The organism is Pseudomonas sp. NPDC087358 (genome assembly GCF_044900785.1).
Lineage (GTDB): Bacteria > Pseudomonadota > Gammaproteobacteria > Pseudomonadales > Pseudomonadaceae > Aquipseudomonas.
This window is the reverse complement of record NZ_JBJDOA010000003.1, coordinates 293,922-351,592: the sequence shown is the minus strand read 5'-3', so window position 1 is coordinate 351,592 and position 57,671 is coordinate 293,922. Positions and strand designations below refer to the sequence as shown.

The 57,671-nt window shown below is 59.6% G+C and carries 44 protein-coding genes, 4 tRNA genes and 3 pseudogenes (2 of these 51 cut by a window edge); 13 read left to right on the top strand and 38 right to left on the bottom strand.

The window, feature by feature from the left end:
* Positions 1-496, bottom strand: the beginning of a protein-coding gene (gene htpG / locus ACI2KS_RS08370; RefSeq protein ID WP_404618987.1) for a molecular chaperone HtpG. 1,409 nt of this gene lie to the left of the window's left edge; the window shows 496 of its 1,905 coding nt (coding positions 1-496); its start codon is at positions 494-496; the stop codon falls past the left edge of the window.
* Between the two features lie 330 nt (positions 497-826).
* On the opposite strand from htpG, the gene ACI2KS_RS08365 reads away from it, so the two are divergent.
* Positions 827-1,081, top strand: coding sequence for a hypothetical protein (locus ACI2KS_RS08365; RefSeq protein ID WP_404618986.1), 255 nt, complete (start codon positions 827-829; stop codon positions 1,079-1,081).
* Positions 1,082-1,186: 105 nt separating this feature from the next.
* On the opposite strand, the gene brnQ is transcribed toward ACI2KS_RS08365, so the two are convergent.
* The 10 genes from brnQ to sdhC all read right to left on the bottom strand — a co-directional run bounded on the left by brnQ (position 1,187) and on the right by sdhC (position 14,384).
* A complete protein-coding gene (gene brnQ / locus ACI2KS_RS08360; RefSeq protein WP_404618985.1) occupies positions 1,187-2,500 on the bottom strand; it encodes a branched-chain amino acid transport system II carrier protein in 1,314 nt (437 codons plus the stop codon).
* A gap of 393 nt (positions 2,501-2,893) precedes the next feature.
* Positions 2,894-3,781 carry a succinate--CoA ligase subunit alpha gene (gene sucD, locus ACI2KS_RS08355; protein WP_404618984.1) on the bottom strand — a complete coding sequence of 296 codons (888 nt, stop codon included), beginning with the start codon at positions 3,779-3,781 and terminating at the stop codon, positions 2,894-2,896.
* Positions 3,781-4,947 (bottom strand): ADP-forming succinate--CoA ligase subunit beta, encoded by a 1,167-nt coding sequence (gene sucC, locus ACI2KS_RS08350; protein ID WP_404618983.1) that lies wholly within the window; start codon positions 4,945-4,947, stop codon positions 3,781-3,783. The genes sucD and sucC overlap by 1 nt, the downstream gene beginning before the upstream one ends.
* Positions 4,948-5,151: 204 nt before the next feature.
* Entirely contained in the window at positions 5,152-6,588 is a 1,437-nt protein-coding gene (lpdA, locus tag ACI2KS_RS08345; RefSeq protein WP_404618982.1) for a dihydrolipoyl dehydrogenase, read from the bottom strand.
* Between the two features lie 171 nt (positions 6,589-6,759).
* Positions 6,760-7,998 (bottom strand): 2-oxoglutarate dehydrogenase complex dihydrolipoyllysine-residue succinyltransferase, encoded by a 1,239-nt coding sequence (gene odhB / locus ACI2KS_RS08340; protein ID WP_404618981.1) that lies wholly within the window; start codon positions 7,996-7,998, stop codon positions 6,760-6,762.
* A gap of 41 nt (positions 7,999-8,039) precedes the next feature.
* On the bottom strand, positions 8,040-10,871 hold the full coding sequence (locus ACI2KS_RS08335; protein ID WP_404618980.1) for a 2-oxoglutarate dehydrogenase E1 component: 2,832 nt from the start codon (positions 10,869-10,871) through the stop codon (positions 8,040-8,042).
* A 272-nt stretch (positions 10,872-11,143) separates the two neighbouring features.
* On the bottom strand, positions 11,144-11,848 hold the full coding sequence (locus ACI2KS_RS08330; RefSeq protein ID WP_404618979.1) for a succinate dehydrogenase iron-sulfur subunit: 705 nt from the start codon (positions 11,846-11,848) through the stop codon (positions 11,144-11,146).
* A gap of 11 nt (positions 11,849-11,859) precedes the next feature.
* Positions 11,860-13,632: a succinate dehydrogenase flavoprotein subunit gene (gene sdhA, locus ACI2KS_RS08325; protein ID WP_404618978.1), complete on the bottom strand. Its 1,773-nt coding sequence runs from the start codon at positions 13,630-13,632 to the stop codon at positions 11,860-11,862.
* Positions 13,633-13,635: 3 nt separating this feature from the next.
* The gene (gene sdhD / locus ACI2KS_RS08320; RefSeq protein ID WP_404618977.1) at positions 13,636-14,004 is read right to left on the bottom strand and encodes a succinate dehydrogenase, hydrophobic membrane anchor protein; all 369 of its coding nucleotides are present in this window, start codon (positions 14,002-14,004) and stop codon (positions 13,636-13,638) included.
* Positions 13,998-14,384, bottom strand: coding sequence for a succinate dehydrogenase, cytochrome b556 subunit (sdhC, locus tag ACI2KS_RS08315; protein ID WP_404618976.1), 387 nt, complete (start codon positions 14,382-14,384; stop codon positions 13,998-14,000). Before sdhC ends, sdhD begins: the two co-directional genes overlap by 7 nt.
* A gap of 350 nt (positions 14,385-14,734) precedes the next feature.
* Between sdhC and gltA the strand changes: the two genes are divergently transcribed.
* A complete protein-coding gene (gltA, locus tag ACI2KS_RS08310) occupies positions 14,735-16,024 on the top strand; it encodes a citrate synthase (protein ID WP_404618975.1) in 1,290 nt (429 codons plus the stop codon).
* A gap of 77 nt (positions 16,025-16,101) precedes the next feature.
* Here gltA and ACI2KS_RS08305 read toward each other — a convergent pair whose 3' ends face one another.
* The 9 genes from ACI2KS_RS08305 to ACI2KS_RS08265 form a co-directional block, all read right to left on the bottom strand.
* On the bottom strand, positions 16,102-16,707 hold the full coding sequence (locus ACI2KS_RS08305; RefSeq protein ID WP_404618974.1) for an START domain-containing protein: 606 nt from the start codon (positions 16,705-16,707) through the stop codon (positions 16,102-16,104).
* 69 nt (positions 16,708-16,776) lie between these two features.
* Positions 16,777-17,034 carry a YkgJ family cysteine cluster protein gene (locus ACI2KS_RS08300; protein WP_404618973.1) on the bottom strand — a complete coding sequence of 86 codons (258 nt, stop codon included), beginning with the start codon at positions 17,032-17,034 and terminating at the stop codon, positions 16,777-16,779.
* Between the two features lie 96 nt (positions 17,035-17,130).
* Positions 17,131-17,826 carry a translation initiation factor 2 gene (locus tag ACI2KS_RS08295; RefSeq protein WP_404618972.1) on the bottom strand — a complete coding sequence of 232 codons (696 nt, stop codon included), beginning with the start codon at positions 17,824-17,826 and terminating at the stop codon, positions 17,131-17,133.
* Positions 17,827-17,944: 118 nt separating this feature from the next.
* Positions 17,945-19,384 carry a PLP-dependent aminotransferase family protein gene (locus ACI2KS_RS08290; protein ID WP_404618971.1) on the bottom strand — a complete coding sequence of 480 codons (1,440 nt, stop codon included), beginning with the start codon at positions 19,382-19,384 and terminating at the stop codon, positions 17,945-17,947.
* A gap of 218 nt (positions 19,385-19,602) precedes the next feature.
* The gene (locus ACI2KS_RS08285) at positions 19,603-20,418 is read right to left on the bottom strand and encodes an OmpA family protein (RefSeq protein ID WP_404618970.1); all 816 of its coding nucleotides are present in this window, start codon (positions 20,416-20,418) and stop codon (positions 19,603-19,605) included.
* A complete protein-coding gene (locus ACI2KS_RS08280) occupies positions 20,415-20,780 on the bottom strand; it encodes a DUF4398 domain-containing protein (protein ID WP_404618969.1) in 366 nt (121 codons plus the stop codon). Before ACI2KS_RS08280 ends, ACI2KS_RS08285 begins: the two co-directional genes overlap by 4 nt.
* Before the next feature lie 9 nt (positions 20,781-20,789).
* Positions 20,790-21,617, bottom strand: a complete 828-nt coding sequence (locus ACI2KS_RS08275) for a substrate-binding periplasmic protein (RefSeq protein WP_404618968.1) — start codon at positions 21,615-21,617, stop codon at positions 20,790-20,792.
* Positions 21,618-21,754: 137 nt separating this feature from the next.
* A complete protein-coding gene (locus ACI2KS_RS08270; protein ID WP_404618966.1) occupies positions 21,755-22,684 on the bottom strand; it encodes an electron transfer flavoprotein subunit alpha/FixB family protein in 930 nt (309 codons plus the stop codon).
* Complete coding sequence (locus tag ACI2KS_RS08265) at positions 22,684-23,433, bottom strand: electron transfer flavoprotein subunit beta/FixA family protein (RefSeq protein WP_404618964.1); 750 nt, start codon at positions 23,431-23,433, stop codon at positions 22,684-22,686. Before ACI2KS_RS08265 ends, ACI2KS_RS08270 begins: the two co-directional genes overlap by 1 nt.
* Before the next feature lie 527 nt (positions 23,434-23,960).
* Here ACI2KS_RS08265 and ACI2KS_RS08260 point away from each other — a divergent pair.
* On the top strand, positions 23,961-25,625 hold the full coding sequence (locus ACI2KS_RS08260) for an electron transfer flavoprotein-ubiquinone oxidoreductase (protein ID WP_404618962.1): 1,665 nt from the start codon (positions 23,961-23,963) through the stop codon (positions 25,623-25,625).
* Between the two features lie 150 nt (positions 25,626-25,775).
* Here the strand turns inward: ACI2KS_RS08260 and ACI2KS_RS08255 are convergent, their stop codons facing one another.
* Complete coding sequence (locus ACI2KS_RS08255; protein ID WP_404618960.1) at positions 25,776-26,681, bottom strand: AraC family transcriptional regulator N-terminal domain-containing protein; 906 nt, start codon at positions 26,679-26,681, stop codon at positions 25,776-25,778.
* A 178-nt stretch (positions 26,682-26,859) separates the two neighbouring features.
* Between ACI2KS_RS08255 and ACI2KS_RS08250 the strand changes: the two genes are divergently transcribed.
* The gene (locus ACI2KS_RS08250) at positions 26,860-27,912 is read left to right on the top strand and encodes an NAD(P)-dependent alcohol dehydrogenase (protein ID WP_404618958.1); all 1,053 of its coding nucleotides are present in this window, start codon (positions 26,860-26,862) and stop codon (positions 27,910-27,912) included.
* 127 nt (positions 27,913-28,039) lie between these two features.
* On the opposite strand, the gene ACI2KS_RS08245 is transcribed toward ACI2KS_RS08250, so the two are convergent.
* The 5 genes from ACI2KS_RS08245 to ACI2KS_RS08225 all read right to left on the bottom strand — a co-directional run bounded on the left by ACI2KS_RS08245 (position 28,040) and on the right by ACI2KS_RS08225 (position 33,217).
* A complete protein-coding gene (locus tag ACI2KS_RS08245; RefSeq protein ID WP_404618956.1) occupies positions 28,040-28,846 on the bottom strand; it encodes an IclR family transcriptional regulator in 807 nt (268 codons plus the stop codon).
* Positions 28,847-28,912: 66 nt separating this feature from the next.
* A complete protein-coding gene (locus ACI2KS_RS08240; protein ID WP_404618954.1) occupies positions 28,913-30,238 on the bottom strand; it encodes an MFS transporter in 1,326 nt (441 codons plus the stop codon).
* A 122-nt stretch (positions 30,239-30,360) separates the two neighbouring features.
* The gene (gene dgoD / locus ACI2KS_RS08235; RefSeq protein WP_404618952.1) at positions 30,361-31,509 is read right to left on the bottom strand and encodes a galactonate dehydratase; all 1,149 of its coding nucleotides are present in this window, start codon (positions 31,507-31,509) and stop codon (positions 30,361-30,363) included.
* Positions 31,510-31,566: 57 nt separating this feature from the next.
* Positions 31,567-32,199, bottom strand: coding sequence for a 2-dehydro-3-deoxy-6-phosphogalactonate aldolase (locus ACI2KS_RS08230; RefSeq protein WP_404618950.1), 633 nt, complete (start codon positions 32,197-32,199; stop codon positions 31,567-31,569).
* 1 nt (position 32,200) lies between these two features.
* Positions 32,201-33,217, bottom strand: coding sequence for a 2-dehydro-3-deoxygalactonokinase (locus tag ACI2KS_RS08225; protein ID WP_404618948.1), 1,017 nt, complete (start codon positions 33,215-33,217; stop codon positions 32,201-32,203).
* Between the two features lie 480 nt (positions 33,218-33,697).
* On the opposite strand from ACI2KS_RS08225, the gene ACI2KS_RS08220 reads away from it, so the two are divergent.
* Positions 33,698-34,861 carry an acyltransferase family protein gene (locus ACI2KS_RS08220; protein WP_404618946.1) on the top strand — a complete coding sequence of 388 codons (1,164 nt, stop codon included), beginning with the start codon at positions 33,698-33,700 and terminating at the stop codon, positions 34,859-34,861.
* 140 nt (positions 34,862-35,001) lie between these two features.
* On the opposite strand, the gene asd is transcribed toward ACI2KS_RS08220, so the two are convergent.
* The 4 genes from asd to leuC all read right to left on the bottom strand — a co-directional run bounded on the left by asd (position 35,002) and on the right by leuC (position 39,524).
* Positions 35,002-36,114 (bottom strand): aspartate-semialdehyde dehydrogenase, encoded by a 1,113-nt coding sequence (gene asd / locus ACI2KS_RS08215; RefSeq protein ID WP_404618945.1) that lies wholly within the window; start codon positions 36,112-36,114, stop codon positions 35,002-35,004.
* An 80-nt stretch (positions 36,115-36,194) separates the two neighbouring features.
* Entirely contained in the window at positions 36,195-37,277 is a 1,083-nt protein-coding gene (leuB, locus tag ACI2KS_RS08210; RefSeq protein WP_404618943.1) for a 3-isopropylmalate dehydrogenase, read from the bottom strand.
* A gap of 167 nt (positions 37,278-37,444) precedes the next feature.
* Entirely contained in the window at positions 37,445-38,089 is a 645-nt protein-coding gene (leuD, locus tag ACI2KS_RS08205; protein WP_404618941.1) for a 3-isopropylmalate dehydratase small subunit, read from the bottom strand.
* A gap of 10 nt (positions 38,090-38,099) precedes the next feature.
* Positions 38,100-39,524: a 3-isopropylmalate dehydratase large subunit gene (gene leuC / locus ACI2KS_RS08200; RefSeq protein WP_404618939.1), complete on the bottom strand. Its 1,425-nt coding sequence runs from the start codon at positions 39,522-39,524 to the stop codon at positions 38,100-38,102.
* A gap of 300 nt (positions 39,525-39,824) precedes the next feature.
* On the opposite strand from leuC, the gene ACI2KS_RS08195 reads away from it, so the two are divergent.
* Both ACI2KS_RS08195 and ACI2KS_RS08190 read left to right on the top strand, forming a co-directional pair.
* Positions 39,825-40,703, top strand: a complete 879-nt coding sequence (locus tag ACI2KS_RS08195) for a LysR family transcriptional regulator (protein ID WP_404618937.1) — start codon at positions 39,825-39,827, stop codon at positions 40,701-40,703.
* 112 nt (positions 40,704-40,815) lie between these two features.
* Positions 40,816-43,278 (top strand): annotated as a pseudogene (locus ACI2KS_RS08190) (EAL domain-containing protein); the annotation flags it as partial.
* 41 nt (positions 43,279-43,319) lie between these two features.
* Here the strand turns inward: ACI2KS_RS08190 and ACI2KS_RS08185 are convergent.
* The 8 genes from ACI2KS_RS08185 to gltX all read right to left on the bottom strand — a co-directional run bounded on the left by ACI2KS_RS08185 (position 43,320) and on the right by gltX (position 47,892).
* The gene (locus tag ACI2KS_RS08185) at positions 43,320-44,279 is read right to left on the bottom strand and encodes a tRNA dihydrouridine synthase (RefSeq protein ID WP_404618935.1); all 960 of its coding nucleotides are present in this window, start codon (positions 44,277-44,279) and stop codon (positions 43,320-43,322) included.
* Positions 44,280-44,353: 74 nt separating this feature from the next.
* Positions 44,354-44,794 carry an acyl-CoA thioesterase gene (locus ACI2KS_RS08180; protein WP_404618933.1) on the bottom strand — a complete coding sequence of 147 codons (441 nt, stop codon included), beginning with the start codon at positions 44,792-44,794 and terminating at the stop codon, positions 44,354-44,356.
* 84 nt (positions 44,795-44,878) lie between these two features.
* Complete coding sequence (locus ACI2KS_RS08175) at positions 44,879-45,418, bottom strand: TetR/AcrR family transcriptional regulator (RefSeq protein WP_404618931.1); 540 nt, start codon at positions 45,416-45,418, stop codon at positions 44,879-44,881.
* Between the two features lie 276 nt (positions 45,419-45,694).
* Positions 45,695-45,770: transfer RNA gene (locus ACI2KS_RS08170), tRNA-Glu, on the bottom strand.
* A 54-nt stretch (positions 45,771-45,824) separates the two neighbouring features.
* A tRNA-Ala gene (locus ACI2KS_RS08165) sits at positions 45,825-45,900 on the bottom strand.
* A 52-nt stretch (positions 45,901-45,952) separates the two neighbouring features.
* Positions 45,953-46,028, bottom strand: a tRNA-Glu gene (locus tag ACI2KS_RS08160).
* A gap of 85 nt (positions 46,029-46,113) precedes the next feature.
* A tRNA-Ala gene (locus tag ACI2KS_RS08155) sits at positions 46,114-46,189 on the bottom strand.
* 221 nt (positions 46,190-46,410) lie between these two features.
* Positions 46,411-47,892 (bottom strand): glutamate--tRNA ligase, encoded by a 1,482-nt coding sequence (gltX, locus tag ACI2KS_RS08150; protein ID WP_404618929.1) that lies wholly within the window; start codon positions 47,890-47,892, stop codon positions 46,411-46,413.
* Positions 47,893-48,133: 241 nt separating this feature from the next.
* On the opposite strand from gltX, the gene ACI2KS_RS08145 reads away from it, so the two are divergent.
* From ACI2KS_RS08145 to ACI2KS_RS08120, 6 genes and pseudogenes are all read left to right on the top strand, one after another.
* Positions 48,134-49,189, top strand: coding sequence for an HlyD family secretion protein (locus tag ACI2KS_RS08145; RefSeq protein WP_404618927.1), 1,056 nt, complete (start codon positions 48,134-48,136; stop codon positions 49,187-49,189).
* Positions 49,190-49,238: 49 nt separating this feature from the next.
* Positions 49,239-50,729 (top strand): MDR family MFS transporter, encoded by a 1,491-nt coding sequence (locus ACI2KS_RS08140; RefSeq protein ID WP_404619490.1) that lies wholly within the window; start codon positions 49,239-49,241, stop codon positions 50,727-50,729.
* Between the two features lie 167 nt (positions 50,730-50,896).
* Positions 50,897-54,924: pseudogene (locus tag ACI2KS_RS08135) on the top strand (RHS repeat-associated core domain-containing protein); the annotation flags it as partial.
* A 1,612-nt stretch (positions 54,925-56,536) separates the two neighbouring features.
* Positions 56,537-56,920: a hypothetical protein gene (locus ACI2KS_RS08130; protein ID WP_404618925.1), complete on the top strand. Its 384-nt coding sequence runs from the start codon at positions 56,537-56,539 to the stop codon at positions 56,918-56,920.
* An 81-nt stretch (positions 56,921-57,001) separates the two neighbouring features.
* Positions 57,002-57,361, top strand: a pseudogene (locus tag ACI2KS_RS08125) (RHS repeat-associated core domain-containing protein); the annotation flags it as partial.
* Between the two features lie 60 nt (positions 57,362-57,421).
* Positions 57,422-57,671, top strand: partial view of a hypothetical protein gene (locus tag ACI2KS_RS08120; protein WP_404619510.1) — the 5' portion only. The gene runs 41 nt beyond the window's last position; the window shows 250 of its 291 coding nt (coding positions 1-250); it begins with the start codon at positions 57,422-57,424; its stop codon lies off the right edge, out of view.

Genomic DNA, 57,671 nt, shown 5'->3' with positions numbered 1-57,671 from the left:
CAAACTCGCCTTCGCCCTTGGAGGACCAGTGCACACCCTCGCTGGCTGGCAGACCTGCGCGACGGCTGAAGACTTCAACCTGATCGGCGACGATGAATGCCGAATAGAAACCGACACCGAACTGGCCGATCAGGTGCGAATCCTTCTTCTGATCGCCGGTGAGGTTTTTCATGAAGTCGGCAGTGCCGGATTTGGCGATCGTGCCCAGGTGGGTGATCACGTCTTCACGGCTCATGCCGATGCCATTGTCTTCGAGAGTGACGGTACGGGCGTCCTTGTCGAAGCTGACACGGATCTTGAGCTCGGCGCCGCCCTCGAGCAGCTCAGGCTTGGACAGCGCTTCGAAGCGCAGTTTGTCTACCGCGTCGGAGGCGTTGGAAATCAGCTCGCGAAGGAAAATCTCCTTGTTCGAGTACAGCGAATGGATCATGAGGTGCAGCAGCTGCTTCACCTCGGTCTGGAAGCCCAGGGTTTCCTTTTGAGTTTCCACACTCATGGTCATCAAACTCCAATCAGTCCACACAAATAGGGGTAGCCGGCCAGATACCCCGGTTGCGGGACTGGACGGCGGGTTGTCATCAAGGTGGGGGCTGGGGCGAGGATTTCAAGAGCCTGCACAAGGTCAGTGATCATTCTTGCTGTCGATCAAGCGCATACCGGTCGAAGCGGCACGCGCCACTCCTGCAAAAACGTTTAATCAGCAACAAGACCCTGCCGGTGAATAATCGCTATGAAACAGTGGGTGATTTATCGCCATTAAACATGGAACTAACTTTGCAGCGCTGCGCTCGAAGGCACGTAGATGTTCAATAAGGAGAAATACCCCATGCGTAAGACTTTAGCCATTGCCCTCATGCTTTCTGCCACTTTGGGTCTCGCTGCCTGCGATAAAAAATCCGAGGATAAACAGCAAGATGCCAACAAGGCTGCCCAGCAGTCCCAAGAGTCGATGCAAAAGGCTCAAGATAAAGTAAACGACGCTGCCAAAGAGAGCCAGGAAGCTGCCCAGAAGAACGCCGAAGCCGCGCAAGAGCGCGCTAAAGAGGCCAACACCCAGGCACCCGCGCCAACTAAGCAGTAAGTTCCAAAGTTTCAGAACAAACAAAGCCCGCACGCAGCGGGCTTTGTTTTATTCATCAGAAGTCGAACGCGTCATGCGTTAGCGACAGCCCCGCCCCTCCTCCCCTCAGGCCAGCGCTTGGCTGCGCTTGCCCAATAGACGGTCAACCACGAACGCCGCGAACAGGGTGATCAGTGACGGTATCAACCAGGCCAGACCCTGGTCGCTCAGCGGCAAGTGAGCCCAGGCGTCCGGCAGGTATTGTCCAAGGCCCGAGCCTTTGACGGCATCGATGACGCCGAACAGAAACGACACTGCCATCACCGGCGCCACGACACGCCCCTGCGCACGCCAGAAGTCCTTGCAGAAACTCAGTGCGACCAGCGCGATGCACGGCGGGTAGATGGCCGTGAGCACAGGGATGGAGAACTGGATCAGCTTCGTCAGCCCAAGGTTCGAGATCAGCAGGGAGAAAGCTGCCAGCAGGATCACCAGCGTCTTGTAGGACAGTGGCAGCAGACGACTGAAGTATTCAGCGCAGGCGCAGGTCAGACCGACCGCGGTCACCAGGCAGGCAAGGGAAATCAGCACGGCCAGGAATCCGCTGCCCAAGGTGCCAAAGGTGTGCTGCACGTACGCGTGGAGAACCGCAGCACCATTGGCCGCGCCAGCTGCCACGGCATGGCTGCCCGAGCCCAGACGGAACAGACTGATGTACACCAGCGCCAGGCCAACCCCTGCAATCAAGCCAGCGATAATGGCGTAACGGGTAATCAGCCGTGGTGACTCCACACCCCGCGATCGAATCGCGTTGACGATGACGATCCCGAATACCAGCGCGCCGAGGGTGTCCATGGTCAGATAGCCGTTGATGAAGCCCTGGGAGAATGGCGCGGCAACATAGGCAGGCTGCGCGCTGCCGACATCACCGGCCGGCAAGGCGAACGCCGCGATACCCAGTACGGCCAGGGCGATGATCTTCAACGGTGCCAGGAAGCGTCCGACGGTATCCAGCAGGCGGCCTGGATACAGGGACACCCAGAACACGAGGAGGAAATAGACCAGGCTGTACAGAAACAACGCCAGAGGGCTCTCGCCGGTAATCGGCGCCAGGCCGACTTCGAACGAGACGGTGGCGGTGCGTGGAGTCGCGAACAGCGGGCCCACCGACAGGTAGCACACCGCCGCAAGGATCGTTCCTGCCACTTTGCCGATCGGGTTGCTCAGCGCATCCATGGCCCCGCCAACCTTGGCCAGCGCGATGACGGTCACCACCGGAAGACCCACGGCCGTGACCAGGAAGCCAAGCGCTGCCATCCACACATGTGGACCGGCCTGCAGGCCGACGATAGGGGGGAAGATGATATTTCCAGCACCGACGAATAACGCGAACGTCATGAAACCAAGCGCCAGGATGTCCTGACCTTTCAACACTTTCATCAAAGAAACCACACTGCCAAATCGGGATTAAGAAGAGGATTTCCCTGAGGGTGAGGGAAATGCTGCCCGTCCTTTTAGAACAGGCCCGTTACGCGCAGTGGCTCCTTGTGGGGGTCGACTGCGCAAAATGGCGGGTAGCCTACCCTATTTCACGCACCGATACAGGGCGGTGCGACCGTTGAACGCACGTTCCTGTCGCATTTCGGAAATGTCCTACAAAATCCAGCCACGCTTCATCATTGTTGGCACTTGTCGACAGGGCAAACCTCACCCTGTAGCAGTCCAGACCCACCATCGTGGCCTCCCCTGCCCATCAGCAAAAAACTCAAACCCCGAAAACACAAAAGCCACCCGAAGGTGGCTTTTGTCGATCAGGCAGTGGTCAGACGGCGATTAAGCCTTCTTCACTTCCCAACCAGTCAGCTCAGCCAGGGCTTTGCCGATGTCTGCCAGCGAACGCACGGTTTTCACGCCTGCGTCTTGCAGTGCAGCGAATTTCTCGTCTGCAGTGCCTTTGCCGCCGGAGATGATCGCGCCCGCATGGCCCATGCGCTTGCCCGCAGGGGCAGTCACACCAGCGATGTAGGAAACGACTGGCTTGGTCACGTTTGCCTTGATGTAGGCAGCCGCTTCTTCTTCAGCCGAACCGCCGATCTCACCGATCATGACGATCGCTTCGGTCTTCGGGTCTTCCTGGAACAGCTTCAGGATGTCGATGAAGCTCGAACCCGGGATCGGGTCACCGCCGATACCGACGCAAGTCGACTGACCGAAACCGGCGTCAGTGGTCTGCTTCACAGCTTCGTAAGTCAGGGTGCCGGAACGCGACACGATACCGACTTTACCTGGCAAGTGAATGTGACCTGGCATGATGCCGATCTTGCACTCGCCCGGCGTGATCACGCCTGGGCAGTTAGGGCCGATCAGGACAACGCCCAGCTCGTCGCATTTTACTTTCGCGTCCAGCATGTCCAGGGTAGGAATGCCTTCGGTGATGCAGACGATCAGCTGGATGCCGGCGAATGCAGCTTCCAGGATCGAGTCTTTGCAGAAAGGAGCCGGAACGTAGATGACCGAAGCGGTTGCGCCGGTCTGCTCTACTGCTTCACGCACGGTGTTGAACACAGGCAGGTTCAGGTGAGTGGTGCCACCTTTGCCTGGGGTCACGCCGCCAACCATTTTGGTGCCGTAGGCAATGGCTTGCTCGGAGTGGAAAGTACCTTGCGAGCCGGTGAAGCCCTGGCAGATAACTTTGGTGTCTTTATTGATCAGGACGCTCATTATTTGCCCTCCGCAGCTTTGACGACTTGTTGAGCAGCGTCGGTCAGGCTGGTAGCTGCGATGATGTTCAAGCCGCTTTCTGCCAGTACTTTAGCGCCCAGCTCAGCGTTGTTACCTTCCAGGCGAACAACAACCGGGATTTTCACGCCGACTTCTTTCACAGCGCCAATGATGCCTTCGGCAATCATGTCGCAACGAACGATGCCGCCGAAGATGTTGACCAGTACTGCTGCGACATTGCTGTCGGACAGGATGATCTTGAACGCTTCAGTTACGCGTTCCTTGGTAGCACCACCGCCTACGTCGAGGAAGTTGGCTGGCTTGCCGCCGTGCAGGTTGACGATGTCCATGGTACCCATGGCCAGGCCAGCACCGTTGACCATGCAGCCGATGTTGCCTTCCAGTGCCACGTAGTTCAGTTCGAACTTGGCAGCGTGGGCTTCACGTGGGTCATCTTGCGATGGGTCGTGGAAAGCCTTCAGCTTTGGCTGACGGTACATGGCGTTGGCGTCGATGTTGATCTTGGCGTCCAGGCAGTGCAGATCGCCGTCAGCCTTGATCACCAGCGGGTTCACTTCCAGCAGGGCCAGATCGTGGTCCTGGAACAGCTTGGCAAGACCGGTGAAGATCTTGGCGAACTGAGCAACCTGCTTGCCTTCCAGACCCAGCTGGAATGCCAGGTCACGACCCTGGAATGGCTGAGCGCCAACCAGTGGATCGATGGTGGCCTTGAGAATCTTCTCAGGAGTGTCGTGAGCGATTTTCTCGATGTCCACGCCACCTTCGGTGGAGGCCATGAACACGATACGACGGCTCGAACGATCGACTACAGCGCCCAGGTACAGCTCTTTGGCGATGTCAGTGCAGGATTCAACCAGGATCTTGGTGACTGGCTGACCGTTGGCATCAGTCTGGTAAGTGACCAGACGCTTGCCCAACCACTGTTGCGCGAACGCAGCTGCGTCTTCTTTGCTGCGAACCAGCTTGACGCCGCCCGCTTTACCGCGACCACCTGCGTGAACCTGGGCTTTGACGACCCACTCGGTTCCGCCGATCTTGTCGCAGGCTTCTGCTGCTGCTTCCGGGGTGTCGACTGCGTAGCCTTTGGATACTGGCAGGCCGTATTCAGCGAACAGCTGCTTACCCTGATACTCGTGAAGATTCATGCTTATTACCGTCTTCGTTAGGTACTGCGCATTCGGTGCTGCTCGTCTAAGCGTGCCGCACCACCTGTGACCGCTTCTCCCGAAAGGCTGCCAGCTGTGCCTGGGCACGTGCTGGAAATCGGCCGGGAGTTCGAGTCCAACGGACCTTCCGCGGTAAGCCTTGCGAACAGGACTTACGACGGGCGGTCCGTCGTGGTTTTTTTCTTAGCGTTTTTTCTTGTTCTGGATGTGGATGGCACCGCCATTCACAGCAAGAGCAGCTTCGTGCAAGGCTTCGGACAGGGTCGGGTGGGAGAAGACCATCATGCCGATGTCTTCGGCACTGGTGCCGAACTCCATACCGATTGCGCCTTGCTGTACCAGTTCTGCTGCGCCTGGACCGATGACGTGTACACCCAGTACACGGTCAGTCTTGGCATCAGCGATGACCTTGACGAAACCGCCAGTGTCGTTTGCCGCCATTGCACGGCCGCTGGCCGCGAACGGGAAGCTGCCGACGTTAACCTCTACGCCTTCGGCCTTCAAGGTCTGCTCGGTTTTACCGACCCACGCGATTTCCGGGTGAGTGTAGATAACCGACGGGATCAGGTCGTAGTTCATCTGGGTCTTGTGACCCTTGATGCGCTCGACGACCATGATGCCTTCTTCGGACGCTTTGTGTGCCAGCATCAGACCACGGACCACGTCACCGATCGCGAAGACACCCGGAACGCTGGTCTCGCACTGGTCGTTGACGAAAACGAAACCGCGCTCGTCGATGTCCACACCGCTGTCGGAGGCCAGCAGATCGGTGGTCACCGGGCGACGGCCCACTGCGACGATCAGGCGGTCGAACGTGATGTTCTGCTCGCCGTCCTTGTCGGTGTAGTTGACCACCACTTCATTGCCGTTGACTTTCGAACCGGTAACGCGAGCGCCCAGCTTGATGTCCAGGCCCTGCTTGGTGAAGGTCTTCTGTGCTTCCTTGGCAACCGCTTCGTCAGCCGCTGGCAGAAACTTCTCCAGTGCTTCGAGAACGGTGACCTTGGAACCCAGACGCGACCATACCGAACCCAGTTCCAGGCCGATGACGCCAGCGCCGATCACGCCCAGACGCTCAGGCACGCTCTGGAATTCCAGGGCGCCGGTGGAGTCGACGATCACGTTCTGGTCGACCGGAGCCGGTGGAATGTCGATCGGACGCGAACCGGAAGCCAGGATGATGTTGTCGGCTTCGATGACTTCGGTGGTGCCGTCAGGCTTGGTCAGCTCGACTTTCTTGCCGGCCAGCAGTTTGCCGTGACCCTGCAAGGAGGTGACGCCATTGGCCTTGAACAGGCTGGCAACGCCACCGGTCAGACCCTTGACGATCTGCGACTTGCGGCCAACCATCGCCGCCACGTCCATTTTCACGTCGGATACCGAGATACCGTGAACATTGAACTGGTTCTTGGCTTCGTAGAACTTCCAGGAGCTGTCCAGCAGCGCCTTGGACGGGATGCAACCCACGTTCAGGCAGGTACCGCCGAGAGCCAGTTTGCCCTCTTTATCCTGATACTTCTCGATGCAGGCAGTCTTGAGACCAAGTTGCGCAGCCTTGATGGCGGCAACATAACCGCCAGGGCCTGCGCCAATCACTACCACGTCGAATTTCTGGGACATAAAAAAGAGTTCCTCTTTAGCTGCGAGCTTCAAGCCACAAGCTGCAAGCTGATCCGTGATGCTCTACAGACGAGTTGCAGCCTGCTCATTAGGATGTTGCGACGACCCAAGCACGAGCGCCAGGCTGCTTTTACTTGCAGCTTGGCGCTTGTGGCTTGCAGCTGCCTTGAATCAGATATCCAGCAACAGACGCGCCGGGTCTTCCAGCAGGTTCTTGATGGTTACCAGGAAGGTCACGGCTTCTTTACCGTCGATCAGGCGGTGATCGTAGGACAGCGCCAGGTACATCATTGGACGGATGACAACCTGCCCGTTGATCGCCATGGGACGCTGCAGAATGTTGTGCATGCCCAGGATGGCCGCTTGTGGCGGGTTGACGATCGGGGTCGACATCATCGAACCGAAAGTACCACCGTTGGTGATGGTGAAGGTACCACCGGTCATCTCGTCGATGGACAGCTTGCCGTCACGAGCCTTCTTGCCGAAAGCCGCGATGCCGCCTTCGATTTCAGCCAGGCTCATGTGTTCTGCGTTACGCAGGACCGGTACCACCAGACCGCGATCACTGGAAACGGCAACGCCGACGTCCGCATAACCGTGGTAAACGATGTCGGAACCGTCGATCGAAGCATTGACGGCCGGGAAGCGCTTCAGCGCCTCGGTGGCAGCCTTGACGAAGAACGACATGAAGCCCAGGCGCACGCCATTGTGGGACTTCTCGAACAGGTCCTTGTACTTCGAACGCAGGGCCATGACTTCGGTCATGTCGACTTCGTTGAAGGTGGTCAGCATCGCCATGTTCGACTGGGCTTCAACCAGACGCTTGGCAACGGTGGCACGTACACGAGTCATCGGTACGCGCTTCTCGGTGCGGTCGCCGGCAGCGAACACTGGAGCGGCGGCGGCAGCAGCTGGCTTGGCAGCCGGTGCAGGGGCAGTGGCCGGAGCGGATTTCTTCGCTTCGATCGCGGCAACCACGTCTTCCTTGGTGACGCGACCGTCTTTGCCAGTGCCTTTGACGCTGGACAGGTTGATGCCGTTTTCTTCAGCCAGCTTGCGCGCAGCCGGAGCGCCAATGGCGTCTTCATCACCGGCAGCGGCGGCGGCAGGCGCGGCAGCAGCTGGAGCGGAAGCAGGGGCCGCAGCGGCAGCCGGAGCGGCCGATGCAGTGGCGCCTGCGTCCAGGGTTGCGATCAGTTCGTTGGACAGGACGGTGTCGCCCTCGCCTTTGACAATCGATGCCAGAACGCCGTCAGCTTCGGCCAGGACTTCGAGTACGACTTTGTCGGTTTCGATGTCGACCAGCAGCTCGTCACGTTTTACCGCTTCACCCGGCTGTTTGTGCCACTTGGAAATGGTGCCATCGGCAACGGATTCCGGGAAAGAGGGGGCTTTGATCTCAATAGCCATTATCTGAAATTCCTTAATTCGGTTTCTAATGCGCGAAGGCGTTAAACAGTGAACGCGTCTTTCAGCAGTTTTTCCTGCTGTTCGGCGTGCATCGAAGCGTAGCCACAAGCAGGTGCTGCAGAAGCATCACGACCGGCGTATTCGAGCACGAGGTTGCGGTTGTGATTGCCAATGCTGCGGCGCAAGTGGTGCTGACTGCTGTACCAGGCGCCCTGGTTCATCGGCTCTTCCTGACACCAGACCACGTTGGTCAGGCTGGTGTAAGGCGCGATCGCCTCCATCAGGTCGTCTTCCGGGAACGGATAGAGCTGCTCGATACGCACGATGGCGATATCTTCGCGGCCTTCGGCACGGCGTTTTTCCAGCAGGTCGTAGTAGACCTTGCCACTGCACATGACCAGACGCGTCACCTTGGCGGCATCGAGGGTGTCGATTTCCGGGATCACCGTCTGGAACGAGCCTTCGGCCAGATCTTCCAGGGTCGAGATTGCCAGTTTGTGGCGCAACAGCGACTTTGGCGTCAGCACGATCAATGGCTTGCGCAGCGGACGAATCACCTGACGGCGCAACAGATGGTAGATCTGAGCCGGAGTGGTCGGCATGCATACCTGGATGTTGTGCTCGGCACACAGTTGCAGGTAACGCTCAAGACGCGCCGAGGAGTGCTCGGGGCCCTGGCCTTCGTAGCCGTGTGGCAACAGCATGGTCAGACCGCACAGACGGCCCCACTTATGCTCGCCGCTGGTGATGAACTGGTCGATAACGACCTGTGCACCGTTGGCGAAGTCACCGAACTGGGCTTCCCAGATCACCAGCGCGTTTGGCTGAGTGGTCGAGTAACCGTATTCGAATGCCAGCACTGCTTCCTCGGACAGGAACGAGTCATACAGGTCGAAGCGTGGCTGACCGGCGTACAGGTTCTGCAGCGGCACGTAAGTGGCCGCGTCCTTCTGGTTGTGCAGCACGGCGTGGCGGTGCGAGAACGTGCCGCGACCCACGTCCTGGCCGGTGATCCGGATCGGATGACCTTCGAACGCGAGGGTGGCGTAAGCCATGGTCTCGGCGTAACCCCAGTTGATCGGCAGGCCGCCGGCTTGCATCTTCTGGCGGTCTTCGTAGATCTTCTGGACCTGACGCTGAACCACGAAACCTTCTGGCAGTTCCATCAGCTTGGCCGACAGTTCCTGCAGGGTCTTGAGGTCGAAGCTGGTGTCGTGGCGCGCAGTCCAGGCGTGGCCCAGGTAAGGACGCCAGTCGACGAACAGTTCCTTGTTCGGCTCCTTGACCAGGCTCTTGACCACGTGCATGCCGTTGTCCAGCGCATTGCGATACTCGTCGACCTTGGCCTGAGCCGCTTCGGCGCCGAGGATGCCGCCGGTTGCCAGTGCTTCGGCATACAGCTCGCGGGTAGTGCGCTGCTTGGCGATCTGCTGGTACATCAACGGCTGGGTGCCACTTGGCTCGTCGGCCTCGTTGTGGCCACGGCGACGGTAGCAGACCAGATCGATCACCACGTCACGCTTGAACTGCATGCGGTAGTCGATGGCCAGCTGGGTCACGAACAGGACGGCTTCAGGGTCATCGCCATTCACATGGAGAATCGGCGCCTGGATCATCTTGGCAACGTCGGTCGCGTACTCGGTGGAGCGCGAGTCTTCCTGGTTGCTGATGGTGAAGCCGACCTGGTTGTTGATGACGATGTGGATCGTACCGCCGGTCTTGAAGCCGCGGGTCTGCGACATCTGGAAGGTTTCCAGGACCACGCCCTGACCTGCGAAAGCAGCATCACCGTGGATGGAAATCGGCAGTACTTTTTCGCCGGTGGTGTCGTTGCGACGGTCCTGACGGGCGCGCACCGAACCCTCGACCACCGGAGACACGATCTCCAGGTGAGAGGGGTTGAATGCCATCGCCAGGTGAACTTCGCCACCTGTGGTCATGACGTTGGACGAGAAGCCCTGGTGGTACTTGACGTCACCGGAACCCAGCTCGACCTTCTTCTTGCCTTCGAACTCGTCGAACAGCTCGCGCGGATTCTTGCCGAAGGTGTTGACCAGAACGTTCAGACGGCCGCGGTGGGCCATGCCGATGACGATTTCCTTGGTGCCGTAGGAACCGGAACGCTGGATCAGTTCGTCGAGCATCGGAATCAGGCTTTCACCGCCTTCCAGACCAAAACGCTTGGTGCCCGGGTATTTGGTACCCAGGTACTTTTCCAGACCCTCGGCCGCGGTGACGCGCTCGAGCAGATGGCTCTGAATGTCGGCGGAGTAAGCTGGACGGCCACGCACGCTTTCGAGGCGCTGCATGAACCAGTTGCGCTGGTTGGAGTCGACGATGTGCGTGAACTCGGCGCCGATGGTGCGGCAATATGTCTTCTGCAAGGCTTCGACGATTTCGCGTAGGCTCGCCTCCTCCTTGCCGATGAACAGGTCGCCGGCACGGAAGGTGGTATCGAGGTCAGCGTTGGTCAAACCGTAATGGTTGATCGACAGGTCAGCTGGCGCAGTACGCTTCCACAAACCCAGAGGATCGAGTTGCGCACCCTGATGGCCGCGCATACGGAATGCCTGGATCAGTCGCAGCACTTCGACTTGCTTCTTCTCGTGTTCGCTGCTCACGCTACCGGCGGAGACCGGCTGTGCGCGGCGCTGGTTTTTCGCCAGCAACACGAAATGATCGCGAACCGTGGAGTGCGATACATCGTTGGCAGTGCTGTCGTCAGCCGGCAGCGTCTGAAAGTAGGTGCGCCACTCTTCTGGCACAGCGTTAGGGTCGTGCAGGTAGAGCTCATAGAGCTCTTCCACATAGGCAGCGTTACCACCGGATAGGTGGGCACTGTTCCACATGCGCTGCATCACGCTTTCTTGCATGCTTGGTCACCCTCGGTTAGGGGACACCACCGGCGTCGACACCCAAGCAAACTTGAAAAGTCCATGTGCAGCGACTGTATCGAGTCACTAAGGATCACGCTGATAGCCCGGGTACCAGCCCGGATGCCCCTGCTGGTTCTCATTTCTTCAAAATAAGAGCCGCAGCCATAAAACTGCTGCTCAAGTTAAAACTACGGCGCCGGTTGAAGCCTGCGCCGCAGCGTCTACGGGTACAACATTTACAGATTTACAGATGCTGCTGTGCTGCGAACTCAGATACCGCTTTTGAGCAACATGCCACGTACGTGACCGATCGCCTTGGTAGGGTTCAGACCCTTGGGGCAAACGTTCACGCAGTTCATGATCCCGCGGCAACGGAACACACTGAACGGATCATCCAGCGAGGCCAGACGCTCCTGAGTCTTGGTGTCACGGCTGTCAGCCAGGAAGCGATAGGCTTGCAGCAGCGCCGCCGGGCCGAGGAACTTGTCAGGGTTCCACCAGAACGATGGGCAGCTGGTGGAGCAGCAAGCGCACAGGATGCACTCGTACAGACCGTCCAGCTTCTCACGCTCTTCCGGCGACTGCAGACGTTCGATGGCCGGAGCCGGCGTATCGTTCAGCAGGAATGGTTTCACCTTCTCGTATTGCTTGTAGAAGATGCTCATATCGACGACCAGGTCACGAATGACCGGCAAACCAGGCAGGGGACGAACCACCAGCTTGTTGCCCTTGACCACGGCAGACAGCGGCGTGATGCAGGCCAGGCCGTTCTTGCCGTTGATGTTCATGCCGTCGGAACCGCAGACGCCTTCACGGCAGGAGCGACGATAGGAGAAACCTTCGTCCTGCTCTTTGATCAGGGCCAGTACATCCAGCACCATCAGGTCCTTGCCGCCGGTGTCGACATCGAAGACCTGGGTCTTGGGTGCCGAATCACTGTCGGGGTTGTAACGATAAACTTCGACTTTCAACATAGCGGCCACCCTTAGTAAGTCCGAATTTTCGGTTCAAACGCCGGTACGGTCTTCGGCGCAAAGTTGACTGCACGTTTGGCAACCCGCTTTTCACCCGGGTAGTACAGGGTGTGGCACAGCCAGTTTTCATCGTCGCGATCTTCGAAGTCTTCACGGGCGTGAGCGCCGCGGGACTCTTTACGCACTTCAGCAGCAACGGCAGTCGCTTCGGCGACTTCCAGCAGGTTCTGCAACTCCAGCGCTTCGATACGCGCGGTGTTGAAGGCCTGGGACTTGTCGTTGATCTTGACCTTGGCGATACGGCCACGCAGGTCAGCCAGCTGAGCAATGCCCTTCTGCATGTATTCGCCAGTGCGGAATACGCCGAAGTAGTTCTGCATGCAGTTTTGCAGCTCGCGGCGCAGCGTGGCGACGTCTTCGCCTTCGGTGCGCTCATTGAGCGAGTTCAAACGGCTCAGTGCGACATCGATGTCAGTGTCGCTGGCGTCGGCGTATTCGATACCGTCGGACAGCGCCTTCTCCAGGTGCAGACCGGCAGCACGACCGAATACGACCAGGTCGAGCAGCGAATTGCCGCCCAGACGGTTGGCGCCGTGGACCGATACGCAGGCCACTTCGCCCACCGCGAACAGGCCAGGAATGATGCTGTCCTTGCCGTCGGCGTCCATGGTCATGGCCTGGCCGTGAATGTTGGTGGCAACGCCGCCCATCATGTAGTGGCAGGTCGGAACGACCGGGATCGGCGCAACGGCCGGATCGACGTGTGCGAAAGTCTTGGAAAGCTCCATGATCCCTGGCAGACGGCTGTGCAGCACTTCCTCGCCAAGGTGATCGAGCTTGAGCATCACGTGGTCGCCATTAGGGCCACAGCCGTTACCGGCAATGATTTCCTTGACCATGGAACGCGCAACGACGTCACGACCTGCAAGGTCCTTGGCGTTCGGAGCATAACGCTCCATGAAACGCTCGCCATGCTTGTTGATCAGGTAGCCACCTTCACCACGGCAACCCTCGGTGACCAGTACACCTGCGCCGGCGATGCCAGTTGGGTGGAACTGCCACATTTCGATGTCCTGGACCGGAACACCGGCACGCAGCGCCATGCCGATGCCGTCACCGGTATTGATCAGGGCGTTGGTGGTGGATGCGTAGATACGGCCAGCACCGCCAGTCGCCAGTACAGTGGCCTTGGCCTTGATGTACATGGTTTCGCCGGTTTCGATGCAGATCGCGATCACGCCAACGAACGCGCCGTCCTGGTTCTTCACCAGATCGACTGCGTAGTACTCGTTGAGAAACGTGGTACCTGCCTTCAGGTTGCCCTGATACAGGGTGTGCAGCAGTGCGTGACCGGTACGGTCGGACGCAGCGCAAGTGCGCGCAGCCTGGCCGCCCTTGCCGAAGTCCTTGGACTGGCCACCGAACGGACGCTGGTAGATACGGCCTTGCTCGGTACGCGAGAACGGCATACCCATGTGGTCCAGCTCGTAAACGGCAGCCGGGCCTTCCTGACACATGTATTCGATTGCGTCCTGGTCGCCGATGTAGTCGGAGCCCTTGACGGTGTCGTACATGTGCCAGCGCCAGTCATCGTTCGGGTCGGCCGAGGCGATGGCGCAGGTAATGCCGCCCTGTGCGGAAACGGTGTGCGAGCGAGTCGGGAAGACCTTGGTGACTACAGCGGTCTTGTGGCCGCCTTCAGCCAACTGCAGCGCAGCGCGCATGCCCGCACCGCCGCCACCAATAATGATGGCGTCGAATGAGATGGTATTAATTTTAGCCATGAATCAGATACCCCAAAGAATCTGCACACCCCAGACGAAGTACGCGAACATCGCAATGCCGCACACAGCCTGGAACAGGAAACGCACAGCGGTCGCCGAGCCGCCCAGCGCCATCGGCGTCAGGTAGTCGGTGGCGATGGTCCACATGCCGACCCAGGCGTGAGCGCCCAGGGCAACGAAGGCCAACAGGCTGAAGATGCGCATTGCGGTATGGGAGAACAGACCGTGCCACGTGGCGAAATCGATGCCAGGGTGGGCGATCACGTATCCGATCAGGAAGATGAAATAAGCCGCGAGCACTACGGCGGAGACGCGTTGCGCCATCCAGTCATAGAGGCCCGAACGTGACAGGTTCGTAACGCTGGTTACCATATCCAAACTCCCGCCAGAACAATCAGCACCAGAGAAACGGCGATGATGATTTTCGAGCCCAGCTTTCCGCCTTCCAGCGTTTCACCGATACCCGCATCCATGATCAAGTGGCGAATACCGGCCACCAGGTGATACAGCAAGGAGGACAGGAGACCCCACACAACGATCTTGGCCAGCGGACTGGTCAAGCATGCCTTCACCTCGGCAAAACCTTCCTCGGAACCCAGCGACTTGCTCAATGCGTAAAGCATGATGGCAAGGCCCAGGAAGAGAATGATGCCGGAGACGCGATGAAGAAATGACGTTACGCCGGTGATGGGGAGTTTGATGGTCCTTAGGTCTAGGTTTACAGGTCGTTGGCTTTTCACGGCTTTTTTCACACTGAAGAGCCCCTAACAATCAGGGCAAGTTGTTGGGAAGTGCACTGGTCAGGTACCCACTACCCAGGAAGTGACGACCCCCAGAAAAACAGGTCGGAAAGCCCCTGGCGGTCGGACGCCGAGTATAGACAGTTAGCCCACTAATGACAACGCACAGACCCTCCCCTAATGGCTGATTGCTTTAGCTGAATAAAAGGCGTAAATGGCAGGGAAATTCGCGGAAAACATAGCCTTAAAGCCTTCTGCCACAAGACTTTTGGCAAATTGACTTTAGAATTTATCTCACTATAGTGGTGCGGGCCCTGCGTGGGGGGCCTGTCTGATGATTTGAAGCATAAATAGGAGGCCACATGGCTGACAAAAAAGCGCAGTTGATCATCGAGGGCGCTGCCCCCGTCGAGCTGCCCATTCTGACCGGCACAGTTGGTCCCGATGTAATCGACGTACGCGGCCTGACCGCCACCGGACGCTTCACATTCGACCCAGGCTTCATGTCGACCGCCTCATGCGAATCCAAGATCACCTATATCGACGGTGACAACGGCATTCTGTTGCATCGCGGCTATCCGATCGAGCAACTGGCCGAGCAGTCCGATTACCTGGAAACCTGCTACCTGCTGCTCAACGGCGAACTGCCGACTGCCGAACAAAAAGCTCAATTCGTCGTCACCGTGAAGAATCACACCATGGTGCACGAGCAGCTGAAGACCTTCTTCAACGGTTTCCGTCGTGATGCCCACCCAATGGCCGTCATGTGTGGCGTTGTTGGCGCTCTTTCGGCGTTCTACCACGACTCGCTGGACATCAATAACCCGCAGCACCGCGAAATCTCGGCCATCCGTCTGGTCGCCAAGATGCCGACCCTGGCCGCGATGGTTTACAAGTACTCCATGGGCCAACCCATGATGTACCCGCGCAACGACCTCAGTTACGCGGAAAACTTCCTGCACATGATGTTCAACACCCCGTGCGAGATCAAACCGATCAGCCCGACGCTGGCCAAGGCCATGGACCGGATCTTCATCCTCCATGCCGACCACGAGCAGAACGCTTCGACCTCCACCGTGCGCATGGCCGGTTCCTCGGGTGCCAACCCGTTCGCCTGTATCGCCGCCGGCATCGCTGCACTGTGGGGCCCTGCCCACGGCGGCGCCAACGAAGCCGTACTGACCATGCTCGATGAAATCGGCGATGTCTCCAACATCGACAAGTTCATCGCCAAGGCCAAGGACAAGAACGATCCGTTCAAGCTCATGGGCTTCGGCCATCGCGTCTACAAGAACCGCGACCCACGCGCTACCGTGATGAAGAAGACCTGCGACGAAGTCCTGCGCGAACTGGGCATCACCAACGACCCGCAGCTGGAACTGGCGATGCGCCTGGAAGAGATCGCGCTCACCGATCCGTACTTCATCGAGCGCTCGCTGTACCCGAACGTCGACTTCTACTCGGGGATCATCCTCAAGGCGATCGGCATTCCGACCAGTATGTTCACCGTGATCTTTGCTCTGGCGCGTACCGTCGGCTGGATCTCGCACTGGAAAGAAATGCTCTCCAGCCCGTACAAGATTGGCCGTCCGCGTCAGCTGTACACCGGCGAAGTGTCTCGCGATATCGTGCCATTAGCAGATCGCAAATAAGCACTGCTGTGAAATAGAAAAAAGGCTGCCAATGGCAGCCTTTTTTCATTCTTGCGCAAACTGTATGGGTCGGTCGGTTATTTTTCGGCGCGTTCCGTCAACGCTTTGAGCGTGTTGAACGGCGCATCCACAACGAACTTGTTCGCCAGCCATGACGGCACGCTGCCACCCGGCTCGGTGTGTACCTGATAGGTTACCTCGGTTTCGTTCGCACCCTTGGGCACCAACTTCCAGAACCCGTCGACCTGCGCTACACGCACAAAGCCCTTTTCTTCGGGAATGTACTTGGGCTGCCCCTCCAGTTTGCGTGTCAGGCTGCCGTCGGCGCCCTCGACCGTGGTGATTTCCAGCACCGAATCACGAGGGGTCACCGGCCATGGCGTATTGAACTGGGTGTAGGTCCAGGTCTTGTCACCTTCGTGCTTGAGCACCTTCTGCGACTTGCACTCGTGAACCCATGAACAGGCGCCCGCGACGTCTTCCTGCAGGGCGCGCAGCTTGGCCACACTGGCCTTGATCGTCGTCACACCTTGGTAAGCCTTGTACTGCGAGCCTGCGATCTCACTGAGGGATACCTTGATGCCATCCTCGTTCTTGGCGACTTTCCACTCTTCAGCCTGAGCCGTAGCGGCGACCAGTACAGTCATGCCTACGCCAAACGCAATCCGGTACAGCGAACCCATTGTCTTATTCCTTATTGTCTGAAGTTCAGATGCAGTGTCATTAACTTATGTTCGGTACATGCCCCACTATCAAGCGATGGACGTGGCCTGCTCCCACCACCCGATCAAGCGAATCGCCTCCTGCGCACTGGCGCCGCAAACATCAGGGTCAGCCGTGAACCGGCTGCACACCGCCGGCCGCTCCGCCTTGCCGAAGATCTGGCACAGCATGTCGACCGACAGCTGCACGCAGCGCTGCCCCGCAGGCTTGCCCAGCGGCATACCGGGAATCGGTGAAGAGATGGAGGGCGCAATGCAGCAAGCGCCGCAACCCGGACGGCATTCCATGGAAACATTCTCTTGGGAGGCAGTGAGAGACGAAGGGATCTTAACCGCTTAAACGCGCGTTTGAAAACGGCCGAATGACCCAGCGGCCTTTACGCGTTATTGCTTGAATTTGAAATCCAGCGCCGCGCCTTCGACTTCCTTGCGCGACTCGTTGCGCAATTGCAGCTGCATTTCATTACTCAACAAACGGCCCTGCAGCTGGAATTCCGGATCGCTGGTGGCGTCCGGGAACATCTTCGGCAATAGCGGCTTGGGCCCGGCAGCCGGGGACTTGGGCTGCGGCGCAGCGGTGATCACATTCGGCGGCGGGGTCAGCTGTTTGACCATATCCGGCGGCAGGCTCAAATCCAGGGCAGCCTTGGGAAGACGCGTGTCTTTGACCACTTGGGCAGCGGATTTACTCTTGCTGGCAACCGGCGCGCGATTGGCATCCTGGGCAGTATCTGCCTTGATCTTGGCCGATTTGCCACTACCACCTGAGGCTTTTTGCTCAGCGGCAGAGGACTTGCCAGCAAGCTGGGACTTCTTGCTGACCGGCGTTTGGGTCTTGTCAGGCTTGCTGGTTGCAACCACCGGGACCACCGGCACATTGGGCGCCAGCTCGTGCACAGGTGATGCGACAACGCCAGCGCTTTGAGCGGGCACAATCACAGGCGCAGGCAGTTGCTTGCCTTGGGCAGCGGCGGCAGGCGCCTGGACTGCAACTTTAGGCGGTGGCGCCGGCAGCTTGTCAGCATCGCAAGCGCTCAGCAACACCACTGTCAGCAAACCGATACAACGCAATGAGTTCATAATCTAAACGGCAGTAAAAAGGCTCAAGCCAATATGCTGGCTCTTTGCATGGCCGCTGACAAGTGAATGCCTTGTCAGCCAGCCCATGAAATATCTGAAAACACCTGAGTGCCTGAGTTCACCAGGCTTGACCGGCGTCCTGACACAACTGCTTGGCCAACATGCCCACGGTCATCAATGCCCTCTCCGCTTCGCGATTCCAGGGCAGACCACAGTTCAAACGAATACAGTGGTTGAACTGCTCTGTATTGCTGAAGATCAACCCCGGCGCGATACTGATACCCTGCTCCAGCGCACGCACGTGCAACTCCTGGGTATTGACCCTGCCCGGCAGGCTGATCCAGAGAATGAACCCTCCCGCCGGCCGGCTGATCTGCGTGCCCTCCGGGAACATCTGCTGCACAGCCAACTGAAAGGCGCTGAGATTTTTTCGGTGCTCCTGACGAATATAGCGCAGGTGCCGGTCATAACCCCCGTTCTCCAGGTAGGAGGCCACACCCATCTGAGTCACGCTGCAGGCCGAATGGGTGCTGAAGGTTTGCAGACGCTGAATTTCCGCCTGGTACTTGCCGGCAATCATCCAGCCGATGCGCACCCCGGGCGACAGGGTCTTGGAGAAACTCGAGCAATAAATCACCCGCCCCAGACGATCGAAGGCTTTCAGCGCCTTGGTCTTGTTCTGCTCGTACATCAGCTCGCCGTAGATGTCGTCTTCGATGACCTGAATGTCGAAATCCGAAGCCAGGCGCAGCAGATGCTTCTGCCGCTCTTCGGGCATGGTGCTGCCCAGCGGATTGCTCAGCCGCGAGGTCATCACCAGCGCCTTGATCGACCACTGATTGGCCGCCAGCTGCAACGCTTCAAGGCTGATGCCGGTGTTAGGATCGCTGGGGATCTCGATAACTTTCAGACCCAGCAGATCGGCCAACTGCAGCAAGCCGTAATAAGTGGGCGACTCAGCCGCGATCAAGTCCCCAGGGCTGGTAAGCACGCGCAACGACATCTGCAATGCATCGACGCAACCATGGGTGATCACCACCTCCGAGGGATCGACCACAACGCCGGCATCGCGCATGCGGATCGCCACTTGTCGGCGTAGAGGCTCGAAGCCAGGGCTGAACATGTAGTTGAAAGCGCGCGGACTCTGGAACCGGGTGACCTTGGCCAATTGCTGATGCAACGCACGCAGTGGCAGATAGTCGATATGGGGCACGGCGGCGCCGAAGGCGAACACCCCTTCGCGACGCGCCTCCACCAGCACTTGCTGAATGATGCTTGCTCGGGTCACCAGGCCCGGACGCTCGACCCGAGCGATGTCGGGGGTCGGCGCCGTCAGGGCAGGTGTCTGGTGAACGTAGTAACCCGACTGCGGCCGTGCCCGGATCAGCCCCTGATCTTCCAGGTTGGCGTAGGCCTGAAGCACGGTTGCGTGGCTCACATTGAGCTGCGAGCTCATCTTTCGCACGGAGGGCACGCGCTCGCCGGGTTGATAGACGCCCCGGCGAATGTCCTCAGCCAACTGCTGGGCGATACGCTGGTACAGCAGAAGATTGGTCATTTTGCGTCCGTCGACACCCTTCCTGAATCGTAAAGTACGGCCATCAATAGCACGGATCACCGGCACAGTTGCCAAGTGTACGGGGACAGTTTATCAATCGGCTAGTGGTACGTTATTCTGGCGAAAGATTTCATGCCGCGTATCCGCCAACATACCGACTGACAGAGACTAAAAAGCCCGGATTTTCGACAAACCCGGGCTTTTTTGAGCAGTACTTGTCAGCGAGGCGCGCTCAGGTGGCCTTTTTCATCGGAGAAGACGATTTCCACACGCCGGTTTTGAGCGCGACCGCGCTCGGAGCTGTTCACGTCAACCGGAAATTGATCGCCGTATCCTTCCACTTGCAAGCGTTCATCCTCAATACCCAGATCCGCGAGCACATCGGCTACCGACTGAGCACGATCTCGAGACAGCTGCAGGTTTTCCTGACTGTCGCCGGTGCTGTCGGTGTAACCCTCGATGCGCACCACACGCTTGGGGTTGAACTGGAGGAACTGAACGACCTTGAGTACCGTGCGGTTAGCCGAGCTTTTCAACTCTGCCCGGCCGGTATCGAAAAGCATGTCACCCAATGTCATCACCAGGCCGCGCTCACTCTGCTGTGTCGACAGACTGATGACCTGATCTTGCGCCCATTTGCCCTGTTGCTGGGCGCCGGACAACTTGGCTTCGCGCAAGGCCAGTTGCAGACGCTGGCGTTCGAGTTCAAGCCGTGCGAGTTTTTCCTGGTTGAGCAACAACTGACTGTGTTCGGCGGCGATAGCGCTGTACCGGCTGCTCAGATAGGCGTAGTGGCTGACGTCATCGGCACTGCCGACGTAGCTCGACAGTCGATCGGCGCGCGCCAGCAATTCACCGGCACGAATCACATCCCTGGGCGCGCTGCGCAGCACATTGGTGTCACCCTTGACCTTCTGGAAGTCAGCACTGGCGCTCTGCAGGGCCTTGTCACTGTTCTGGTGCCCGGCGCATCCATACAGCCCCGCACTTGCCAAAAGCAGGCAGAAACTCATCACACGTGGAACACCGTTCATTGAGCCGCTCCCAGTTGCTTGCGCAGGCGATCCAGACGGACATTTACCTGGTTCAGCTGCTCTTCGCTTTTCTGGGTCAGCACCCGGGCCTCGGCCAGGCGTGCATCCAGCTCGGCCTGCTCGGCTTGCATCCGCGCATCCTTGTAGGATTTGTCAGTCATATCCTCACGTGCCTGGGCCAGCTTCGATTGAGCATTGGCAAGGTCAGGCTCGTCATCGGCGGCACCGACGGCGATGGCCTGGGAAACGGCCTGCTCGGTCAGCTTCAGCTGCTCATTGGGGGCAGGATCATTCGCGCAACCGAACAGAGAGGCAATCGCCAGGGTTGCGAGCAAGGGTTTTGTTCTGAAGAAAAAGCTCAAAAAACATTCCTACTGATGTGTGGCACTGGTCGGCTGCTGCAACTGGGCCTTCCATAGCTCAAGATTGCGGGTAACGGCTTCGCTGGAGCGGCTGGAAGCTGCCAATTCTGTCATTTTTTTTGCCAGCTGTCCGCGCAACCATGAATCGTTGCACGCCGAATTGAACGACAACGCCAGGTACAGTCCGGGCCTGTCCAGCGGCAGGGGTTGCACGAGCAGATCCTTGTCCATGCCCAGCGTCTGCGCCAGCGCCATACCTGCATAGCGGCCCGCCAGGACGAACTCGACCTGACCGAGCATCAATTTTTGAAACGCCTGGGTGAGGGTCGGCTGCTTCTCGACGCTCAAGTGTTCCTTGATTGCGTTATCGAACGCGGTACTGACCCGGGTTTTTTCGGAAATCGCACCAGGGTGGCCATGCAGGTCGGCCAGCGCGTTGAAAGGCTGGACATGTCCCACGCGCGTCCAGACCATGATCTCGTTCTGGGCGATCGGCGGATGAATGAAATCCAGTGATTCAAGTTCGCTGGCGTTGAGCGGCGTATCGGCGAGCATATCCATGCGCCCGCTGCGTACCTCTTCCAGCGCCTGACTGCGCTTGCCGGCGAACAGCAGCTCGATCTTGACGCCCATCTGCGTCGCCGCTTCTTTGAGCAGATCGGCGCTGGCGCCCATCAAATGCTTCGGATCCTGCGGGTCGCGCCACAGATAGGGCGGCGCGTCCGGGCTGCCAGTCACCACAAGCCGGTCACATTTGCCCGCCGCAACGGCCGCCAGCGAAGGCAGCATCAGCAAGCCCGCTACCAGCGATGTCAACATCAGCCTTGGCCCCGACATGGCTACATCCTTTTTTCGGTCAATAAAAAACCCGGTCATTGCAGGCTGCCGTAGGCGTCAGTCATCGATTGATACGATGGTCACGCTTTCAGACAGCCCGAAATGAACGGGTTCTCTTTATAAGTCAGGGGACTGGATTAGACCAGCTTCTCCAACTCTGGAATGGCTTCGAACAGATCCGCCACCAGACCGTAATCGGCCACCTGGAAGATCGGCGCTTCTTCGTCCTTGTTGATCGCGACGATCACTTTGGAGTCTTTCATGCCGGCCAGGTGCTGGATCGCGCCGGAGATACCGACGGCGATGTACAGCTGTGGTGCAACGATCTTACCGGTCTGACCGACCTGCATGTCGTTGGGTACGAAACCTGCGTCCACCGCTGCGCGCGAAGCGCCGACGGCAGCGCCGAGCTTGTCGGCCAGGGCGTACAGGTGCTTGAAGTTGTCGCCATTCTGCATGCCGCGGCCGCCGGAAACGACGATCTTGGCAGCGGTCAGCTCAGGACGGTCGGACTTGGCCAGCTCTTCGCTGACAAAGGACGACTTGCCGGCATCATGGGCAGCGCCAACAGCTTCAACTGCAGCTGAACCGCCTTCAGCGGCAACGGCGTCGAAGCCGGTGGCACGCACGGTGATGACCTTGACCGCAGCCGAGGACTGCACGGTCGCAATTGCGTTGCCGGCATAGATCGGACGCTTGAACGTGTCGGCGCTTTCGACCGAGATGATCTCGGAGATCTGGTCAACGTCCAGTTGCGCGGCAACCCGCGGCAGGATGTTCTTGCCGTTGGAGGTGGCAGCCGCCAATACGTGGCTGTAACCCGCCGCCAGCTCAGCAACCAGCGGCGCTACGTTTTCCGGCAGTTGATGTGCGTAGGCAGCGTTGTCGGCAACCAGGACCTTGGCCACGCCCGCGATTTTCGCAGCGGCTTCGCCTACGGCGCCTACGTTCTGGCCTGCGACCAGCACGTGGATGTCACCGCCGATCTTTGCCGCAGCGGCAACGGTGTTCAGGGTGGCGGGAGCGATCGCGCCGTTTTCGTGCTCAGCGATTACGAGAATAGGCATCAGATCACCTTCGCTTCGTTTTTCAGTTTCTCGACCAGTTCAGCAACCGACTTGACCTTGATGCCTGCGCTGCGGGCAGCTGGCGCTTCGACTTTGAGGGTCTTGTTGGTCGAGGAGGTGGAAACACCCAGAGCGTCAGGCGTCAGCACTTCCAGCGGCTTCTTCTTGGCTTTCATGATGTTGGGCAGCGAGGCGTAGCGCGGCTCGTTCAGGCGCAAGTCGGTGGTGACGATGGCAGGGAGTTTCAAGGAAACGGTCTGCGCGCCGGCATCGATCTCGCGGGTGACGTTGACGCTGTCGCCAGAGACTTCGACCTTGGAGGCGAAGGTGCCTTGGGCGTAACCGCTCAAGGCTGCCAGCATCTGGCCGGTCTGGTTGTTGTCGCTGTCGATCGCCTGCTTGCCGAGGATGACCAGCTGTGGCTGCTCTTTATCGACAACTGCCTTGAGCAGCTTGGCCACGGCCAGGGAGGTCAGCTCTTCAGCGGATTCGACGAGGATGGCGCGGTCGGCACCCAGTGCCAAAGCGGTACGCAGTTGCTCCTGAGCCGTGGTCGGGCCAATGGAAACGACGACGATCTCGGTCGCAACGCCCTTTTCCTTCAGGCGTACGGCTTCTTCCACAGCGATTTCGCAGAAGGGGTTCATCGACATTTTGACGTTAGCGAGATCGACGCCGGAGTTGTCCGCTTTGACGCGAACCTTGACGTTGTAGTCGACCACTCGTTTGACAGCTACAAGAACCTTCATGGATTCCTCGTTACTCTCCGGTGAAAAGAAAGTCGCCAGGCTTAACCCGGCGATGGGTACACCTCAGTGTAAAGAACACCTCTGAAAACCACGTATTCGTTGTTGCCTAACGGGGAATTCAGCAAAAACAGCCGCGCGCTCCCGCCAATCCAAGCCATACCACGGCCGGGCGTGTAAACTGCACCCCGCCTGGCCTGGCGAGGGATCGAGCCGGTTTGTTGCACGGCACTTGCGTCGCTTTTAGAGGTGTTCTGTTTAGCAACGGTCAGCATACGACTAGTGCAAAACCGCCCGTATCTTGACCGCAACGCCTATTGCGGTCAATACGACAAAAACGCCAGTCACAAGCCGCGTCCCTATGTTTTATCAGGGTTTCAGCCAATTCAAACAAACGTTTGTATTGGACCTGTGAGGTGGTGTAGATATAATGCGCCCCTTCCAGATGACGCTCGGGCGAGAACCTTTCCGTGTGTCGGTTTTAGCAACCTATAAAAAAATACCGTTGAGCCTTGAGCAGGAGATAGCCAGTGGAACGCGAATTTATGGAATTCGACGTCGTCATCGTCGGAGCCGGCCCCGCCGGGCTGTCCGCCGCATGCCGTCTGAAACAAAAGGCCGCCCAGGCAGGCCAGGAGATCAGCGTCTGCGTGGTGGAAAAAGGCTCTGAAGTCGGTGCCCACATCCTCTCGGGCGCGGTATTCGAACCGCGGGCCCTGAACGAACTGTTCCCGGACTGGAAAGAACTTGGCGCCCCGCTGAACACGCCGGTCAAAAGCGACGACATCTATGTGCTGACCAGCAGCGACGCCGCTACTAAGGTGCCTGGCGCGTTCGTGCCCAAGACCATGCACAACGAAGGCAACTACATCATCTCGCTGGGCAACCTGTGCCGCTGGCTGGCTCAGCAGGCCGAGAACCTGGGCGTGGAAATCTACCCGGGGTTCGCCGCTCAAGAAGCGCTGATCGACGAGAACGGCGTGATCCGCGGGATCATCACCGGCGATCTGGGTGTCGACCGCGAGGGCAACCCCAAGGAAGGCCTGTACACCCCCGGCATGGAACTGCGCGGCAAATACACGCTGTTCGCCGAAGGCTGCCGTGGCCACATCGGCAAGCAGTTGATCAAACGCTTCAATCTGGACAGCGATGCCGACGCCCAGCATTACGGCATCGGCCTGAAGGAAATCTGGGAAATCGACCCGGCCAAGCATCAGCAAGGCCTGGTCGTACACACCGCCGGCTGGCCTCTGGACGTGATGGGCACCGAGAACACGGGTGGCTCTTTCCTCTATCACCTGGAAAACAACCAGGTCGTGGTCGGTCTTATCGTCGACCTGTCCTACGCCAACCCGTTCCTGTCACCGTTCGACGAGTTCCAGCGCCTCAAGCATCACCCGATCCTCAAGCAGTACCTGGAAGGCGGCAAGCGCATCAGCTACGGCGCTCGCGCCATCTGCAAGGGCGGTCTGAACTCGCTGCCGAAAATGGTCTTCCCGGGCGGTGCGCTGATCGGTTGCGACCTGGGCACCCTGAACTTCGCCAAGATCAAGGGCAGCCACACGGCGATGAAGTCCGGCATGCTCGCGGCAGAATCCATCGCCGATGCTCTGTTGGCCGGCAGCGAAGGCGGCGATGCGCTGAACAGTTACGTTGAAGCGTTCAAAGGCAGCTGGTTGCACGAAGAACTGTTCGCCAGCCGCAACTTCGGCCCGGCGATCCACAAGTTCGGCCCGATCCTGGGTGGTGCCTTCAACTTCATCGATCAGAACCTGTTCGGCGGCAAGATCCCGTTCACCCTGCACGACAACAAGCCTGATTACGCGTGCATGAAGCTGGCCGCCGACTCCAAGCGGATCGACTACCCCAAACCTGATGGCAAACTGAGTTTCGACAAGTTGAGTTCGGTGTTCATCTCGGGCACCAACCACGAAGAAGAGCAGCCTTGCCACCTGAAGCTCAAGGACCCGAGCATCCCGATCAGCGTCAACCTGCCCAAGTACGACGAGCCGGCACAGCGTTACTGCCCGGCCGGCGTGTATGAGGTGGTGACTCAGGAAGACGGCGCCAAGCGTTTCCAGATCAACGCGCAGAACTGCGTGCACTGCAAGACCTGCGACATCAAGGACCCGTCCCAGAACATCACCTGGGTCACCCCTGAAGGCGCCGGCGGGCCGACTTACCCGAATATGTAACTACACAGCACCTGTAGCAGCTCAGGACCTGTAGCAGCACGGCTTGCCGGCGGTAGCGCAATTGAAGCCGCTACCGCCGGCAAGCCAGACTGTTATGGTCGGCCAGGCTCGAAAAAAGCGCCCGAACAGGCGCTTTTTTTGTGCCTGCAATCACGCCGAAATCCTCATCTGCGCACCTTCTTCCCCCGGGTTGCGATCGAAGTAGCGCTTGTACTCGCGACTGAACTGCGAGGCGCTCTGGTAGCCGACCCGGTGCGCCACCTGCCCCACCGCCATGCCTTCGCCGATCAGCATCTGTTGCGCCTTGAGCAGTCGCAGGCGCTTGAGGTACTGGACCGGCGACAGCAGCGTGCTGCGTTTGAAGTGCTCATGAAAAGTGGACGCGCTCATGTTGGCGCAGCGGGCCAACTCGTCCACGCTCAAGGCTTCGTTGTAGTGATCACGCAGGTGCTGCAAGGCCGAACCGATCCGGGCGAAATGCCCCTGTTGCTCGACCAGCGCCCGCAGCACCCCGGCCTGCGGCCCGCGCAACGCGGCGTACAGGACCTCGCGCACCAGCGCCGGGCCCATGACCTGGCAATCCATCGGGTCGTGCAGACAGCGCAGTAACCGCTCCACGCTTTCACGCATCTGCGCATCCAGCTCGGCCGAGTTCATGGACTCCGGCGTTTGCGCCTTGACCGTTGCATCAACCGGCAACGCCATGGCCTGGACCAGTTCGCCCAGGACAATCCGGTCGATTGCCACCGAAACGCCGTACAGCGGCGCCTGGTCGGTGGCGAAGGTTTCGCACATGAAAGGCACCGATAACGCCTGCACCAGATAATGTCCGGCGCCGTATTCGAAAGTCCGCGGGCCCAGGCGCGCCAGCTTGCTGCCCTGAGCCAGGATGATCAGGCTCGGTTCATAGATCTGCGGGCAACTGGCCACGTAGTAGCTCCACGACATGGTCTGCACGCCGGGCAGGCGGCTGTCGAGAAAACCGGGACGATGGGACAGTGGCTTGATCAACGACACTAATGTGGCGTTGGCGTCGGAGTGAGAAGTCAGAGACATGGGCAACCGGGCAGAGGATCAGACACTGCCATCATCGCAGATCCGCCGCCGGAAGGTGCGCGCCACGGCACAGGTTCGCAGGATTAGGCATGACTCACGGAGGAATGGTCATGGCCGGCACGGACCTCGCTGCGGACAATGCACCGCCTCACCCGTCATCGTTTATGCGAGGTTTCACATGTACACAGCTATCGGTTATGCCGCCCAGTCGGCCACGGCTCCCCTCGCCCCCATGACCTTCACCCGCCGCAGCCCACGACCGGACGACGTGGCCATCGAAATTCTCTACTGCGGCGTTTGCCACTCCGACATCCATCAGGCGCGCAACGAGTGGGGTATTGCCGTCTACCCGCTGATGCCCGGCCACGAGATCGTCGGCAAGGTGACTGAAGTCGGCGCCAATGTCAGCAAGCACAAGGTCGGCGACCTGGTCGGTGTTGGCTGCATGGTCGACTCCTGCCGTCACTGCGAGGCCTGCGCGCAGGATCTGGAGCAGTACTGCCTGGAAGGTCCGACGCTGACCTATGCAACGCCGGACCGGATCGACGGCAGCAACACCATGGGCGGCTACTCCAACAGCATCGTGGTCAGCGAGCACTTCGTGGTGCGCATCCCCGAGAAGCTGGATCCTGCCGCAGCGGCGCCGATTCTGTGCGCTGGCATCACCACCTACTCGCCGCTCAAGCACTACGGCGTCAAGGCCGGCGACAAGGTCGGGGTCCTGGGCATGGGTGGCCTGGGTCACATGGGCATCAAATTCGCCAAAGCCATGGGTGCCGAGGTGACGCTGTTCACCCGTTCGGCGAGCAAGGCCGAAGAAGCCCGTCGTCAGGGTGCCGATCACGTGATCGTGTCCACCGATGCCGAGCAGATGAAGGCCGCTGCCGGTCGCTTCGACTTCCTGCTGGACACCATTCCGGTGCAGCACGATCTGAACCCCTACCTGGAAACCCTGCGCTTCGATGGCGTGCACATTCTGGTAGGCCTGATCGAACCGGTTGACCCGGCGCTGCATGCAGCCAATCTGGTGATGAAACGTCGGGTACTGGCCGGCTCCTTGATAGGCGGTATCGCCGAAACCCAGGAAGTGCTGGATTTCTGTGCCGAGCACGACATCACCTGCGACATCGAAATGCTCGACATCAAGAACATCAACCAAGCCTACAGCCGCATGATTGCCGGTGACGTGAAGTACCGTTTCGTGATCGACATGGCGACGCTCAAGGCCTGATAAATGCTATCGCTGTAGGGGTCAGCGTGCTTGCGATGGCGTTGTGTCAGTCGAAAAATATGTCACTGGCCAACCGCAATCGCGAGCAAGCTCACTCCTACGGGCTCGTGGCGATTCAACCCAGGTTCTACCCACCCAACTCCGCCGACAGCCGCGCCGCCACCTGCATGATCACCGGCACCAGCTCGGCCATTTTTTCCAGCGGCATGTAGGGCACCGTGCTGGCAATGCTGATCCCGGCCACGATGCGCTTGCCGGCATCACGCACTGGCGCTGCCACGCAGCGAATCGACGGTTCGTTGTCTTCCAGGTCGAACGCATACCCGCCTTGCACGTACTCGTGCATGCGCGCCCTGACCTGCTCCCATGTCTGCTCCTGATGGGCGGGCCACAGCGGGTTTCTCGACCCCTGCGGCACACTGATGTCATACAGCCGCCGCCATTCGCTTTCCGGGCTGTCCAGCAGCAAAGCCTTGCCGATCCCGGTGCGCGCCAGCGGCATGCGATGACCTACGCGTGAACGCATTTCCGGGCCATTGCGACCCGGATTCTTGTGCAGATACAACACGTCGTCGCCATCACGAATCGCCAGGTGCACGGTATCTCCGGTCAGCGCCGACAGCTCGTCGAGAAAAGGCCGGGCCAACATCGCCAGGGGCAATTCTTCACGCGCCTGAAACCCCAACTCGATCAATTTCGGGCCCAGCAGATACCCCACCTGCGGCAGGACACGCAGATAGCGCTCTTCGACCAGGCAACTGGCGAGTCGATGCGTGGTGCTGCGCGTGGTGCCGATCAGCCGGGCAATTTCCTTGAGATCACGGGCGCCGCTGGCCACCGCCTGCACCACCCCAAGGCCGCGCAGCAAGGTTTGTGTGCCAGTGGGCGCAGTGTCCTTGCCCGTCACATCTGCGGTGTCCGAAGAATCCTGCATATCACGCCTTTATCCAGTCAGAAAGCTGGCGGCATTATCGTCGCCAGCTTTGCGCCACGCCAATGGTTACCGGCCGTCGTCCAGCTCGATACGTTCGACCTTGCCCACCAGCAGGATGTAAGACAGCGCACCGAGCAACGCCAGCACGGCGATGTAGGTGATGGCCGGGGCGAACGACTCACCGGAGGCGAGGAAGCCGATGACGATGGGCGTGGCGATCGCCGCCAGGTTGCCGATCAGGTTGAAGGTGCCGCCTGTCAGCCCCAGCAAGCGCGCCGGGGCCAGGGTCGAAACCAGCGACCAGGTGATCGACGCCAGGCCGTTGCCGAAGAACGCCAACGCCAGAAATGCGATTACCAGCGGGGTCGATTCGACATAGTTGGCGCCGATGATCGAGGTCGAGATCAACAACCCGGCGATGATCGGCAGTTTGCGCGCAAAGCCCACCGTATGGCCGCGACGAATCAGCCAGTCGGAGAAAAATCCGGAGCACAGCACGCCGACGAAGGCCGCCAGAAACGGCAGCGAGGCCAACAGCCCGGACTTGATGAAGTCCATGCCGCGGTACTTCACCAGATAGGTCGGGAACCAGGTGAGGAAGAACCACAGCGTCGAGTTCAGGCAGAACTGGCCAAGGTAGATGCCCCACAGTTTGCGCTTGGTCAGCACGATACCCAGATCCTGCCAGCTGAAACCGCTCTTGGCCTTTGCCGTGTCGGTCTGGATATCCACCAGCCCGCCACCTGCCTGGATCAGGTCGATTTCACCCTGATTGACGCCTTTGAAGTCACGCGGCTCGCGATAGACCATGTACCAAATGGCCGCCCAGAGCACGCCGACACCGCCGGTGGCGACGAACACCATGTGCCAGCCATAGCGGGTTTGCAGCCAGGCCAGCACCGGGGTCAGGAAAGCCAGACCGACGAACTGCCCGGAGGTGTAGAAGCCGACGGCGGTGGCGCGCTCCTTTTCCGGGAACCAGGCGGTGACCACGCGGCTATTGATCGGGTAAGCCGGCGCCTCCAGCGCGCCGACGGCCATGCGCAGAATGAACAGGCCGATGAAGCTGCCGACGAAGCCCAGAAAGATGGTGGCGATGGACCACAGCGCCAGGGCTACGGTGTAGAGGATGCGCGGCGGCACCCGGTCCACCAGCCAGCCACCGGGCAGCTGCATGGCGGCGTAGGTCCAGCCGAAGGCAGAGAAAATCAGGCCGACGTGCACCGGATCGATACCCAGCTCGCTGGTCAGCGCGGGCGCGGCGATCGACAGGTTGCTGCGGTCCAGGTAGTTGATCACCACCGTGATGAACAGCAGGACCATGATGAAAAAGCGTTTGCGGCTTGGCGTGGCGGCGATTGCCCGCGCCTGCGGCAAGGTCTGTGTGCGCATGGGAAGTGCCTCTTTTTATGTTTATCTGAGGTCTGGATTTTTGCTTGCGTGTTTGAACGGTAACGCTCAGATCATTCCCACGCATAGCGTGGGAACGAGCATCGATCTAACTCACTGTTCGATCACCACTCGGCGAAACTGCCGTCGGCGTGGCGCCAGATCGGGTTGCGCCAGCGGTGGCCGATGGCGGCGCGCTCCTTGACGTATTCCTCGTTGATTTCGATGCCCAGACCGGGCCCGTTGGGGATTTTCACCATGCCTTTGTCGTAGTCGAACACGTCCGGGTTCTTGATGTAGTCGAGCAGGTCGTTGCTCTCGTTGTAGTGAATACCCAGGCTCTGCTCCTGGATGAACGCGTTGTAACAGACCGCGTCCAGCTGCAGGCAGGCCGCCAGGGCAATCGGGCCCAAGGGGCAATGCAGCGCCAACGCGACGTCGTAGGCTTCGGCCATGTTGGCGATCTTGCGGGTTTCGGTGATGCCGCCGGCGTGGGACGCATCCGGCTGAATGATGTCGACGTAGCCTTCGCTCAGCACACGCTTGAAGTCCCATCGGGAAAACAGACGCTCACCCAGGGCGATCGGTGTGCTGGTCAGTGGCGCCAGTTCCTTCAACGCTTCATAGTTCTCGCTGAGCACCGGCTCTTCGATGAACATCAGCTTGTAGGGGTCCAGTTCCTTCATCAGCACTTTGGCCATCGGCTTGTGCACACGACCGTGGAAATCGACGCCGATGCCGACGTTCGGACCGACCGCATCACGCACGGCAGCGACGTTGGCCAATGCCAGATCGACCTTGTCGAAGGTGTCGAGAAATTGCAGCTCTTCGGTGCCGTTCATCTTCACCGCCGTGAAGCCACGGGAAACCGCTTCCTTGGCAGCGCGAGCGGTGTCGGCCGGACGGTCGCCGCCGATCCAGGAGTACACACGAATCTTGTCGCGCACCTGACCGCCCAGCAGGTCGCTGACCGACACACCCAGTGCCTTGCCCTTGATGTCCCACAGCGCCTGGTCGATACCGGCCAATGCGCTCATGTGGATGGCGCCGCCACGGTAGAAACCGCCACGATAGAGCACCGTCCAGATGTCTTCGATATTGCGCGGGTCCTTGCCGATCAGATAGTCGGACAACTCCTCTACCGCCGCTGCAACCGTGTGCGCACGGCCCTCGACCACAGGCTCGCCCCAACCGGTGACACCCTGATCGGTCTCGACTTTCAGGAAGCACCAGCGCGGTGGAACGATGAAGGTCGTGAGTTTGGTGATTTTCATCTCTTTCTCTCTTATTCGAAGACGCGTGTCAGATCACGCAGCGAGTGCGTGAATCACTTATTTGTCGGTCGAGGCGTATTGCTTCCAGGCAGCCACATAAGCCTGGGCACGCTGGGCCACGTCGTCGGCGCTCATGCCCGGCTTGAACAGACCCGAACCCAGACCGAAACCCAGCACACCGGCGTCGAGGAACACCTTCATGTTGTCCGGGGTGATGCCTCCCACAGGCAGCAGCACCGTGCCGGCGGGCAACACGGCCAGCCACGCCTTGACCACCGCCGGGCCCATCTGCTCGGCCGGGAACATCTTCAGCACATCGGCGCCGATGGCCAGCGCGGCAAAGGCTTCTGTCGGGGTCGCAACCCCGGGCGAGAGGAACAGGCCTTCGGCCTTGGCTGCGCGCAGCACCTCTGGATCGCTGTGCGGCATGACGATCACCTGACCGCCTGCTTCCTTGACCAGCCGCACTTGCTCCGGCGTCAGGACGGTGCCAGCGCCGATCAGGCAATCGGCGGGCAGGCTCTGACGCAGCAGACGAATGCTGTCGTACGGTTGCGGGGAGTTGAGCGGCACTTCAATGACCCGAAAACCGGCCTGGTACAGGACATCACCGATGGCCGGTGCTTCTTCGGGGCGCAGACCGCGCAGGATCGCGACCAGGCCATTTTGCGCAAGGGCTTGTTTGAGCATCTCAGTTCTCTACAGGGAGGGGCCGGGCAGCGGCCGCAGAAGTGGATGAAATCAGACCGGCTTGTACCGCGACCTGCCACAGACCGCGCTCGGTCGCCTGTTCGGCGAGGGTTACGTGGGCAAAGCCATTGGCATTCAGCGCACGCTGGTAGCGTTCCAGCAGCGGGCCGCTGCCGATCAGGATCACCGCCGGCAAGGTCGCATCGGGCTGACTGAGCAATTGCACCAGGGCGACGATCTCGTGGCCGATCAGCAGACCGGACAGGTAATCGGGCTGCGCTGCACCGGACAGGGCGCCCGTCAGGCCAAGCGTTCGGCAGCTGAAGATGGTCGACAAGGGGCCGGCAGCACCGGCCGCGGAGGTCGCCACCGCGACACCGCGATCGAATGCCACCGCGTCGAAATCTTCGCCGCGCTGCATGGTGCGACCGAGGATGGTGTGGGTGCAAAGCGCGGCGAAGACCTCGCCGGTCATGAACGTGTCGAAATGAACGATGCAGCCGTCGACCGCCCTCACCCATTTGGAATGACTGCCGGGCAAACCAATCAACAGCGGCTGACCGGCCGGTGTCGCCGGCAGCGCGCTGAGAATCCCGAGCACTTGGGTCTCTTCGCCGCGCATGACGTTGGGCAGTTCAGAACGCTGAAGCACACCGGGCACGATATGCACGTTCACCCCGCGCAGACTGCGCACCGTGACCAGCGCCGAACTGAGTGCCGAGACGCTGGCCGGCGTCTGCTGATAGACCGCTTCGCGCCAGCCCTGAGCACTGCCGACCATGCCACAGGCGATCACCGGCAGGGTCGGGTGAGCGTCGAGCCAATCGCCACAGGCCTCGTCAAAAGCCAGTTCGAATCCGTCGCAAACCTGCTGTCCGGCAATCGAGCGGGGTGTCGAAGGCAGCTGCATGATGCCCGCGCTGAGCGAGCGTTGTTCCAGGACCCGGCCTTGTTCACCGAGTCGATACGCTCGAAGGGACGTGGTGCCCCAGTCGAGCGCGATCAATTGCGCCTGCATGGCTTCACCTGATTGTTATTGATGAGTGAATGCGAGGCGAACTATAAACCCGGAAAGCCGATTATCTCAATATGTAATTTGTCGTCCCACATAGTGGGAATTTAGGTTTTGCGACGAAACCACCGTCATGCAGCCGTTCGCCTCTGGCATCGCTGCGAGTCTGTGGGCATACTCGCAGCCATGCCTTTCGCCACCGGCGTTGGGTAACCCTGTGCAGCCGTCCGGTCTGCTCGCGCATCGCCAGCCTCTCCAGCAGCCTGGCTTGACGGCGGTAGCGTTGCCGAGGCCGTCACCCGGTCAGATCAAACGGCCATAGAAGCCGCGCTCCATCGGGTTTGCCCGGCCCGTCAGCCATCGATGTCGAAGGTGGTTTTTCCGGCGGTTTTCAAGTCACACCTTTGCCCTTTTGCTCGTTTGCGCCCGCTTGCCAGGCTGCAACTGCCCTCACCCGTCCATACTCATCTACAAAGGACCCGTAAGATGAAGCGATTCCTCGTGCTCGACAGCTTTCGCGGCCTCTGCGCATTGGCCCTGATCGTCCACCACTCGCACATTGAGCGCAGCATCACGCAGCTGACTTTTTTCCGGAATGCCAGCCAGTTGGTGGGCTTTTTCTTTGCCTTGAGTGGCTTTTTGCTTTACCGCCGGTATGTAGGCAGTCTGAGCACACAGCAACAACTGGGCGAGTTCATGATCAGCCGCACCTGCCGTGTGTTGCCGCTGCACGCTGCGGTACTGCTGTTCTTCATAGGCTTCGAATGCCTGAAGCTGGTGCTCGAGCGATACGGGCTTTCACTCAATTACCCGGCGTTCAGCGGCGACCGCGGACCGGCTGAAATCCTGCCGAACCTGTTGCTGATACAGGCCTGGTGGCCGGGTTTCAATGCGCTGTCGTTCAACTACCCGTCCTGGTTCATCAGCGTGGAGTTCTACCTCTGCGTGCTCTTCGCACTCTTGATGTTCACCCTGCCCCGTCTGGCTCGCCTGTTGTTTGCGCTGGTCTGCGCGGTGGCGTTCATGGCGTTGTACAAGGACCTTGAGCCGGTCCCGCGCAACGTGCTGTGGGGCGCTTCGTGCTTCTTTGCCGGTACCCTGACCTATCGGCTTTACGCGCGCCTGCGTGACTCAGTACCCGGGCCGGTGCTCGCAAGCGTATTGGAGGTCGGCATTCTGGGGTTGATCTACTGGATCATGACCGAGGGCGAGCCACCGCTGACAATCGAACTGGGGCTGTTGTTCTGCATCGCTATCCTGATCTTCGCCCATGAGGCCGGGATCATCTCGCGCCTGCTGGCCCTGCGAGCGTTTCCGGCGCTGGGCCGACTGTGGCTGTCGATCTACCTGACCCACGCCGCGGTGATCTTCGTCCTGGCAACCGCGCTGACGCTGGCGGCCAGATTCAGCGGCTATGCGTTGCTCGTCGACAAGCCGGGCGATACCGCAGGCACGGTGGTGCGTTATCTGAGCACCGGCACCGCGCTGAATGACAACCTGCTGTTGCTGCTGGTAGTGGTCGCGGTGGTCGTGGTCTCGATGCTCAGCTACCGCTACGTCGAAGCCCCTGGCATCCGGTTCGGCCAGCACTGGAGGCGCGGCACGCTGTTTCGCCGACGCAAGGATGATCTGCCAGTGGAGCGGGTTTGACCCGCAACAGGCGCCCGCATACCCGCTTTTGCAGAGAACGAGCCGGCGGGAGGTGAACCTGCCCACGGCGTGCCATTGTTTGACCCATAAAAAAACCGCCCCTTGAGGCGGTTTTTTTGTTTAAAGCAAAGACGTTCGAATCAACGCTCCAGCAGGATGCGCAGCATGCGACGCAACGGCTCTGCCGCGCCCCACAGCAACTGGTCACCTACGGTGAACGCGCCCAGGTACTGCGAACCCATGTTCAGCTTGCGCAGACGGCCCACCGGAATGTTCAACGTACCGGTCACCGACGTCGGGCTCAGCTCCTGAATGCTGGCCTCACGGCTGTTGGGCACCAGCTTCACCCAAGGGTTGTGCTGGCTGATCATGCCTTCGATATCGGCAATCGGCACATCCTTGTTCAGCTTGATGGTCAGCGCCTGGCTGTGGCAGCGCATGGCGCCGATGCGCACGCAGATGCCGTCGACCGGGATCGGGCTCTTGAAGCGACCCAGAATCTTGTTGGTCTCGGCCTGGCCTTTCCACTCTTCGCGGCTCTGGCCGTTAGGCAGTTCCTTGTCGATCCACGGGATCAGGCTGCCCGCCAGCGGTACACCGAAGTTTTCGGTGGGGAAGCCTTCGCCGCGCATGGCCTCGGCGACCTTGCGGTCGATGTCCAGGATCGCGCTGGCCGGGTTGGCCAGCTCGTCGGCGACCGACGCGTTGATCGCGCCCATCTGCTTGATCAGTTCACGCATGTTCTGCGCACCGGCACCGGAAGCCGCCTGATAGGTCATGACGTTCATCCACTCCACCAGACCGGCTTCGAACAGCCCGCCCAGGCCCATCAGCATCAGGCTGACCGTGCAGTTGCCGCCGATGTAGTTCCGGGTACCGGCATCGAGCTGCTGGTCAATGACCTTGCGGTTGACCGGATCGAGGATGATCACCGCGTCGTCGTGCATGCGCAGGGACGATGCCGCATCGATCCAGTAACCCTGCCAGCCGGCTTCACGCAGCTTGGGGAACACCTCGTTGGTGTAGTCGCCGCCCTGGCAGGTCAGTACCACGTCCAGGGTCTTGAGCTCGTCGATGCTGTAGGCATCCTTCAACGGCGCAATGTCCTTGCCCACCGATGGACCCTGTCCACCGACGTTGGAGGTGGTGAAAAAAACCGGCTCAATGAGATCGAAATCCTGCTCTTCCAGCATGCGCTGCATGAGCACGGAACCGACCATACCGCGCCAACCGACCAGACCTACACGTTTCATCGCAACTACACCTTAATTAAAAGTGGGGCCTCTTCCCGCAGCGAGCCATGGACTCGATCTGCGGCAGTGGGCCCGAGATATTACAGATTGCGCAGCGCGGCGACTACGGCGTCACCCATTTGCTGCGTACCGACCCTGGCATTGCCCTCGGACCAGATATCACCGGTGCGCAGGCCTTGATCCAGGACCAGGCTCACGGCCTTCTCGATGGCCTCGGCCGCCGCGTGCTCATTGAAGCTGTAACGCAGCATCATCGACACCGACAGGATGGTCGCCAGCGGGTTGGCAACGCCTTTGCCGGCGATGTCCGGCGCCGAACCATGGCAAGGCTCGTACATGCCCTTGTTGTGGGCGTCCAGCGAGGCTGACGGCAGCATGCCGATGGAGCCTGTGAGCATCGACGCTTCGTCGGACAGGATGTCGCCGAACATGTTGTCGGTGACCATCACGTCGAACTGCTTGGGTGCGCGGACCAGCTGCATGGCGGCGTTGTCCACGTACATGTGGCTCAGCTCGACATCCGGGTAGTCCTTGGCCACTTGCTCGACCACTTCGCGCCACAGCTGGCTGGACGCCAGCACGTTGGCCTTGTCCACCGAGCACAGCTTCTTGCCGCGTACGCGCGCCATGTCGAAACCGACACGGGCAATACGGCGAATCTCGCTCTCGCTGTACGGCAGGGTATCGTAAGACTGACGCTCGCCGTTTTCCAGCTCACGGGTGCCACGTGGCGCGCCGAAGTAGATACCGCCGGTCAGTTCGCGCACGATGAGGATGTCCAGACCCGCGACGATCTCAGGCTTGAGGCTGGAAGCATCGGCCAGCTGCGGATAAAGGATCGCCGGACGCAGGTTGGCGAACAGGCCCAGTTGCGAACGGATTTTCAGCAGACCGCGCTCAGGACGGATATCACGCTCGATGGCGTCCCACTTGGGACCACCCACCGCGCCCAGCAGCACGGCGTCGGCGGCACGCGCACGTTCCAGGGTTTCGTCGGCCAGCGGCACGCCGTGCTTGTCGATGGCCGCGCCACCGATGACGTCGTGGCTCAGTTCGAAGCCCAGCTGATACTTCTGGCTGGCCAGTTCCAGGACCTTGACCGCTTCGGTCATGATTTCCGGACCGATGCCGTCACCTGGGAGAATCAGAATCTGCTTGCTCATAACGTCCTCGTTTCAATATGTGCATCGGCGCTACAGGAGCGCCGATCAAAAAAGCCTTCACGCCCCCTGCAGGAGCCGCTTGCTGGCAAACCGGGTGGCGCAGGAACTCATACGTCACTGATCCAACGCGTTCGCCAGCAAGCCGGTTGCTACAGGTCGTGCATCAATCAGGCATCACGGAAAAGCCACGGCTGGGTCGCGCGATGCTTGCTTTCGAAGCTCGCGATGGCCTCGCCATCCATCAGGGTCAGGCCGATGTCATCCAGGCCATTGAGCAGGCAGTGCTTGCGGAACGCGTCGATCTCGAAGCTGTAGACCTTGCCATCTTCGCGGGTCACGGTCTGCGTTGCCAGGTCGACATTTAAATGGTAACCCGGATTGGCCTCGACCACCTTGAACAGCTCATCGACGTCGCTTTCGCTGAGGATGATCGGCAACAGGCCGTTCTTGAAGCTGTTGTTGAAGAAGATGTCGGCGTAGCTCGGCGCGATGATGCTGCGAAAACCGTATTCTTCCAGCGCCCAAGGCGCGTGCTCGCGGCTCGAACCGCAACCGAAGTTCTCGCGGGCCAGCAACACGCTGGCGCCTTGATAACGCTCGGCGTTGAGCACGAAATCGGGGTTCAGCGGGCGTTTGGAATTGTCCTGATACGGCTGCCCCACGTCCAGGTAACGCCATTCGTCGAACAGGTTGGGACCGAAACCGGTGCGGCGGATCGACTTGAGAAACTGCTTTGGAATGATCTGGTCGGTGTCGACGTTGGCACGATCCAGCGGAGCGACCAAACCTGTGTGTTGAGTAAAAGGCTTCATGCGGGGCTCCTTAGTGCTGGCTCATGGTGCGAACGTCGACGAAACGGCCGTTGACCGCTGCTGCCGCCGCCATCGCCGGGCTCACCAGGTGAGTCCGACCACCGGCACCCTGCCGGCCTTCGAAGTTGCGGTTGGAGGTAGACGCGCAATGCTCGCCGCTCTCCAGGCGGTCCGGGTTCATCGCCAGGCACATCGAGCAGCCGGGCTCACGCCATTCGAAACCGGCTTCGAGAAAGATCTTGTCCAGACCTTCCTGTTCCGCCTGCGCTTTGACCAGACCCGAGCCGGGCACGACAATCGCCTGCTTGATGGTCGAAGCCACCTTGCGGCCCTTGGCGATATCCGCCGCTGCGCGCAGGTCTTCGATCCGCGAGTTGGTGCAGGAACCGATGAATACGCGATCAAGCTGAATGTCGGTGATCGCCTGATTGGCCGTCAGGCCCATGTACTTGAGTGCACGCTCGATGGAACCACGCTTGACCAGATCGGCTTCCTGCGCCGGATCAGGCACGTTCTGATCGACGGCCAGGACCATTTCCGGCGAGGTGCCCCAGCTGACCTGCGGTTTGATCTGGGTGGCGTCGAGCTCGACCACGGTGTCGAACACCGCGTCGTCATCGGACACCAGCTCTTTCCAGGCTTCTACCGCCATGTCCCACTGCTCGCCTTTTGGCGAGAACGGGCGACCCTTGACGTAGGCCACGGTCTTTTCATCAGTGGCCACCAGACCGACGCGAGCGCCCGCCTCGATAGACATGTTGCAGATGGTCATGCGCCCTTCGACCGAGAGGTCGCGAATCGCGCTACCGGCGAACTCGATGGCATGGCCGTTGCCGCCGGCAGTGCCGATCTTGCCGATGATCGCCAGGACGATGTCCTTGGCGGTGACGCCGAATGGCAGGTTGCCTTCGACCTTCACCTGCATGTTTTTCATTTTTTTGGCGACCAGGCACTGCGTGGCGAGCACGTGCTCGACCTCGGAGGTGCCGATGCCGTGAGCCAGGGCGCCAAAAGCGCCATGGGTCGAGGTGTGGGAGTCGCCGCAGACCACGGTCATGCCCGGCAAAGTCGCGCCCTGCTCCGGGCCGATCACGTGAACGATGCCCTGACGCACGTCGTTCATCTTGAATTCAGTGATGCCGTATTCGTCGCAGTTGTCATCCAGGGTCTGGACCTGCAGGCGCGAAACCTGATCGACAATGGCGTCTACGCCGTCCTTGCGATCCGGGGTGGTCGGCACGTTGTGGTCAACCGTGGCGACGTTGGCGTCGATCCGCCATGGTTTGCGGCCCGCCAGGCGCAAGCCTTCGAATGCCTGTGGCGAGGTCACTTCGTGAATGATGTGACGATCGATATAAAGCAGCGCCGAACCATCGTCGCGCTGCTTGACCAAATGCGAATCCCAGAGCTTGTCGTAGAGCGTTTTGCCGGCCATCAGACGGTTTCCTCATCAGCGTATTTCTATGCCCTGGTCATCGCACCGCAATGGCCCCTGGCTTGTGGGAAGGGATGCTAAGAGACGCGCCCGATCCGTTCAAATCCAGGGTTTCACCAAATGTAACCCTGGGCTGGTCGTCGCGCGCCTGGTTGGTCCAGGCATCCCTGTCAGCGTATTTCTTCGCCGCGGTCACCGCAGTTGCAATAACCCTTGGCTTATGGGGGAGATGCTATGGAATATGTTTAAATAACTCAAATTCATATTTTTCATGCTTTGGATAACCAATAGGAATTCGAGATGGATCTGGCCAACCTCAATGCCTTTATCGCCATCGCCGAGACCGGCAGTTTTTCCGCGGCCGGGGAACATCTGCACCTGACCCAGCCTGCCGTCAGCAAGCGCATCGCGGGGCTGGAGCAACAGCTCAATGTACGCCTGTTCGACCGCCTGGGGCGCGAAGTCAGCCTGACCGAGGCCGGGCGGGCACTGCTGCCGCGCGCCTACCAGATTCTCAACGTGCTGGACGACACCCGCCGCGCTTTGACCAATCTGACGGGAGAGGTGACCGGGCGCCTGAGCCTGGCCACCAGCCACCACATCGGCCTGCATCGCCTGCCGGTGCTATTGAGAACATTCACCCGGACCTACCCGCAGGTCGCGCTGGATATCCAGTTCCTCGATTCGGAAGTGGCCTATGAGGAAATTCTCCATGGGCGCGCGGAGCTGGCGGTAATCACCTTGGCGCCGGATCCCCACTCCCTGATCAAGGCAGTGCCCGTGTGGGACGATCCGCTGGATTTCGTCGCAGCCCCCGAGCATCCACTGGCCAACACCGCCGACGTCACCCTGGCCGACATCGCCCGCTATCCGGCGGTATTTCCCGGCGGCAACACTTTCACCCACCACATCGTCAGCGGCCTGTGCGAGGCTCAGGGGATCAAGCCGAACATCGCCATGAGCACCAACTATATGGAAACCATCAAGATGATGGTGTCCATCGGGCTGGCATGGAGTGTGCTACCCAGAACCATGCTCGATGAGCAGGTTGCGCGGATACCGCTGCCAGGCATTCAGCTGCGCCGCCAGCTAGGCTACATTGTCCACACGGAACGTACGCTGTCGAATGCCGCCCGGGCCTTCATGGCGTTGCTCGATGCCCAGGCCGCTGTCGCCTGAGCCGTCACTGATCGACATACCGGCTTACTCTTTCAAGGCTCGCGCTCATATGCCTATCACCGCAGACAGCCCACTGTTTCAACTGACTGGCCTTGCACTGACCGCCAAGGAGTCGGAAAGGCATTTCACGACCCTGTTCAACCTCAGCCCCAATGTCGTCCTGTTGACCCGTTTTGAAGATGGCCTGATCGGCAACGCCAATTGCCATTTCGAAACGACCTTCGGCTGGCCGCTGGACGAGTGCGTGGGTCGCACGACCGTGGAGATCGGGCTCTGGGTGGATCCGCAGCAACGTCACCTGGCGCTGGAAAGAACCCTGGCAGTCGTGGAGCCGGCCCACCTGGAGAGCCAATGGCGCGGGCGTGACGGACGCCTTCACGACGGCACGCTCTACACCCAGAGAATCGAGCTCAGCGACGGCCTCTATCTGCTCAGCACCTTTATCGACAACACCGAACACAAGCGCGCCCAGCAGGCACTCAAGGAAAGTCAGGAGCGGCTGGACCTGGCGCTCGACTCTGCGCAGCTGGGCACCTGGGATTGGCACATCCCCAGCGGCATGCTCTACGGATCGGCACGTGCGGCGCAGTTGCACGGCATGGAGGCGCTGCCATTCCACGGTCCGTTCGAGAACTATTTCCACGGTGTTCCGCTCAAGGAACGTGAGTCCATGCGTCAGACCTTCCGCAACCTGTGCGAGGGCGATGACAGTCAATATGTCCTGACCTACCGGATCATCCTGTCAGACAGTTCAGTGCGCTATGTCGAAAGCCGCGCCCGCCTCTACCGGGATCCTGACGGCAAGCCGTTGCGCATGGCCGGCACGCTGATGGACATCACCGAACAGAAACGAGCAGAAACGGCGCTCAAGGCCAGCGAAGAGAAATTCGCCCGGGCTTTTCACTCAAGCCCCGACGCCATCATCATCACCGAGAAGGCCACCGGGCGTTACATGGAGGTCAACGACGGGTTCTGCCGCCTGACCGGTTACAGCGCCAGCGAGGTCATCGGACGCACCGTGTTCGAATTCGTCATCATGGCCGACATCACCCAGCGCACCCGCCTGATCCAGGAGATGGAAGAGCAAGGCAAGGTCCGTCACCGCGAGTTGCTGGGACGCAACAAAAGCGGCGATATCATCACCGTCGACGTGTCCATCGACCCACTGATGCTCAACGACACCCTGTGCCTGCTGATCACCGCCCGCGATATCAGCCAGTTGAAGAATGCCCAGGCGCAGATCCAGCATCTGGCCTACCACGACTCGCTGACCAACCTGCCCAATCGCGCGCTGCTGATGGACCGTCTCAGCCAGCAGATCGCCCTGCTCAAACGGCACAACCTGCGTGGCGCCCTGTTGTTTCTGGACCTGGACCACTTCAAGCACATCAATGATTCGCTCGGGCACCCTGTGGGCGATAGCGTGCTGAAAATCGTCACCGCGCGCCTGGAAGCCAGCGTGCGTCTGGAGGACACCGTCGCGCGCCTGGGCGGTGATGAGTTCGTGGTGCTGATCAGCGGCCTTGAGGGCTCGCACGAAGAGGTGATCGACCAGGTGCACGAGCTGGCCGATACCCTGCGCGAATTGCTCGCCGAACCGATGTTCCTCGACGGCCACCGGCTGCAAGTCACTCCCAGCATCGGCGTGGCGCTGATTCCCGATCATGGCTCGACCCCGGCCGACCTGCTCAAGCGCGCAGATATCGCGCTGTACCGGGCCAAGGACTCAGGACGCAACGCCACGCAGATGTTTCACAGCACCATGCAAAAAGCCGCCAGCGATCGCCTGCGCCTGGAGAACGACCTGCGCCAGGCCCTGGCGCGAGGCGAATTCAGCCTCAGTTACCAGCCACAGGTGGATACGCGCGGCAATCGCATCATCGGTGCCGAAGCCCTGCTGCGCTGGCGGCATCCCATCCTGGGCAATTTACCGCCCAGCGAGTTCATCCAGGTCATGGAGGAAAGCGGAATGATCCTGGAAGTGGGCAACTGGATTCTCGAAGAGGCCTGCAAGACCGGAGGCGGTCTGCTGCGCAAAGGCCTGATCGACGCTGGCGATTTCAGTCTTTGCGTGAACATCAGCCCCCGTCAGTTTCGCCAGAGCGACTTCGTGGAGCGGGTCGAACGTTGTCTCCATACGTACGATCTGCCTCATCGCGTACTCAAGCTGGAGATCACCGAAGGCATCGTCATTCAGAACATCGAAGACACCATCGCCAAGATGCGCCAGCTCAAGCAGCTGGGTATCAGCTTCGCCATGGATGATTTCGGCACCGGCTATTCATCGTTGACCTACCTCAAACGCCTGCCGGTCGATGCGCTGAAGATCGATCAGTCCTTCGTGCGCGACGCCACCACCGATCCCAACGATGCAGAAATCGTCCGCGCCATCGTCGCCATGGCCGCCAGCCTGAATCTTTCGATCATTGCCGAAGGCGTGGAAAAGCAGGAGCAACTGGACTTCCTGGCGCAACTCGATTGCCACTTCTATCAAGGTTTTCTGTTCAGTGAGCCGCTGAGCGCCGACGGCTTCGAAGCCTTGCTGCGCGCCAGAATACCCGCCACCCTGGGGTAGACGCAGGCTTGCTGGCGGTCACGCAGCATCGATAGGGCTGTTCAGGCCGCCTGCGCCGCCGTGACACCGAGCATCAGGCTGATGCGCTCGCAATCGGTCTCGCGGCGCAAGGCGTCGAACAGCACGGTGGCCTCGGGGTAGCTTTTGGTCAGCAACACCACCCACTGCTTGAGCCTGCCGGGTGCCTGCACGCGGGTCATCTTGGCCAGCGCCTGCAGCCAGAAGTGGCGCAGCAACGGCTGCAGTTCCTGCCAGCTCATTTCGACGACTTCACGCCCGGCCTCAGCCGCAGCGATTTGCCGCCCAAGATCGGGCCGCGCCACCAGACCGCGACCGATCATGATGTCGCGGGCACCGCAGATTTCCCGGCAGCGGCGCCAGTCATCGACGGTCCATATCTCGCCATTGGCGATGATCGGGATCTTCACCACGTCCTGAATCCTGCCAATCCACTCCCAATGCGCAGGAGGCTTGTAGCCATCGACCTTGGTGCGCGCGTGGACCACGATGTGCTCGGCGCCGCCCGCCTCCAGTGCACGCGCGCAATCCAGGGCAGGCTCGGTACTGTCGTAGCCCAGCCGCATCTTGGCAGTCACCGGGATGTGCGCCGGCACTGCACGGCGAACGTGGCTCAGGATCGAATGCAGCAGCTCCGGTTCCTTGAGCAGCACCGCGCCACCGCGCGACTTGTTGACGGTCTTGGCCGGGCAGCCGAAATTCAGGTCGATCACCGGCGCGCCCAGCTCGGCGGCCAAGGCGGCATTTTCCGCAAGGCACACAGGGTCCGAGCCCAGCAATTGCACGCGCAAGGGCACCCCAGCCCGGGTTTTCGAGCCGGTGAGCAGCTCGGAGGCAAATTTGTGGAAGTAATGCTCAGGCAACAGACGCTCGGTCACCCGGATGAATTCGGTCACGCACCAGTCGATGCCACCGACCTGAGTCAGCACATCGCGCAGAATGTCATCGACCAGGCCCTCCATGGGCGCCAGAGCAATTTGCATGGGTCACACTCGAAAAAAGTCCGGCAGTTTACGCAGTGACTGGCCAATTGGGAACGGGCCCGACGTGCCAGGCGTCAGGACATCACGCCGTTCAATGCCGGCGCATAGCCGTCGATGAATTCGGCCGGCATGCGCTTGGGCTTGCCGCTGGACAGCTCGATACAGACAAAGGTGGTTTGCGCACGCAACAGGGTGACCCCATCGGCGGGTCGCTTGAGCTGGAAACGCCGGGTCATCTTCAAGCGCTGGTCCCAATCGACAATCCAGGTCGCCAGTTGCAGTTCGTCGTCCTGATAGGCGCTGGCCAGGTAGTCAATCTCATGCCGAACCACCGCCATCGCCCGGTCCAGACGTCGGTATTCGGTCAAGTCCAGGCCCAGGCTTTGTGAATGCCGCCAGGCGCAGCGTTCAAGCCAGGTGACGTACACCGCGTTATTGGCGTGGCCCAGACCGTCGATATCGTCCTCGCCCACCTGCAGATCAATGACGAATGGCGTTGCCAGATCCCAGACCATGCGCGCTCCTGCCTCTGAAAGATTCATTGGTCGAGCAGTGTAACGAAAAGCGTCGAGCCATGGTCTGGATCTGTCAGCAATGCCTCACTGCATGGCCGACTTGGCGGCACGCAGCACCCGGTCCGACAGTTCGTTGGGACCCAGCGCACGCGCCAGCGCCAGACCGCCCAGCATCAGGGCGATGTCGGCGAGGGTCTTGTCGGTTTCTTCGGGGCTTGAGGCCAGTTGCGCGACCATCAATTCGATGTGCTCGGACAAGGCGCCGCGAAAATCATCCGACAGACGCGCCATCTCTCCAATCGCCGTGGGCAACGGGCAGGCATGGTCCTCGGCATCACGATGCCTGCGCGACAGGTAGAAAGCCGCGAGCAGGGCCCGACGCTCATCACCCGGCAGTTGATCATCAATGCTGGCGACCATCGCTCGGCGCTCGCTGAGCAACTGGTTGAACGCCTCCAGCATGAGCGCTTCCTTGCTGTCGAAATGGGCGTAGAAACCGCCTACCGTAAGCCCTGCGGCGCCCATGATCTCATTGACGCTGGGCTCGACCGGCCCACGGGCGATCAACGCCACGCTCGCCGCGGTGAGAATGCGTTCGCGGGTTTGTGCTTTCTTGTCGTTCATGACCGCCTCCGGATGATGACGGTAATATTATCCGCATCATGTGGGATGGCAAGGGCGGCGACGATGGGCGGGGAACATTCTCTGTAGCAGCACGGATTGCCGGCGGTGGCGAACTCAACAGCGCAACCGCCGGCAAGCCGGACCGCTACAGGGGGTATATCAGATGGACGTTGAGGTCAGAACGACCGGAGGCAAGGGGGCGAAAATAAAACCCCGGAAAAACAAAAGGGCCATTCAATAATCGAATGACCCTTGGTCTCGCAGAGCGAGAAATCGTGGCGTCCCCTAGGGGACTCGAACCCCTGTTACCGCCGTGAAAGGGCGGTGTCCTAGGCCACTAGACGAAGGGTACGCAAAACCTTCAGTAAGGTTCGTCGCTAACAACATCAACGAACCCTGGCAAAATTGGTGGAGCTAAGCGGGATCGAACCGCTGACCTCCTGCATGCCATGCAGGCGCTCTCCCAGCTGAGCTATAGCCCCAGATTTATCGCCTCGCGGCGGAGATCTGCCTTGCGGCTTCACTCGGTAAAACTGGCGTCCCCTAGGGGACTCGAACCCCTGTTACCGCCGTGAAAGGGCGGTGTCCTAGGCCACTAGACGAAGGGGACGTAACCCTTGTGTACCTGATCGGTGCTGGTTCCGATTTACGGTACAAACTTCAAGACGGTGCAGCCAGCCTTGAAGCTTCTAAATTGGTGGAGCTAAGCGGGATCGAACCGCTGACCTCCTGCATGCCATGCAGGCGCTCTCCCAGCTGAGCTATAGCCCCACATTACACTGTCACATCACACTGCGTTGCCGCCGTGTTTCTGTGTTGCCGTGTGGACGGGGCGCATATTAAGTGCGACCCGGAAACCTGTCAAACTTTTTTTCAACAAAATTCAAAAGAATTTTCCGGGATAACAATCACTTACCGCCCTCCCCCCTAAAACCGGCGCTTGCTGGCCACCGCGCGGCGCGCCTTGGCGCCGCGCAACGACCGAACGTCACTCAGCCGATGGCGCCGAGCAGCTTCTCCCACTCTTTGTTTTCTTTCTTCGACACACCGCCCAGCAAGTCCAGGGCCTGACGCAGACGGAAGCGGGTCAGGTCGGGTCCAAGGATTTCCATCGCGTCGGTCACCGACACCGAGTTGGCCTGGCCTGTGATGGCGGCGAACATCAGCGGCATGGCGTCGCGCAGTTTCAGCTCCAGGTGCTCGACCACCGCCTGGATGCAGCCGGTGATCCGATCCTTTTCCCACTGACGCAGCGATTCAAGCTTCCAGAGGATCAGCTGCATGACCTGGCGCACTTGCTCCGGGGAAAGCTTCTTGTGCTCGAACAGCTTGGCGTCCGGGGTCACGCCGCCTGCGAAGAAGAAACCACCCAGCGGCGCAACCTGACTGAAGGTTTCGACGCGGCCCTGTACGTGGGGCGCGATCTTCATCATGTAATCGCTGTTGAACGCCCACTTCTGCACACGCGCGGCGAACTCCTGGACCGGCAATTCACGCAGCCACTGGCCGTTGAGCCAGGACAGTTTCTCGATATCGAAGATCGGGCCACCCAGGGAGACGCGGTTGAGGTCGAAATGCTCGACCATCTCCTGCAGCGAAAACTTCTCGCGCTCGTCCGGCATCGACCAGCCCATGCGGCCCAGGTAGTTGAGCATCGCTTCAGGCATGAAGCCCATGCGCTCGTAGAACGTCACCGAGGTCGGGTTCTTGCGCTTGGACAGCTTGCTCTTGTCCGGGTTACGCAGCAGCGGCATGTAGCACAGTGCCGGCTTTTCCCAGCCAAAGTACTCGTAGAGCAGGATCAGCTTGGGCGCCGACGGCAGCCACTCTTCGCCGCGCAGCACGTGGGTGATGCCCATCAGGTGGTCATCGACGACGTTGGCCAGGAAGTAGGTCGGTAGGCCGTCGGTCTTCATCAAGACCTGCATGTCCATGCGGTCCCAGGGAATTTCGACCTCGCCGCGCAGGATGTCCGGCACCACACAGACGCCTTCGCTCGGCACCTTCATGCGGATAACATGGGGTTCACCGGCGGCCAGACGACGTTCGACTTCGTCACTGGAAAGCAGCAGGGCACGACCGTCGTAGCGCGGGGTTTCGCCACGGGCCATCTGTTCGGCGCGCATCTGGTCGAGTTCTTCGGCGGTGCAGAAGCACGCAAAGGCGTGACCGGCATCGACCAGTTCCTGCGCGTACTTCTTGTAGATTTCGCCGCGCTCGCTCTGACGATAGGGGCCATGGGGACCACCGACGTCCGGGCCTTCGCTCCACTCGATCCCGAGCCAGCGCAGGGCGTCGTAAATCTGTTGTTCGGACTCGCGGGTCGAGCGCAGTTGGTCGGTGTCTTCAATGCGCAGGATGAATTCGCCGCCATGCTGCTTGGCAAAGCAATAGTTGAAGAGTGCGATGTAAGCCGTGCCAACGTGGGGGTCGCCGGTGGGCGATGGCGCGATGCGGGTGCGAACGGTGGTCATGGAAAATTCCGAATAGGTCGAACAAGCGGCGAATCTTAACAGGCCCAAGCCCCGCGGCTCCAGCATGCAACCGGGATCCATCGGCAGATTCACCTGGGCGGTAACTGAGCGTAGCCAGTCCTCGAGCCTGGGCCGCAAATGAATACCCGAATATAACTTCCAGTCATTAATCCAACGATGGCTGGATGCCAGACTTCATTTGCTGATAAATTCCGTTACATTCTAATAATCCAGAACGACCATGCCTGCCCAACTCAAACGCCGCCTGTTCATCTTTCTCGTGGTGGTCCTGCTGATCGCCCTCGCCTTTTTCGCCCAGTGGTACTTCAAGGGACGGTTTGTCGAAAGCACCGACAACGCCTACGTTCAGGGCGAGATCACCCGCGTCTCCAGTCAGCTCGCTGCGCGGGTCAACGAAGTCCTGGTGCAAGACAACCAGCACGTCGAGAAGGGCCAGTTGCTGGTGCGGCTGGAGCCCGATGACTTTCGCCTGGCGATCGACCGCGCCCAGGCAACCCTGGCCACCCGCGAGGCCGAACGGGTGCAGGCGCAAAGCAAACTGACCCAGCAATCGAGCCTGATCGCCGCAAGCGACGCGCAGGTGCAGGCCAATCAGGCAACCCTGGGGCGCACGCAACTGGACCTGGCGCGCCTGCAAAAGCTGCGCACACCGGGCTTCGTTTCCGAAGCCCAGGTCACCACCATGACGGCCGACAGTACTGTGGCGCGCTCGCAGGTGAGCAAGGCACAGGCCGATGCTCAGGGCCAACGCCAGCAGGTCAATGCCCTGAACGCCGAACTCAAACGCCTGGACGCGCAGATCGCCACCGCCCATGCCGACCTGGCTCAGGCGCAGATCAACCTGCAGCGCACCGAGATCCACTCCCCTATCAGCGGCCTGGTCGGCCAGCGTGCCGCGCGCAACGGCCAATACGTCACGGCCGGGGCTTATTTGCTGTCGATCGTGCCCGACGAGGACATCTGGGTGCAGGCCAACTTCAAGGAAACCCAGATCGAGCACATGGAAATCGGCCAGTGGGCCGAGCTGACCTTCGACAGCTTCCCCGGCACGCCGATCCAGGGCCGGGTCAACAGCCTGTTCGCCGCGTCGGGCGCGCAGTTCAGCCTGCTGCCACCGGATAACGCCACCGGCAACTTCACCAAGGTGGTGCAGCGCATCCCGGTCAAGTTGACCTTTGCCGCCGACAACCCGCTGCACGGCAAGATCCGCCCGGGCATGTCAGTGACCGTGGCCATCAACATCAAACCGGCAAACGACCCTCAAAGTGGCCGGTGACGAGCTGATCCGCCCGGTCGGCGAACCGACCCGCCGCGACTGGATCGCGGTGATGAGCGTGATGCTCGGCGCGTTCATGGCGGTGCTGGACATCCAGATCACCAACTCCTCGCTCAAGGACATTCAGGGCGCGCTGTCGGCCACCCTCGAAGAAGGCTCGTGGATTTCCACCTCCTATCTGGTGGCCGAGATCATCATGATCCCGCTCACCGCCTGGCTGGTGCAGTTGCTCTCGGCGCGGCGGCTGGCGGTCTGGGTGTCGCTGGGGTTTCTCGTCTCCTCCCTGCTGTGTTCCATGGCCTGGAGCCTGGAAAGCATGATCGTGTTCCGCGCCATGCAGGGCTTCACCGGCGGCGCGCTGATCCCGCTGGCGTTCACCCTGACCTTGATCAAGCTGCCCGAGCATCATCGGGCCAAGGGCATGGCCCTGTTTGCGATGACCGCCACCTTTGCGCCGTCCATCGGTCCTACCCTGGGCGGCTGGCTGACGGAAAACTTCGGCTGGGAATACATTTTCTACATCAACATTCCGCCGGGCCTGGTGATGATCGGCGGGCTGCTGTATGGCCTGGAGAAAAAGGCACCGCACTGGGAACTGCTCAAGAGCACCGACTATGCAGGCATCGTCACGCTGGGTGTGGGCCTGGGTTGTCTGCAGGTGTTCCTCGAAGAAGGCCATCGCAAGGACTGGCTCGAATCCAGCCTGATCGTGACCCTGGGCAGCATCGCCCTGGTGAGCCTGATCACCTTTGTCATCATCCAGCTCTCCAAACCCCAGCCGTTGATCAACCTGGGCATCCTGGGCAATCGAAATTTCGGCCTGTCGAGCATTTCCAGCGTCGGCATGGGCGTGGGATTGTACGGCTCGATCTACCTGCTGCCGCTGTACCTGGCACAGATCCAGGGCTACAACGCCCAGCAGATCGGCGAGGTCATCATGTGGATGGGCGTGCCGCAGCTGTTTCTGATTCCGCTGGTGCCGCAGCTGATGAAAATCATCCCGCCCAAAGTGCTGTGCACCATCGGATTCGGCCTGTTCGGCATCGCCAGCTTTGCCTCCGGCGTGCTCAATCCGGACTTCGCCGGGCCACAGTTCAACCATATCCAGATCGTCCGCGCCCTGGGCCAGCCGCTGATCATGGTGACCATCTCGCTGATTGCCACCGCCTACATCCAGCCACAGGATGCAGGCTCGGCGTCCAGCCTGTTCAACATCCTGCGCAACCTGGGGGGCGCCATCGGCATCGCCCTGCTGGCCACCCTGCTCGATGCACGAACCAAGACCTATTTCGACTACTTGCGCGAATCCATTTCCCCGGCAAACCCGCAAGTTGCCGAGCGCATGGCGATGCTCACCGACCGGCTCGGCAACGAGACCGCCGCCCTGGGCAAACTCAGCGAAATCGCCCACCAGCAGGCCGCGATCATGGCTTATAACGACGCTTTTCATTTCGTCGGCCTGGCGCTGGGCATCAGCATGCTGGCGGTGATGCTGACCAAAACCTTGCCGTCGGGGGTCAAGGGCGGGGCTGCGCATTAATCAGGCCTTCTGATCAGATATCTCCTTCCCATTTATGGGAATTTCAGCCATCGCCCTGTAGTCCCCTTCTGAAAAGCGCGCAGTCCGCGCTTTTTGTGTTTCCGCGCTCAGACAGCACTGCGCAAAGCCCTTAGATTCCAGCGCTTTCTCAGCGCGGATCACACGCAATGTCTGACGCCCTCTGGGCCGCCCGCCAGGGTGACGCCCTTGCCCACAGCTCGATGATGGCCGATGTCCTCGGTGGCGTACTGGAAGTCGCCGCCGGGGTCATCGTGGGCGGGCTCGTGGGAGCTGCTGTCATTGGCGCAGCCGGCCTTACCGTCGCCACCGGCGGGCTTGGCGCCTGCGTGCTGGGCGCCGTGGTAGGCGTGGCGGTAGGTGCGGGCATGAGTCTCAGCGGCGCTGATGCCGGCATCAGTCAGTTCTGTGAAAGCCTGGCCACCGCGGTGTTTGCGCCTACCGTACACGCGCACATCAGCAGCGGCTCCTCCAACGTCTTCATCAACGGCCTGCCGGCGGCGCGTGCGGCGGGTGCAATGTCGGCTACCCCTGGCGATGTGCCCGAGCAGCCCGCTCCTGAATCCACCTTCCTTGACATGGCCAAGGGCTTTTTCTCCCAGCTGTGGCGGCCCACGGTCGCGACGCCTGCGCCGTTTGCCTTGCCCAGGCAAATGGATCAGGTGACGTGTAGCCGACACGCGCCGATGCCGGTGCAATACATCGCCGAAGGCTCGGATCGGGTATTCATCAACGGCCAACCGGCGGTGCGCAGTGGCGATCGCAGCACCTGCGATGCAACGGTGGTGTCATCGGGTTCGATCTCGCCCAACGTACGTATCGGCGGCGACAAGCTGGTGGTGCGCGAGATTCGCAGCGGCAAGACGCCGGGCGTGGGGTTGGCAGTGTCCGCGCTGATGTTGCTCAAGGGCGGTGCTGGCAAGTTCGTCAGCAACCTGCCCTGCATGCTGGTCGGTGGCGCCAGTGCCTACGTCAGCGGTCAGGCGACTGGTGCTCTGACCCGGGCGATTTCCGGTTCGCCCAACCCGGTGCACGCGGCAACGGGCGCCAAGGTCCTGGGTGGCGTTGCAGAGCTGGATTTCCTCCTGCCGGGCATCCTGCCCATCGACTGGCAACGCTTTTACAACAGCCGCGATGAACGGCGCGACGGCCTGTTTGGCGCAGGCTGGAGCGTAGCGTATGAAGTTTGCGTGGTTATCGAGCCTCATCCCGAGGGCGGCGAACGGCTGATCTACACCGACGAGCAGGCGCGACGCATCGACATGGGGTCGATCCCGTTGGGCAGTGCGCTGTTCAGCGCAGGCGAAGGGCTGGCGGTGCAGCGTCATGGCAACGGTCAGCTGTTGATCGAGAGCGAGGACGGGGTTTATCGGCTATTCGAGCCGGTTTCCGGCGACCCGGCATCTCTGCGCCTGATGCAGCTGGGCGACCGCAACGACAACCGGATTTACCTCGATTACGACGACGAGGGGCGATTGCTTCAGCTGCGCGACACCTCCCAGTGGCTGCGGGTGGTGCTGACGTATTCGTTGTCGTGGCCGCGCCGGGTAGAACGTATCGAGCGCCTGTTTGCCGATGAGACCCGCGAAGTCCTGGCGAGCTATGCCTACGACGCCTGCGGTGACTTGACCGAAGTGCGCGATGCGCTGGGCCAGGTGCAACGACGTTTTGTCTATGACAGTGATCAACGCATGGTCGAGCATCAACTGCCCACCGGCCTGCGCTGTTTCTACGACTGGGCGCTGGTCGAAGGCCGCGAATGGCGCGTGGTCCGCCACTGGACCGATGACGGCGAAGAGTACCGTTTCGACTACGACCTGAATGCGCGCAGCACCCAGATCACCGATGGCCTGAACCGCGTCAGCCAGCGACGCTGGAACGCCCAGCAGCAGATTACCGAATACACCGACAACCTGGGTCAGACCTGGCAGTTCTCCTGGAACGAGGAGCGCCAGCTGCTCGGCGCGCTCGATCCGCAAGGCGGGCGATGGCAGTACAGCTACGACGAGGCGGGCAATCTGAGCGCGACCGAGGATCCGTTGGGGCGTACGGATTCGACGCTATGGTTGGCGCACTGGTCGCTGCCACGGGTGGAGACCGATGCGGCAGGCAACAGCTGGCAATACCGCTACGACCCTCGCGGCAACCGCACTCATGCCCTCGACCCTTTGGGCCATGTCACCCGCTATCGGCACGACGAGCATGGGCAGGTGATCGAGATTATCGACGCCACCGGCAAAAGCAGGAGACAGCACTGGAATGACGCCGGTCAGCTGACCGAGCACGTCGACTGTTCAGGCTATCGGACCCGATTCAGCTACGACCGGCGCGGTCATCTGCACAGCGTCACCGAGCCCTCGGCGAGCGCACGCTTTATCAACACGACGTCCAGGGTCGCCTGCTGCAAAACCAGCTACCCGATGGTCGCATCGAACGTTACCTGCGCGATGCGGGCGGTTTGCTCACGGGCTATACCGACCCGGCGGGTTACACCACGACCTACCAATACGATCGACGCGGCCAGGTGCGACAGCGCCTCGATGCGCATCAGCGGCAGGTGCAGTTCAGCTACGACGCCTACGGTCGGCTGCAGGCGCTGACCAACGAGAATGGCGAAAGCTATTGCTTTGCCTGGGATGCCGGTGACCGCCTCATCGCCCAGCAGGATCTGGATGGCAGCCAGCGGCGCTATGGCTATGACGTGCTGGGTAATCCGGTTCATGTCGAGCAATTGCCCTCCCCGCAGGATCCTGAGCAAGCTTTAGAGTCAATCGCGCATTCGCTCGAACGCGATGCAATGGGCCGCCTCATCGCCAAGACCAGCGCCGACGGGCGCACCGAATATCGCTACGACGCGCTCGACCAACTCACCGAAGTCGCTTTCACGGACCTCAAGGGCGAGCAACAGAACGTCGGGTTGACCTATGACGCCCTGGGCCAACTGACCGCCGAACAGACCGCCTGCGGCACCTTGCAGCATCACTACGATGAACTCGGCCATCTGATCCAGACCCGACTGCCCGACGGCCGCCGGCTCAACCGCCTGCACTACGGCAGCGGCCATCTGCACCAGATCAACCTCGACGGCCAGGTGATCAGCGATTTGGAACGCGATCGATTGCACCGCGAAGTGCTGCGCAGCCAAGGCCAGATCAGCACCCGCAGCCAGTACGACCGTAGTGGCCGGCTGCACACACGATCGCGCCGGCTTACCCAGCAGCCGCCACACCTGCCGGCCCAAAGCAGCAAAGCGTACGACTACGACCCGTCCGACAACCTGATCAGTCGCTTCAGTCGTAACGGCTCACGTGAAGCGCGATCCCTGCTCCATTACGATGCCACCGCCCGCATCGTCGCCAACCAGGACTCTCTACAAGGCCACCCCGAAACCTTTACCTACGACGCCGCCGCCAACCTGCTGGACAGCTCGCAAACCGGGGCGGGGCGGGTCCGCCATAACCGACTGCTGACCTACCGGGACAAGCGTTACCGCTACGACGCCTTCGGCCGAATGAGCGAAAAACGCAGCGCCCGCCACGGCACCCAGCAATTTGCCTACGACGCTGAAAGCCGCCTGATTGCAGTGCACAACGCCAATGGCAACGTGGTGCGCATGACCTACGACCCACTGGGACGGCGCATCGGCAAAACCGAACACAGTGCGCAAGGTTTACTCCTCGGCGAAACCCGCTTCACCTGGGACGGCCTGCGCCTCTTGCAGGAACAGCGCGGTTCACAAACCAGCCTTTACCTCTACGCCGACGGCTACGAACCCCTCGCCCGCGTCGATGGCAGCGGCGACTTTCAACACATCCGCTACTACCACAACGACCTCAACGGCCTGCCTGAACAACTCACCGACCCCGACGGCCAACCGGTCTGGCAGGCAAGCTACCAAGTGTGGGGCAACACCCTCGAGGAGCACCGCAAACCGCATTTCATCGAAGAACAAAACCTCAGATTTCAAGGCCAATACCTTGATCGCGAGACCGGACTGCACTACAACACCTTCAGGTTCTACGACCCGGATGTAGGACGGTTTACCACACCGGATCCGATCGGGTTGGCGGGCGGGCTGAATTTATACCAGTACGCGGTGAATCCGGTTATCTATGTAGATGCCTTGGGTCTAAGCCCTAAGTGTCGACTGACCGGGAAGCAGCACGGAAAGGCGAGCGAGTTACCGATTGCCAAACCAGGAACGAAAGATTGGGCAGAGGCGGTCTCAGCCATTGGCAGTGCAGGCCGAGGTGATATACGGGTAGGGAGTGCGGCAGATGCCAAAGCCCTGCTGAAGGAAAGTCGCGGAAATATGGACGCACGTAAATGTATTCGCACAAAAAACAAAAATACACTAAAGGGTACGAAGTTCATAAGCCTCAGCACGGATCATTACCAGGCGGATGGGAAGCCAGAGAGGTGCGAGTAGGAAATGATCTTCCGCATTTGAAGTGGCGAGACGGTGCTGAAAATGTTGGTCATATTTTCTTCAAGGACTAACTCAAATGCTCACGCCTTATCCAGGAAAACTGATCGACGACGAAACTGGATTTAGAGTTCTGAAATGCTATATCTACAAATTCATTAAAGGAAATATCAAGAAGAGACCTAGATTTGACGTCAAGGAAATGCGATTTAGCCAGAAGAAATATTACTGGTTTAACACACTTAGGCCCATGTTTGGCGCATATCACAATGAAAGAAATATAGAACCCTTCCACAATCTAAAAGATGAAACGTTCATATCAGATGAAAAGAAAATCTACTTCATGCCGCAATATTACCAAAGCAAAAATCTTGCCAAAAGAAATTCTTACATATATTGCTGCAACGGCGCCGAATTAAAGGAATATTTTTCATCGATGAAAATATCCGACCTACAAAATATAACTATTTTCAATAGCTCATTCACGTGGGCGCTCGACCTATTCGATGACACTGTACCTCACCCAAAGAATGAAATGGACATATTGATTTATGTCAAAAGGCCATAAAAATCATAGCAGACCCATTTTCATAGCCTCCAGCTGGCACCTATAACTACTATTCCTATGGAAAGCAACTGCGACAACTGGCGGAGGGCAAAAATCAGTATATCTACTATTCTGCAGGATTAACTATGGAACAAATTATAGAATTCGAATCGGTATATGAAGACGCTTTCAAGACTCCATTTGAGCTAATTAAGACGTACTGCATTTGCTACCAATACGACGTCAGTGAGTTCGGGTATGGCCCTTACGGATTCGACACACCCAAAGCTATAGAGCTCCTGAGCAAGATATTCGGACACTCGCTATATTGGCATCCTGATCAACAAACTTTAATTGACACACCAATCCCAAGAATCAACGGAGTTTATTTTTTTAACGATCAACCGAACTTAAAGAAATTAGAGAAAACCATAGAACTTTAAAGAAAAAAACGCGCAGATCAAAAACTCAGAAAAAGATACAAACCATCAGAATACGTTACAATCGCCCGCAGCGAATCAGAACTATGGAGCGTTTCAAAATATGAAGAAATCCAGCTATCGCTGATCACACAACTTCTGACAAAAAATTACTCGTTTTTTATTAGCCACTCTTACATCACCGACACTGGACAAACCTTGATTTTTTTCGATAAAAAAACAAGCAAAAAAATTAGGGATTTTGCGGACCAAAACAAAATCCAATACCACCAAACCAAATCAAGGTCCGACCTTAAACCTTGGTAAAACACTCATATAAGAAAATCCGGGGCCGGTTGCGCCTCAATAATCACGACCATTATGACTTCTATGAAAAATGAACCCAATTGACATCATCGATAACAAAACCTTTTTAAATCAGCTATTTGCCGAAGGACTCACGGATAAAATGCTCATAGGCCAAGCCGGGCTCGACGTTGACGGAAGATTCAGCCTGAATCTTCATACAATGCAAAAACCCTCGAAGGAAATAACAAAGTGGGGAAAACACGGAATAGACTACGATGTTATCGTGATAACATTAATCGGCAGCAACATCACCAAACTCTCCATAGAAAACTGGCGAGATATCTCGTACGCACCCATTACTCTGGAAAAAAGAGATGAACTCATACGCTTAACCTCTTCAAATGAAAATTGGGCATTCACCGCTGAGTTCGAAAGTCTAGGATTTCAAAGGTGCAGTACGTATTTTTCATGACAGATAGCTGCACAGAAAAAACACACTTTTTAATGATACCAACTAACTACCGCGGCCCTGGCGCCAAGCGGAAGCCACGACCGCGTCGATGGCAGCGGCGACTTTCAACACATCCGCTACTACCACAACGACCTCAACGGCCTGCCTGAACAACTCACCGACCCCGACGGCCAACCGGTCTGGCAGGCACGCTACCAGGTGTGAGGCAACACCCTCGAGGAGCACCGCAAACCGCATTTCATCGAAGAACAAAACCTCAGATTTCAAGGCCAATACCTTGATCGCGAGACCGGACTGCACTACTACACCTTTAGGTTCTACGACCCGGATGTAGGACGGTTTACTACACCGGATCCGATCGGGTTGGCGGGCGGGCTGAATTTATATCAGTACGCGGTGAATCCGGTTGGGTGGGTGGATCCGCTTGGATGGCAGCCCTGCTTCAGAGATGCCACAGCCCAAGCGCACGCGGAATCGATCATCAAAAGAAATGGCGGTGTCGTGGCTGGCGAGAATCGATACAAATTGCCCAATCGTCGTGCAGCGAGACAGGCTACTTCAGAGATTGCTGGCAACCTGAGCTCAAGTCCCGCCACCCCAAGGAAGCCTGATTTCAGAGGAGGACCTCGTAGCTGGCAAAAATCAAAGGCAAAAAACGGCGTTAGAAATCAGGACAAATCTTCCGGATGGCGTGATGATGAATTAGGACATCCGGAGTTTGGCGCAGGCCCTCATGTTAATGCATGGAACA

Bases quoted from the DNA above. Each gene is read 5' to 3' on its own strand.
- ACI2KS_RS08245 (WP_404618956.1), bottom strand. From the start codon at position 28,846: ATGCAGGATTCTTCGGACACCGCAGATGTGACGGGCAAGGACACTGCG.
- sucC (WP_404618983.1), bottom strand. From the start codon at position 4,947: ATGAATCTTCACGAGTATCAGGGTAAGCAGCTGTTCGCTGAATACGGC.
- ACI2KS_RS08220 (WP_404618946.1), top strand. From the start codon at position 33,698: ATGAAGCGATTCCTCGTGCTCGACAGCTTTCGCGGCCTCTGCGCATTG.
- ACI2KS_RS08130 (WP_404618925.1), top strand. From the start codon at position 56,537: ATGAACCCAATTGACATCATCGATAACAAAACCTTTTTAAATCAGCTA.
- lpdA (WP_404618982.1), bottom strand. From the start codon at position 6,588: ATGTCCCAGAAATTCGACGTGGTAGTGATTGGCGCAGGCCCTGGCGGT.
- ACI2KS_RS08230 (WP_404618950.1), bottom strand. From the start codon at position 32,199: ATGCTCAAACAAGCCCTTGCGCAAAATGGCCTGGTCGCGATCCTGCGC.
- leuC (WP_404618939.1), bottom strand. From the start codon at position 39,524: ATGGCCGGCAAAACGCTCTACGACAAGCTCTGGGATTCGCATTTGGTC.
- ACI2KS_RS08240 (WP_404618954.1), bottom strand. From the start codon at position 30,238: ATGCGCACACAGACCTTGCCGCAGGCGCGGGCAATCGCCGCCACGCCA.
- ACI2KS_RS08330 (WP_404618979.1), bottom strand. From the start codon at position 11,848: ATGTTGAAAGTCGAAGTTTATCGTTACAACCCCGACAGTGATTCGGCA.
- gltA (WP_404618975.1), top strand. From the start codon at position 14,735: ATGGCTGACAAAAAAGCGCAGTTGATCATCGAGGGCGCTGCCCCCGTC.
- ACI2KS_RS08290 (WP_404618971.1), bottom strand. From the start codon at position 19,384: ATGACCAATCTTCTGCTGTACCAGCGTATCGCCCAGCAGTTGGCTGAG.
- ACI2KS_RS08255 (WP_404618960.1), bottom strand. From the start codon at position 26,681: ATGTCTCTGACTTCTCACTCCGACGCCAACGCCACATTAGTGTCGTTG.
- asd (WP_404618945.1), bottom strand. From the start codon at position 36,114: ATGAAACGTGTAGGTCTGGTCGGTTGGCGCGGTATGGTCGGTTCCGTG.
- ACI2KS_RS08295 (WP_404618972.1), bottom strand. From the start codon at position 17,826: ATGAACTCATTGCGTTGTATCGGTTTGCTGACAGTGGTGTTGCTGAGC.
- sdhA (WP_404618978.1), bottom strand. From the start codon at position 13,632: ATGGCTAAAATTAATACCATCTCATTCGACGCCATCATTATTGGTGGC.
- ACI2KS_RS08225 (WP_404618948.1), bottom strand. From the start codon at position 33,217: ATGCAGGCGCAATTGATCGCGCTCGACTGGGGCACCACGTCCCTTCGA.
- ACI2KS_RS08270 (WP_404618966.1), bottom strand. From the start codon at position 22,684: ATGCCTATTCTCGTAATCGCTGAGCACGAAAACGGCGCGATCGCTCCC.
- ACI2KS_RS08335 (WP_404618980.1), bottom strand. From the start codon at position 10,871: ATGCAAGAAAGCGTGATGCAGCGCATGTGGAACAGTGCCCACCTATCC.
- ACI2KS_RS08185 (WP_404618935.1), bottom strand. From the start codon at position 44,279: ATGCAAATTGCTCTGGCGCCCATGGAGGGCCTGGTCGATGACATTCTG.
- ACI2KS_RS08145 (WP_404618927.1), top strand. From the start codon at position 48,134: ATGCCTGCCCAACTCAAACGCCGCCTGTTCATCTTTCTCGTGGTGGTC.
- sucD (WP_404618984.1), bottom strand. From the start codon at position 3,781: ATGAGCGTCCTGATCAATAAAGACACCAAAGTTATCTGCCAGGGCTTC.
- ACI2KS_RS08180 (WP_404618933.1), bottom strand. From the start codon at position 44,794: ATGGTCTGGGATCTGGCAACGCCATTCGTCATTGATCTGCAGGTGGGC.
- ACI2KS_RS08265 (WP_404618964.1), bottom strand. From the start codon at position 23,433: ATGAAGGTTCTTGTAGCTGTCAAACGAGTGGTCGACTACAACGTCAAG.
- ACI2KS_RS08275 (WP_404618968.1), bottom strand. From the start codon at position 21,617: ATGTCGGGGCCAAGGCTGATGTTGACATCGCTGGTAGCGGGCTTGCTG.
- ACI2KS_RS08195 (WP_404618937.1), top strand. From the start codon at position 39,825: ATGGATCTGGCCAACCTCAATGCCTTTATCGCCATCGCCGAGACCGGC.
- ACI2KS_RS08175 (WP_404618931.1), bottom strand. From the start codon at position 45,418: ATGAACGACAAGAAAGCACAAACCCGCGAACGCATTCTCACCGCGGCG.
- sdhD (WP_404618977.1), bottom strand. From the start codon at position 14,004: ATGGTAACCAGCGTTACGAACCTGTCACGTTCGGGCCTCTATGACTGG.
- leuD (WP_404618941.1), bottom strand. From the start codon at position 38,089: ATGAAGCCTTTTACTCAACACACAGGTTTGGTCGCTCCGCTGGATCGT.
- ACI2KS_RS08305 (WP_404618974.1), bottom strand. From the start codon at position 16,707: ATGGGTTCGCTGTACCGGATTGCGTTTGGCGTAGGCATGACTGTACTG.
- ACI2KS_RS08300 (WP_404618973.1), bottom strand. From the start codon at position 17,034: ATGGAATGCCGTCCGGGTTGCGGCGCTTGCTGCATTGCGCCCTCCATC.
- odhB (WP_404618981.1), bottom strand. From the start codon at position 7,998: ATGGCTATTGAGATCAAAGCCCCCTCTTTCCCGGAATCCGTTGCCGAT.
- ACI2KS_RS08365 (WP_404618986.1), top strand. From the start codon at position 827: ATGCGTAAGACTTTAGCCATTGCCCTCATGCTTTCTGCCACTTTGGGT.
- ACI2KS_RS08250 (WP_404618958.1), top strand. From the start codon at position 26,860: ATGTACACAGCTATCGGTTATGCCGCCCAGTCGGCCACGGCTCCCCTC.
- ACI2KS_RS08285 (WP_404618970.1), bottom strand. From the start codon at position 20,418: ATGAACGGTGTTCCACGTGTGATGAGTTTCTGCCTGCTTTTGGCAAGT.
- leuB (WP_404618943.1), bottom strand. From the start codon at position 37,277: ATGAGCAAGCAGATTCTGATTCTCCCAGGTGACGGCATCGGTCCGGAA.
- brnQ (WP_404618985.1), bottom strand. From the start codon at position 2,500: ATGAAAGTGTTGAAAGGTCAGGACATCCTGGCGCTTGGTTTCATGACG.
- dgoD (WP_404618952.1), bottom strand. From the start codon at position 31,509: ATGAAAATCACCAAACTCACGACCTTCATCGTTCCACCGCGCTGGTGC.
- gltX (WP_404618929.1), bottom strand. From the start codon at position 47,892: ATGACCACCGTTCGCACCCGCATCGCGCCATCGCCCACCGGCGACCCC.